This window comes from Marinobacter shengliensis (assembly GCF_030297115.1).
In the GTDB taxonomy this organism is placed as follows: Bacteria; Pseudomonadota; Gammaproteobacteria; order Pseudomonadales; family Oleiphilaceae; genus Marinobacter; species Marinobacter shengliensis.
The window spans coordinates 1,554,556-1,611,310 of the sequence record NZ_AP028062.1 but is presented as its reverse complement, the minus strand read 5'-3'; the positions used below and the strand labels follow the sequence as shown (position 1 = coordinate 1,611,310).

54 protein-coding genes and 4 tRNA genes (1 of these 58 cut by a window edge) are annotated in these 56,755 nt (G+C 58.0%); 12 read left to right on the top strand and 46 right to left on the bottom strand.

Annotation, left to right across the window (positions count from 1 at the left end):
• From QUE75_RS07345 to flhA, 9 genes are all read right to left on the bottom strand, one after another.
• Window positions 1–238, bottom strand: partial view of a flagellar motor protein gene (locus QUE75_RS07345; protein ID WP_061331820.1) — the 5' end (the start) only. 503 nt of this gene lie to the left of the window's left edge; 238 of the gene's 741 nt are visible here — the first part of the coding sequence; it begins with the start codon at window positions 236–238; the stop codon falls past the left edge of the window.
• Window positions 238–1,404: a protein-glutamate methylesterase/protein-glutamine glutaminase gene (locus QUE75_RS07340; protein WP_106695414.1), complete on the bottom strand. Its 1,167-nt coding sequence runs from the start codon at window positions 1,402–1,404 to the stop codon at window positions 238–240. The genes QUE75_RS07345 and QUE75_RS07340 overlap by 1 nt, the downstream gene beginning before the upstream one ends.
• Window positions 1,405–1,448: 44 nt before the next feature.
• Window positions 1,449–3,542: a chemotaxis protein CheA gene (locus tag QUE75_RS07335; protein WP_106695413.1), complete on the bottom strand. Its 2,094-nt coding sequence runs from the start codon at window positions 3,540–3,542 to the stop codon at window positions 1,449–1,451.
• Window positions 3,543–3,562: 20 nt separating this feature from the next.
• Window positions 3,563–4,348 (bottom strand): protein phosphatase CheZ, encoded by a 786-nt coding sequence (locus tag QUE75_RS07330; protein ID WP_138436592.1) that lies wholly within the window; start codon window positions 4,346–4,348, stop codon window positions 3,563–3,565.
• Between the two features lie 20 nt (window positions 4,349–4,368).
• Entirely contained in the window at window positions 4,369–4,752 is a 384-nt protein-coding gene (cheY, locus tag QUE75_RS07325) for a chemotaxis response regulator CheY (protein ID WP_011785448.1), read from the bottom strand.
• Between the two features lie 159 nt (window positions 4,753–4,911).
• A complete protein-coding gene (locus QUE75_RS07320; RefSeq protein ID WP_106695412.1) occupies window positions 4,912–5,655 on the bottom strand; it encodes an RNA polymerase sigma factor FliA in 744 nt (247 codons plus the stop codon).
• A gap of 32 nt (window positions 5,656–5,687) precedes the next feature.
• On the bottom strand, window positions 5,688–6,500 hold the full coding sequence (locus QUE75_RS07315; protein WP_058090155.1) for a MinD/ParA family protein: 813 nt from the start codon (window positions 6,498–6,500) through the stop codon (window positions 5,688–5,690).
• A gap of 70 nt (window positions 6,501–6,570) precedes the next feature.
• Complete coding sequence (gene flhF / locus QUE75_RS07310) at window positions 6,571–7,887, bottom strand: flagellar biosynthesis protein FlhF (protein ID WP_286254729.1); 1,317 nt, start codon at window positions 7,885–7,887, stop codon at window positions 6,571–6,573.
• A 57-nt stretch (window positions 7,888–7,944) separates the two neighbouring features.
• The gene (gene flhA, locus QUE75_RS07305; RefSeq protein WP_106695410.1) at window positions 7,945–10,119 is read right to left on the bottom strand and encodes a flagellar biosynthesis protein FlhA; all 2,175 of its coding nucleotides are present in this window, start codon (window positions 10,117–10,119) and stop codon (window positions 7,945–7,947) included.
• Window positions 10,120–10,344: 225 nt separating this feature from the next.
• Between flhA and upp the strand changes: the two genes are divergently transcribed.
• Together upp and QUE75_RS07295 are read left to right on the top strand one after the other, a co-directional pair.
• Window positions 10,345–10,983, top strand: coding sequence for a uracil phosphoribosyltransferase (upp, locus tag QUE75_RS07300; protein WP_058090158.1), 639 nt, complete (start codon window positions 10,345–10,347; stop codon window positions 10,981–10,983).
• 2 nt (window positions 10,984–10,985) lie between these two features.
• Window positions 10,986–12,239, top strand: a complete 1,254-nt coding sequence (locus QUE75_RS07295) for a uracil-xanthine permease family protein (protein ID WP_286254727.1) — start codon at window positions 10,986–10,988, stop codon at window positions 12,237–12,239.
• A gap of 86 nt (window positions 12,240–12,325) precedes the next feature.
• On the opposite strand, the gene flhB is transcribed toward QUE75_RS07295, so the two are convergent.
• The 23 genes from flhB to QUE75_RS07180 form a co-directional block, all read right to left on the bottom strand.
• Window positions 12,326–13,462: a flagellar biosynthesis protein FlhB gene (gene flhB / locus QUE75_RS07290; RefSeq protein ID WP_106695406.1), complete on the bottom strand. Its 1,137-nt coding sequence runs from the start codon at window positions 13,460–13,462 to the stop codon at window positions 12,326–12,328.
• Between the two features lie 2 nt (window positions 13,463–13,464).
• A complete protein-coding gene (gene fliR / locus QUE75_RS07285) occupies window positions 13,465–14,250 on the bottom strand; it encodes a flagellar biosynthetic protein FliR (RefSeq protein ID WP_286254723.1) in 786 nt (261 codons plus the stop codon).
• Window positions 14,251–14,254: 4 nt separating this feature from the next.
• Window positions 14,255–14,524 carry a flagellar biosynthesis protein FliQ gene (gene fliQ / locus QUE75_RS07280; protein ID WP_106695404.1) on the bottom strand — a complete coding sequence of 90 codons (270 nt, stop codon included), beginning with the start codon at window positions 14,522–14,524 and terminating at the stop codon, window positions 14,255–14,257.
• A 10-nt stretch (window positions 14,525–14,534) separates the two neighbouring features.
• On the bottom strand, window positions 14,535–15,296 hold the full coding sequence (gene fliP, locus QUE75_RS07275) for a flagellar type III secretion system pore protein FliP (protein ID WP_286254721.1): 762 nt from the start codon (window positions 15,294–15,296) through the stop codon (window positions 14,535–14,537).
• 4 nt (window positions 15,297–15,300) lie between these two features.
• Complete coding sequence (gene fliO / locus QUE75_RS07270) at window positions 15,301–15,747, bottom strand: flagellar biosynthetic protein FliO (RefSeq protein ID WP_286254718.1); 447 nt, start codon at window positions 15,745–15,747, stop codon at window positions 15,301–15,303.
• Window position 15,748: 1 nt separating this feature from the next.
• Window positions 15,749–16,252 (bottom strand): flagellar motor switch protein FliN, encoded by a 504-nt coding sequence (fliN, locus tag QUE75_RS07265; protein ID WP_106695401.1) that lies wholly within the window; start codon window positions 16,250–16,252, stop codon window positions 15,749–15,751.
• Window positions 16,245–17,243, bottom strand: a complete 999-nt coding sequence (gene fliM, locus QUE75_RS07260) for a flagellar motor switch protein FliM (RefSeq protein WP_106695400.1) — start codon at window positions 17,241–17,243, stop codon at window positions 16,245–16,247. The genes fliN and fliM overlap by 8 nt, the downstream gene beginning before the upstream one ends.
• Before the next feature lie 40 nt (window positions 17,244–17,283).
• The gene (locus QUE75_RS07255; protein WP_106695399.1) at window positions 17,284–17,784 is read right to left on the bottom strand and encodes a flagellar basal body-associated FliL family protein; all 501 of its coding nucleotides are present in this window, start codon (window positions 17,782–17,784) and stop codon (window positions 17,284–17,286) included.
• Window positions 17,785–17,964: 180 nt separating this feature from the next.
• Window positions 17,965–19,107, bottom strand: coding sequence for a flagellar hook-length control protein FliK (locus tag QUE75_RS07250; RefSeq protein WP_286254715.1), 1,143 nt, complete (start codon window positions 19,105–19,107; stop codon window positions 17,965–17,967).
• Window positions 19,108–19,192: 85 nt separating this feature from the next.
• Window positions 19,193–19,543, bottom strand: a complete 351-nt coding sequence (locus QUE75_RS07245) for an Hpt domain-containing protein (RefSeq protein WP_106695397.1) — start codon at window positions 19,541–19,543, stop codon at window positions 19,193–19,195.
• A complete protein-coding gene (locus tag QUE75_RS07240; protein WP_396631695.1) occupies window positions 19,536–21,329 on the bottom strand; it encodes a SpoIIE family protein phosphatase in 1,794 nt (597 codons plus the stop codon). Before QUE75_RS07240 ends, QUE75_RS07245 begins: the two co-directional genes overlap by 8 nt.
• Window positions 21,304–21,609, bottom strand: coding sequence for an STAS domain-containing protein (locus tag QUE75_RS07235; RefSeq protein ID WP_058090171.1), 306 nt, complete (start codon window positions 21,607–21,609; stop codon window positions 21,304–21,306). Before QUE75_RS07235 ends, QUE75_RS07240 begins: the two co-directional genes overlap by 26 nt.
• Before the next feature lie 133 nt (window positions 21,610–21,742).
• Window positions 21,743–22,186, bottom strand: coding sequence for a flagellar export protein FliJ (fliJ, locus tag QUE75_RS07230; protein ID WP_286254712.1), 444 nt, complete (start codon window positions 22,184–22,186; stop codon window positions 21,743–21,745).
• Window positions 22,186–23,577 (bottom strand): flagellar protein export ATPase FliI, encoded by a 1,392-nt coding sequence (fliI, locus tag QUE75_RS07225; protein ID WP_106695394.1) that lies wholly within the window; start codon window positions 23,575–23,577, stop codon window positions 22,186–22,188. Before fliI ends, fliJ begins: the two co-directional genes overlap by 1 nt.
• Window positions 23,558–24,448, bottom strand: coding sequence for a flagellar assembly protein FliH (locus tag QUE75_RS07220; protein WP_286254709.1), 891 nt, complete (start codon window positions 24,446–24,448; stop codon window positions 23,558–23,560). Before QUE75_RS07220 ends, fliI begins: the two co-directional genes overlap by 20 nt.
• Window positions 24,448–25,494, bottom strand: a complete 1,047-nt coding sequence (gene fliG, locus QUE75_RS07215) for a flagellar motor switch protein FliG (RefSeq protein WP_106695392.1) — start codon at window positions 25,492–25,494, stop codon at window positions 24,448–24,450. The genes QUE75_RS07220 and fliG overlap by 1 nt, the downstream gene beginning before the upstream one ends.
• On the bottom strand, window positions 25,487–27,190 hold the full coding sequence (gene fliF / locus QUE75_RS07210) for a flagellar basal-body MS-ring/collar protein FliF (RefSeq protein WP_106695391.1): 1,704 nt from the start codon (window positions 27,188–27,190) through the stop codon (window positions 25,487–25,489). The genes fliG and fliF overlap by 8 nt, the downstream gene beginning before the upstream one ends.
• Window positions 27,191–27,205: 15 nt before the next feature.
• Window positions 27,206–27,574 carry a flagellar hook-basal body complex protein FliE gene (gene fliE, locus QUE75_RS07205; protein ID WP_072677674.1) on the bottom strand — a complete coding sequence of 123 codons (369 nt, stop codon included), beginning with the start codon at window positions 27,572–27,574 and terminating at the stop codon, window positions 27,206–27,208.
• A gap of 251 nt (window positions 27,575–27,825) precedes the next feature.
• The gene (locus tag QUE75_RS07200) at window positions 27,826–29,283 is read right to left on the bottom strand and encodes a sigma-54-dependent transcriptional regulator (protein WP_106695390.1); all 1,458 of its coding nucleotides are present in this window, start codon (window positions 29,281–29,283) and stop codon (window positions 27,826–27,828) included.
• A 25-nt stretch (window positions 29,284–29,308) separates the two neighbouring features.
• Window positions 29,309–30,547: a sensor histidine kinase gene (locus QUE75_RS07195; RefSeq protein WP_286254699.1), complete on the bottom strand. Its 1,239-nt coding sequence runs from the start codon at window positions 30,545–30,547 to the stop codon at window positions 29,309–29,311.
• A gap of 202 nt (window positions 30,548–30,749) precedes the next feature.
• The gene (locus QUE75_RS07190) at window positions 30,750–32,198 is read right to left on the bottom strand and encodes a sigma-54 dependent transcriptional regulator (RefSeq protein WP_061331801.1); all 1,449 of its coding nucleotides are present in this window, start codon (window positions 32,196–32,198) and stop codon (window positions 30,750–30,752) included.
• 70 nt (window positions 32,199–32,268) lie between these two features.
• On the bottom strand, window positions 32,269–32,598 hold the full coding sequence (locus tag QUE75_RS07185) for a hypothetical protein (RefSeq protein ID WP_061331918.1): 330 nt from the start codon (window positions 32,596–32,598) through the stop codon (window positions 32,269–32,271).
• 90 nt (window positions 32,599–32,688) lie between these two features.
• Window positions 32,689–34,047: a DUF1329 domain-containing protein gene (locus tag QUE75_RS07180; RefSeq protein WP_286254695.1), complete on the bottom strand. Its 1,359-nt coding sequence runs from the start codon at window positions 34,045–34,047 to the stop codon at window positions 32,689–32,691.
• Window positions 34,048–34,269: 222 nt separating this feature from the next.
• On the opposite strand from QUE75_RS07180, the gene QUE75_RS07175 reads away from it, so the two are divergent.
• Both QUE75_RS07175 and QUE75_RS07170 read left to right on the top strand, forming a co-directional pair.
• Window positions 34,270–34,752 carry a DUF6586 family protein gene (locus tag QUE75_RS07175; RefSeq protein ID WP_286254693.1) on the top strand — a complete coding sequence of 161 codons (483 nt, stop codon included), beginning with the start codon at window positions 34,270–34,272 and terminating at the stop codon, window positions 34,750–34,752.
• A gap of 61 nt (window positions 34,753–34,813) precedes the next feature.
• Entirely contained in the window at window positions 34,814–35,074 is a 261-nt protein-coding gene (locus QUE75_RS07170) for a hypothetical protein (protein WP_072677681.1), read from the top strand.
• Window positions 35,075–35,080: 6 nt separating this feature from the next.
• On the opposite strand, the gene QUE75_RS07165 is transcribed toward QUE75_RS07170, so the two are convergent.
• Window positions 35,081–35,572: a cell division inhibitor SulA gene (locus QUE75_RS07165; protein WP_138436616.1), complete on the bottom strand. Its 492-nt coding sequence runs from the start codon at window positions 35,570–35,572 to the stop codon at window positions 35,081–35,083.
• Window positions 35,573–35,612: 40 nt separating this feature from the next.
• Window positions 35,613–36,221, bottom strand: coding sequence for a transcriptional repressor LexA (lexA, locus tag QUE75_RS07160; RefSeq protein WP_058090186.1), 609 nt, complete (start codon window positions 36,219–36,221; stop codon window positions 35,613–35,615).
• 166 nt (window positions 36,222–36,387) lie between these two features.
• Here lexA and QUE75_RS07155 point away from each other — a divergent pair, with 166 nt between their 5' ends.
• The 3 genes from QUE75_RS07155 to QUE75_RS07145 are packed head-to-tail and all read left to right on the top strand — an operon-like array spanning window position 36,388 to window position 38,814.
• A complete protein-coding gene (locus tag QUE75_RS07155) occupies window positions 36,388–37,389 on the top strand; it encodes an amidoligase family protein (RefSeq protein ID WP_286254687.1) in 1,002 nt (333 codons plus the stop codon).
• On the top strand, window positions 37,382–38,125 hold the full coding sequence (locus QUE75_RS07150) for a gamma-glutamyl-gamma-aminobutyrate hydrolase family protein (protein WP_286254685.1): 744 nt from the start codon (window positions 37,382–37,384) through the stop codon (window positions 38,123–38,125). Before QUE75_RS07155 ends, QUE75_RS07150 begins: the two co-directional genes overlap by 8 nt.
• Before the next feature lie 2 nt (window positions 38,126–38,127).
• Complete coding sequence (locus tag QUE75_RS07145) at window positions 38,128–38,814, top strand: SIMPL domain-containing protein (RefSeq protein WP_152437743.1); 687 nt, start codon at window positions 38,128–38,130, stop codon at window positions 38,812–38,814.
• A gap of 10 nt (window positions 38,815–38,824) precedes the next feature.
• Here QUE75_RS07145 and QUE75_RS07140 read toward each other — a convergent pair whose 3' ends face one another.
• Both QUE75_RS07140 and QUE75_RS07135 read right to left on the bottom strand, forming a co-directional pair.
• Window positions 38,825–42,604, bottom strand: a complete 3,780-nt coding sequence (locus QUE75_RS07140; protein ID WP_286254681.1) for a translocation/assembly module TamB domain-containing protein — start codon at window positions 42,602–42,604, stop codon at window positions 38,825–38,827.
• On the bottom strand, window positions 42,601–44,349 hold the full coding sequence (locus QUE75_RS07135; protein ID WP_106695382.1) for an autotransporter assembly complex protein TamA: 1,749 nt from the start codon (window positions 44,347–44,349) through the stop codon (window positions 42,601–42,603). The genes QUE75_RS07140 and QUE75_RS07135 overlap by 4 nt, the downstream gene beginning before the upstream one ends.
• Window positions 44,350–44,566: 217 nt before the next feature.
• Here QUE75_RS07135 and QUE75_RS07130 point away from each other — a divergent pair, with 217 nt between their 5' ends.
• From QUE75_RS07130 to QUE75_RS07120, 3 genes are read left to right on the top strand one after another with little or no spacing between them, the layout of a single operon-like run.
• Window positions 44,567–45,871, top strand: coding sequence for an acyl-CoA dehydrogenase family protein (locus QUE75_RS07130; RefSeq protein ID WP_061331795.1), 1,305 nt, complete (start codon window positions 44,567–44,569; stop codon window positions 45,869–45,871).
• Between the two features lie 17 nt (window positions 45,872–45,888).
• A complete protein-coding gene (locus tag QUE75_RS07125) occupies window positions 45,889–47,097 on the top strand; it encodes an acyl-CoA dehydrogenase family protein (protein ID WP_061331794.1) in 1,209 nt (402 codons plus the stop codon).
• 53 nt (window positions 47,098–47,150) lie between these two features.
• Window positions 47,151–48,158 (top strand): hypothetical protein, encoded by a 1,008-nt coding sequence (locus QUE75_RS07120; RefSeq protein WP_286254677.1) that lies wholly within the window; start codon window positions 47,151–47,153, stop codon window positions 48,156–48,158.
• Window positions 48,159–48,181: 23 nt separating this feature from the next.
• Here the strand turns inward: QUE75_RS07120 and QUE75_RS07115 are convergent, their stop codons facing one another.
• From QUE75_RS07115 to QUE75_RS07100, 4 genes are all read right to left on the bottom strand, one after another.
• The gene (locus QUE75_RS07115; RefSeq protein ID WP_286254675.1) at window positions 48,182–48,688 is read right to left on the bottom strand and encodes a shikimate kinase; all 507 of its coding nucleotides are present in this window, start codon (window positions 48,686–48,688) and stop codon (window positions 48,182–48,184) included.
• The gene (gene sstT / locus QUE75_RS07110; protein WP_286254673.1) at window positions 48,688–49,914 is read right to left on the bottom strand and encodes a serine/threonine transporter SstT; all 1,227 of its coding nucleotides are present in this window, start codon (window positions 49,912–49,914) and stop codon (window positions 48,688–48,690) included. Before sstT ends, QUE75_RS07115 begins: the two co-directional genes overlap by 1 nt.
• Window positions 49,915–50,053: 139 nt before the next feature.
• Window positions 50,054–50,130 (bottom strand) — tRNA-Met (locus tag QUE75_RS07105).
• Between the two features lie 97 nt (window positions 50,131–50,227).
• Window positions 50,228–51,502: an acetyl-CoA C-acetyltransferase gene (locus QUE75_RS07100; RefSeq protein WP_106696000.1), complete on the bottom strand. Its 1,275-nt coding sequence runs from the start codon at window positions 51,500–51,502 to the stop codon at window positions 50,228–50,230.
• A gap of 252 nt (window positions 51,503–51,754) precedes the next feature.
• Here QUE75_RS07100 and QUE75_RS07095 point away from each other — a divergent pair, with 252 nt between their 5' ends.
• Complete coding sequence (locus QUE75_RS07095) at window positions 51,755–53,161, top strand: 3-oxoacyl-ACP reductase (RefSeq protein WP_286254672.1); 1,407 nt, start codon at window positions 51,755–51,757, stop codon at window positions 53,159–53,161.
• A gap of 136 nt (window positions 53,162–53,297) precedes the next feature.
• Here QUE75_RS07095 and QUE75_RS07090 read toward each other — a convergent pair.
• The 6 genes from QUE75_RS07090 to QUE75_RS07065 form a co-directional block, all read right to left on the bottom strand.
• A tRNA-Val gene (locus QUE75_RS07090) sits at window positions 53,298–53,373 on the bottom strand.
• Between the two features lie 10 nt (window positions 53,374–53,383).
• Window positions 53,384–53,460, bottom strand: a tRNA-Asp gene (locus QUE75_RS07085).
• Window positions 53,461–53,510: 50 nt separating this feature from the next.
• Window positions 53,511–53,586 (bottom strand) — tRNA-Val (locus QUE75_RS07080).
• 190 nt (window positions 53,587–53,776) lie between these two features.
• A complete protein-coding gene (locus QUE75_RS07075) occupies window positions 53,777–54,034 on the bottom strand; it encodes a hypothetical protein (RefSeq protein WP_072677690.1) in 258 nt (85 codons plus the stop codon).
• A 49-nt stretch (window positions 54,035–54,083) separates the two neighbouring features.
• Window positions 54,084–54,944 (bottom strand): DUF2846 domain-containing protein, encoded by an 861-nt coding sequence (locus tag QUE75_RS07070; protein ID WP_286254669.1) that lies wholly within the window; start codon window positions 54,942–54,944, stop codon window positions 54,084–54,086.
• 146 nt (window positions 54,945–55,090) lie between these two features.
• A complete protein-coding gene (locus tag QUE75_RS07065; protein ID WP_061331732.1) occupies window positions 55,091–56,047 on the bottom strand; it encodes a hypothetical protein in 957 nt (318 codons plus the stop codon).
• A 173-nt stretch (window positions 56,048–56,220) separates the two neighbouring features.
• Between QUE75_RS07065 and purE the strand changes: the two genes are divergently transcribed.
• Window positions 56,221–56,712 carry a 5-(carboxyamino)imidazole ribonucleotide mutase gene (gene purE, locus QUE75_RS07060; RefSeq protein WP_061331731.1) on the top strand — a complete coding sequence of 164 codons (492 nt, stop codon included), beginning with the start codon at window positions 56,221–56,223 and terminating at the stop codon, window positions 56,710–56,712.
• Window positions 56,713–56,755 lie beyond the last annotated feature (43 nt).

Below are 56,755 nucleotides of genomic sequence, written 5' to 3'. Positions count from 1 at the left end.
TGCCAATACCATCTTCCAGGCTGATATAGGGCGGCACAAACACCCAGCGAATCTGCGCCATGGCCCGCTTGAGCATGGGCCAGGAGGTTTGCAGAATGGTGGCCGCCAGTGTGCCCCCAACCACAATCAGCCCGGCGGGCCCGTTGAACAGGGACCCGACCGCACCACCTTCCAGCAGGTTGCCACCCAGGATGGCTACAAACGCAAGGATGATACCCAGCAGGCTCAGAATATCCATCAGCTCACGCCTTCAACCAGCCGGGGGCCAACTTCATCAAGCGGCAGGATTTCGTCACTCAATCCGGCCTTGGCAACGGCCATGGGCATGCCGTAGATGACCGAGGATTTCTCATCCTGGGACCAGACCACTGAGCCAGACTGCTTCATCATCCGGCAGCCTTCCTTACCGTCTGCTCCCATTCCCGTCAGGATGACGCCCAGGGTTTTCCCCGGGAAGCTTCGGGCAAGAGAACCGAAAGTGACATCCACACAGGGTTTGTAATTCAGCCGTTCGTCACCCGGCAGGATCCTGACTCTCGCCTGACCGCCACGATTTTCGATCATCATCTGCTTGCCGCCAGGCGCCAACAAGGCATGGCCAGGCTTCAGGATATCGCCATCTTCGGCCTGCTTGACCTGAATACGGCAAAGTTTGTTCAGGCGCTCGGCAAAAGCCGGGGTAAAGCTGGCAGGCATGTGCTGAACCAGCACAATGGGAGCCGGGAAAGAGGCCGGCAGCGCGGTCAAGACCTTCTGTAACGCCACCGGCCCTCCCGTGGAAGTGCCAATTGCAACCACGCTGTAATGTCTTGGTGCGGCTTTCCGGGAGGGCCGTCTTGGAGTTTCCGGCTCGCGGGTCGGCTCTGGCTGGACTGGGGCCGGGGCTGAGCGGTCGCGGGTTACCGGTCTGGCGGGCCGCTCTGGAGGCTGCGGGGCAGCCGGGCGCGTAACCCCGGGACGCGGAGCTGCCGGGCGTGCAGCCGGGGCCGCAGAACGACCGCTGGGCTTGCTGCCTGCCACGTCAAGAATCCGATCGATGAGGATTTTCTGAAGTTGGCTGGTATCCCGGGCAATTTCCTCGAAGTTCTTGGGCAGGAAGTCCACTGCCCCGGCTTCCAGGGCATCCAGAGTAACCCGCGCACCCTCATACGTCAGAGATGAGAACATCAACACCGGGGTCGGGTGCTTTTTCATGATTTCACGAACCGCCGAAATACCATCCATCACGGGCATTTCGTAGTCCATGGTAATCACATCAGGGCGCAGCTTTTCAGCCAGCTCCACCCCTTCACGGCCATTGGTTGCCGCACCAACAACCTCGATTTGCCCCGAGGCCGTGAGGATTTCCGTCAGCCGTTTGCGAAAGAACCCTGAATCATCAACGACCAGGACAGAAACTGTCATCCATTTCTCCTAAACAATCCTGCATGTTATCTGCCCCGGTACCGCTAACCGTAATGTTGAAGAAGGCTGGGTACGTCAATAATCAGGGCAATGCGGCCGTCACCGGTGATGGTGGCCCCGGCCATACCGGGCGTACCCTGTAACGCCCGCCCCAGGGGCTTGATCACCACCTCTTCCTGGCCGATCAGCTGGTCCACCACGAACCCGACCTGCTTTGTACCCATGGCCACAATCACCACATGGGCGTTTTCCGGCTCTTTCTGGCCAGCCGCGCCATGTACCAGCCAGCGCTTGATGTGGAACAGCGGGAATACCTTGTCACGCACCACAATGCATTCCCGGCCATCGACAATGTTCGTTTTCGACAGATCCAGATGGAAAATTTCAACCACGTTCACCAGGGGCAAGGCGAAAGACTGATCGCCCAGCATGATCATCAGCGTAGGCATGATCGCCAGGGTGAGCGGCACCTTGATAATAATGCTGGTGCCCTTGCCCTGTTCAGACACGATGTTGATCTGGCCGTTAAGTTGGCCGATCTTGGTTTTCACCACATCCATGCCCACGCCTCGGCCAGAAACATCGGATATCTGTTCCTTGGTCGAGAAACCAGCGGCAAAAATCAGGTTAAAACACTCGTTATCGGTCAGTCGATCTGCGGCGTCCTGGTCGTACAGCCCTTTCTCCACCGCTTTTCGGCGCAGAACATCAGGGTTCATACCCGCGCCGTCGTCAGAGATGGAAAGCAGGATATGATCCCCCTCTTGTTCCGCTGACAGGGTCACAGTGCCTGCACGGGGCTTACCGGCCTTTTCCCGCACCTCTGGCATTTCAATGCCATGATCAACGGAGTTTCTTACCAGGTGAACCAGCGGGTCGGACAGCGCTTCGACCAGGTTCTTGTCCAGGTCGGTTTCTTCCCCGTGCATCACCAGGTTGATTTCTTTCTTCAGCCCTCGGGCCAGGTCTCGTACCACCCGTGGGAAGCGCCCGAATACCTTTTTGATCGGTTGCATGCGGGTCTGCATGACCGCCGCCTGCAAATCGGTGGTCACCACGTCGAGGTTGGCGACCGCCTTGTGCATATGTTCATCTTCGCTCTCGGAGCCCAGGCGCTGCAGGCGATTACGGACCAGTACCAGCTCACCCACCATATTCATGATGTCGTCAAGGCGCTTGGTATCCACCCGCACGGTGGTCTCGGCTGCGGGCGCCGCATCTCTTGCCGGGGCGGAGGGGGCTGCCGGCTTGGCTTCCTGCCTGGCGGGTTCCGGCTGTTTTGGTTCCGGCTTCTTTGGCTCAGGCTTGGCCGCAGGCTCAGGTTTGGTCTCCGCTGCGGGGGCCGCACCAGGGCTCTTGCCTTTGCCATGCAGCTCATCCAGCAGGTTTTCAAACTCGTCATCGGTGATCAGATCATCACCAGTGGATGATTTTGCCGGCTCTTCTGGTTCCGGCTCCGGCGGGGTGTCGTTATCAACAACCGGGGGGCCAGCAAACTGGCCTTTACCATGCAACTGGTCCAGCAGGGCTTCAAATTCGTCGTCGGTGATCTCGTCGCCGTCTGACCCGGCGTCGTTGGCGGAGGTGTTTTCCGGTGCGGCCGCCGGCTGTTGCTCTGCACCTTTTTCATCGGCCAGGGCATCCAGCAGTTGCTCAAACTCTTCGTCGGTAATATCTCCGGAATCATTGCCCGCACCGGCGGCAGGTTCGGGTTCTGGCGTTGCCGGTGCCGGCGCTGCCGTGTCGCCTTCCGGCTTGGCAAGTTCATCCAGCGCAGCGATCAATTCGTCCGGAGCCGGAGTCGGCTCTTCACGGTTACGAACCTGATCAAACATGGCGTTGACGTGGTCCAGAGCTTCCAGCACCACGTCCATCAATTCGGAGGTGACCTTGCGCTTGTGGTTGCGGAGGATATCGAACACATTTTCCGCAGAGTGACAGCAGTTGACCAGCGCTTCGAGCTGCAGGAACCCGGCACCGCCCTTGACCGTGTGGAAACCACGGAAGATGGCGTTGAGCAGGTTGCTGTCATCCGGATGCTGCTCAAGATCTACCAGCTGCTCGGACAGCTTTTCGAGAATCTCGCCGGCTTCAACCAGGAAGTCCTGCAGGATCTCTTCGTCGGCATCAAACGCCATGCGTCACCCTCTATAATCGTTCAGAAACCGAGACTGGATAACAGGTCATCAACGTCGTCCTGCCCCGAAACTACATCATCACGCTCCTCAGCCTTGATCTGAGGCCCTACCCCTTTTTCGGCCGATTCTTCTTTTTCTTCAATCTGGTGCACGGTGCCGGTGAGCTGGTCCACGTGGCTGGCCATCACCACCAGGCCAAGCAGGTTCTCTTCGACTTCTTTCACAAGAGCCGTTACTTTCTGGATAACCTGCCCGGTAAGATCCTGGAAGTCCTGGGCCAGAAGGATTTCTGACAGGTTGCTGTACAGGGTATCGGAATCTGTGGCCAGGCCCGCAAAGAAGCGATCAATGCGGCCGTACAGCTCCCGGAATTCTGCCGGCTCCATTTCCCGACGACGCAACCGCTGCCATTCGTCTCGCAGGGCGGTCGCTTCGTCGCGCATGGTATGCGCCACCGGCATGCTTTCTTCGACCAGGTCCATGGTGCGATTAGCCGCCTGGCTGGTCATCTGGACAACGTAGGCCAGCCGATCCGAGGCATCGGACATCTTGGACAAGGCTTCTTTCTGCTCGGCACTGCGGGCGTCTATCTGAAAATTCCGGATAGCCTCGTGCAGGCTCCGGGTCAACCGCCCCACTTCCCGATAGAGGCTCTGGTCGCGAACTTCACTAAGCTCGTTGATCACCGACATCGCACGGGCGTAGTTACCGGAACTGATGCATTCGGCCAATTCGGAGCTTTGCTGCTGGAGCTTTTCGGTTACCTCCGGGTCGAGGCCCTGATGGTTCTCGTTCTTGTCAGTCATGACAGCCATCCGACCTCTGGTTACTGGATTCGCTCGAAGATCTTCTCAATCTTTTCCTTGAGAACGGCAGCGGTAAACGGTTTGACGACGTACCCGTTAACGCCGGCCTGCGCCGCCGCCACAATCTGGTCACGCTTGGCCTCCGCGGTTACCATCAGCACCGGCAGGTTCTTCAGGTTCTCGTCTGCCCGCACCGCCTTGAGCAGATCAAAACCCGACATGCCAGGCATGTTCCAGTCGGTCACCAGGAAGTCGTACTTGCCGCTCCTGAGCATGGGCAATGCAGTGTTGCCATCGTCCGCTTCATCCGTATTGGTGAAGCCAAGATCGCGCAGCAGATTCTTGATGATTCGCCGCATTGTGGAAAAGTCATCCACAATGAGAATTTTCATGTTTTTGTCCAATGGGACCTCCAGTCAGTAACACCCGGATTTCATTAAGCCTTTTGAAAGTCTAGCAGGCCGCTGCTTTAACCGCTTATTGTGTGGTGTTTGGCCGCGTTGTAAAGCGCCGGTTACCAAAATCTACACAGTTACGCGCCGCGCGGTCAGCGCCGGCCCGGTTTATTCTGGCTCGTCTTCCCGCCAATCGGACAACCGCCCCCTGAGACGAAGGGCCGCCTGGCTATGAATCTGGCTGACCCGGCTCTCGCTGACGCCCAGCACCGCGCCGATTTCCTTCAGGTTGAGCTCTTCCTGGTAGTAGAGGCTCAACACCAGCTTTTCTCGCTCAGGAAGCTCTTCGATTGCCTCTGCCAGGCTTTTCTGGAATGCATTTGATGAAATGCCATCCAGGGGATTATCGCTGGCCTCTGTTTCTTCTATCGGCAGCTCCCCGGATTCATTGAGCTCATCAAGGCTAAAAAGTCGGCCACTGTTGGCGTCTGCCAGGGAAGCATGATATTCCGACAGGTCAATGCCCAGCTCTTCGGCAACATCGACATCCTGGGCCTCGCGCCCGGTGCGGTCTTCAACCGTTTTGATGGCTGCCGCGATACGGCGGGCATTGCGGTGAACGGAGCGGGGAACCCAGTCGCCCTTGCGGATTTCATCCACCATGGCACCGCGGATACGAATGCCTGCGTAGGTTTCAAAGGTGGCACCCTTGCCGGTGGAATAGCGTTGTGCAGCTTCCAGCAGGCCAATCATGCCGGCCTGCATGAGATCTTCAAGCTGAACCGAGGCCGGCAAACGGGCCATCAGATGAAGGGCGATTTTCTTGACCAGCGGCGCATGCTCCTCAATCAGCTGAGAGGGGCCTTTTGCGCCAGCCTGATGGTAGATTCCCAGGTTTTTCGCCAATGTCATGTATCCGGTTTTCTTATAGGACTGGATTCAGATCAGACTTCGACGAGCCGCTCCACGAAAAACTCCAGATGCCCTCTTGGCGATGATGGCAGCGGCCAGCTGTCCACTTTCTCTGCCAGGGCACGGATCGCCAGCGACGCCTTAGCCCGTGGATAGGCATCCAGAACGGCCCGCTGCCGCTGAACGGCTTTTTTGACGGCTTCGTCGTACGGCACGATACCTACATATTGTAGTGCTACATCAAGGAAACGCTCGGTGACACGGGTCAGTTTTTCATACAGATGCCGGCCTTCCTGCTCATTTCGCACCTGATTCGCCAGAATACGGAAACGGTTGGTGCCGTAGTCGCGATTCATCAGTTTGATCAGGGCATAAGCATCGGTAATGGAGGTAGGCTCATCGCACACCACCAGCAGCAATTCCTGGGAGGCCCGCAGGAAACTGACGACCGACTCGGAAATACCGGCTGCTGTGTCAACAATCAGCACATCAATCTGGTCACCCAGCTCGCTGAAGGCGTTGATCAGCCCTGCATGTTCCATCGGGCTCAACTGGGTCATACGCTGGGTGCCGGACGATGCGGGGACAATCTTGATACCACCCGGGCCGTTGACCAGAACGTCCTTGAGGTCGCACTCGCCACTGAGCACATCCTGCAGATTGCGATTGGCGGTAATGCCCAACAGCACGTCGATATTGGCAAGGCCAAGGTCTGCATCCAGCAACACCACCCGCCGGCCTTTCTGGGCCAGCGCGATACCGAGGTTGACGGACACATTACTCTTGCCGACACCGCCCTTGCCGCCGGTAACCGCAATCACCTGAACCGGATGTGGTCTGCTCATACTGTTATCAGTCTCTTACTGCGTTCTTGTGTGGGCGCAAACGGCAGCGCACCGGCTGTACCACCGGGCCTCAGGCCCCTTCTGCAACGGCCTGGCCGTGCTGCATTGTTTTCAGGCGTTCTACGCCCAACCGCACCAGAGGAATGGCCTCTGCCCGGTGCAGGTCTTCGGGAATCTTCTGGCCATCGGTATACCATGCCACTGGCAGGCCGGTTTCCATGACAAAGCCCAAAGACTCACCCAGTGTCAGCGCTTCGTCAATCTTGGTCATGACGCAGCCTGCAAGGTTTGCCATCTTATAGCAATGCCACACGGATTTCATGATGCGCGGCTGGCTGGTGGCAGACACGACCAGATGGGTACGGATATTGTGATCGCTCCGGGCCAACTCCGCCAGCTGTTCCTGATAACCGCGATCCGAGCTGGTCAGCCCGGCAGTATCAATCAGAACCAGGTGCCGGTCTGACAATTCGTCCAGAATGTCATCCAGGGAATGACTCTCGTCCACAACCCGGACCGGAACATTGAGAATACGGCCAAACACAAACAGCTGTTCATGGGCTGCCACCCGGTAGCGATCGGTGGTGACCAACGCCAGGGAATCCGGCCCGTGCTCCAGTACATATTGGGCTGCCAGCTTGCCAATGGTGGTGGTCTTCCCAGACCCGGTTGGCCCCACCAGCGCATAGACGCCGCCGGCCTCAAGCCAGTGTTCCCGAGCGGTACGTACGCCGGTGGCCAGCATCTTCAGGGATTGCTTCCAACCGTCTTCCAACCTGCCGGCGCGATGCTGACGGGACAGAGAGGTTGCCAGCTCCGCGCCCAGGCCAAATTCCTGCAGCCGCTCTGCAAGCCTCTGCTGAACCGCATTGGATGCCGCGACTGCAGGCTTCTCGGGTACCGAGGTACGGCCGCTGACCATCTCTCTCAGGGAGTTGATTTCCGCTCTCATGCTCGCCAACTCATCCGAGTAGCCCGCCTCTGATCGGCCACCTGCATTGCCCACCGAGGTCGATCCACCAGCCAACTCACCTGACCAGTCGGCACCCGGCCGATCATCAGCCAGTGCACGATCATATTCCGCGCCGACACCCGCCCGCTTCTCCCGCACTTCGCGAATGCGACTGCGCGATCGGTTCAACTCTTCTTCCAACCGACGATGCTGGTCTGCCTGCAGCTCCGCCAGGCGCGAGCCGTTGGTGGCCTGTGCCGCTTTCTCGCCAAGGCGCTGGCGTGCCATATTTTCGTCATAGTCCAGGGCCGTCACAATTTCGACGCCTCCGTCCACCCGGCGATTGGACAAAATAACGGCATCCGGCCCCATCTCATGACTAACCTGTTTCAGGGCTTCGGCCATGGTCTTTGCAAAAAACCGTTGTACTTTCATAACGCTTCATCCTCCACCGGCGTGCCCGAATCGGGTGTTCGCCTTGCCCTGCCGGCCTTACTGGCCAACAGAGGCGACTATCGTGATCTGTTTGTTATCCGGAATTTCCTGGTACGAGAGCACATGCAAACGCTCTACCCCATAACTGGCAAACTTTGCCAGCACTGGCCGCAAGGGCCCGGAAACCAGAAGAATCGCCGGCTTGCCCAGCATTTCCTGGCGCTGAACACTGTCCTGAAGAGACCGCTGCAGCTTTTCCACCATGTTGGGCTCAAGCACCAGGCCAATATCTTCCTGTCCGCCGGATTGTTGACTCTGCTGAACAGACTTAAGCAATAACTGTTCCAGATCGGGATCCAGAGTGATCACCGGAATCTCGGCATCGTTGCCACAGATGCTCTGAACGATCATTCGGCGAAGCGCCTGGCGAGCCAGGGTGGTCAACAGTTTCGGGTCCTGGCTTCTGGGGTGCACGTTAACAATGGCCTCGGCAATGGAGCGCATATCCCTGACCGGCACTTCTTCCCGGAGCAGGTTCTGCAGTACCCGCAGCAGGACGCTCACGGAAATCGTCGTAGGCACCAGCTCCTCCGCCAGTTTCGGAGCCATTTTCTCCAACTGGTCCAGCCACTTCTGGGCCTCTTCATGGCCGATAAGTTCATGGGCGTGCTTTTGCAGAATCTGGTTAAGGTGGGTAGCCACCACCGTGCTGGCATCCACCACGGTATAGCCCAGGGTCTGGGCCTGGTCTTTCTTGTCTGGCTCAATCCAGATGGCATCCAGGCCAAAGGCCGGATCTTTGCCTGCAATGCCTTCCACCTTGCCAAACACCTGGCCCGGATCAATGGCCAGCTCACGTTCCGGGTGAATCTCCGCCTCGGCAATGGTCACACCCATCAGGGTGATGCGGTAGACGTTTGGCATCAGGTCCAGATTGTCCCGAATGTGCACTGACGGCATCAGGAAACCCAGATCCTGAGACAGTTTTTTCCGAACCCCCTTGATGCGACTGAGCAGCTGCCCGCCCTGGGATTTATCGACCAGAGGAATCAGCCGGTAGCCCACTTCCAGACCAACGATGTCAACGGTCGCCACATCATCCCAGCCCAGCTCCCGGGTTTCACCGGGCGCCGGCAGCGCCTGTCCTTCTGCGCCGGACCGATCCTGAACCACCTCGCCACCGGCACGGGGCGCTCCACCAGCCATGCCGCCACGACCGGCGTAAACGCCCTCTTCTTCCACAGTCTGGCTTTGCTTTTTCCAGATCAGCCAGGCCGCACCGGCGGCAAGGCTGCCCAATCCCAGGAAGGCAACATGGGGCATGCCCGGAATCAGACCCAGGATAATCAGGATGACTGCGGCAATACCGATGGCCTTGGGCGCGTTGAACATCTGATGAATGATCTGCCCGCCCATGTCCTGGCTGGCCGTTACCCGCGTTACCATGATGGCAGCGGAAGTAGACAGCAACAGTGATGGAATCTGGGCAACCAGGCCGTCACCAATGGTCAGCAGCGCGTACCGCTGCATCGCCAGGCCAAAGTCCAGGCCATGCTGGAGCATGCCGATCGAGATACCACCAATGATATTGATCGCAAGAATCAGCAACCCCGCAATGGCATCGCCCTTTACAAACTTGGACGCACCATCCATGGATCCATAGAAATCCGCTTCCTGGGCAATCTCCGAACGGCGGCTTTTGGCCTCGTCCTGGTTTATCAGGCCCGCGTTCAAATCCGCATCAATGGCCATCTGTTTGCCGGGCATGGCGTCCAGGGTAAAACGGGCACTGACTTCCGACACCCGGCCGGCACCCTTGGTGACTACCAGGAAGTTGATGATCATCAGGATGGCAAACACCACCAGACCAACCGCATAGTTCCCGCCAATCAGAACCTCACCGAACGATTCGATCACCTTACCGGCAGCATCACCACCTTCGTGACCGTTGAGCAGGACAATCCGGGTAGAGGCAACGTTCAACCCCAGGCGCAGGAGCGTGGCAACCAGCAGTACCGTCGGGAACGACGCGAACTCCATCGGCCGAAGCGCGTACACACACACCAGCAGAATGACGATGGACAAGGTGATGTTGAAGGTAAAGAACACGTCCAGCAGGAAGGCCGGCATGGGCAGGATCATCATGCCCAACAAGCCCATAAGCATCAGTGGAATACCGATACTGCCCCGCGTCAGGGTTTTGACGTTACTCAGAACTAACGCTCTGTCCATGCTGGATACTTCTCCGCTCTGCCGTGCTTTTCAGAACTGTCAGGGTCGAAAATCTGACGCGGCGCGCCAATCTGGGAGAGTTATCGCAAGAACCGTACCAGGCCTTACAGTTTTTGATATTTACCGCACGACCAGCGCCTGACGCGGGCGCCCAGATACGGTATCCTTGCGCCATTTATTGCATCCGAAATCAAGCCCGAACATTCGAACACACAGGTGACCCCAATGCCGATCCACGAAGTGAAGCACCCCCTGATCCGCCATAAACTCGGCCTGATGCGCCGCGCCGACATCAGCACCAAGAATTTTCGTGAACTGGCACAGGAAGTTGGCGCACTTCTGACCTACGAGGCGACCAAAGACTTCAACCTGCAGGAAAAAACCATTGATGGCTGGGCCGGGCCGGTGACCGTGGAACAGATTCACGGCAAGAAAGTCACCATCGTGCCGATTCTGCGCGCTGGCCTGGGCATGCTCGACGGCGTGCTGAGCCTGATCCCGGTGGCACGAGTGAGCGTAGTGGGCCAGATCCGCAACGAAGACACGCTGGAAGCTGAAACCTACCTGGAAAAATTGGTGGGCGAGCTGGACCAGCGCATGGCTCTGATTATCGACCCGATGCTGGCCACCGGTGGCTCCATGATCTCCACCATCGACCTGCTCAAGAAAGCCGGCAGCACCGAAATTCGGGCCCTGGTGCTGGTGGCCGCGCCAGAAGGCATCGAGAAAGTGCTGGAAAAACACCCGGACGTTTCCATCTACACCGCTTCTGTTGATGAGCGCCTGAACGAGAAAGGCTACATCCTGCCTGGCCTGGGTGATGCCGGTGACAAAATCTTCGGCACCAAGCAGAAGGACGTCTGAGCATGCAGGAACACACCCATGAACCCGTATGGAAGCAGGCACTAGCCGGCTCCCAGATGCTCCTGGTCGCCTTCGGCGCCTTGGTATTGATGCCCCTGATCACCGGGCTGGACCCCAACGTGGCGCTGTTTACCGCCGGCGTCGGCACCCTGATTTTCCACATAGTCACCGGCGGCCAGATCCCCATTTTCCTGGCCTCATCCTTTGCCTTCATCGCGCCGATCATCGCCGCCAAGGGCCGCTTCGGGCTGGAAGAAACTCTTGGGGGCCTGATGGCGGCCGGCATCCTGTACATCATCCTGGCCGGCGCCGTGCGGGCACGGGGCACGGGCTTTGTCACCCGCCTGCTGCCGCCGGTGGTCATCGCCCCGGTGATTATGACCATCGGCCTGGGACTGGCATCGGTGGCGGTGCATATGGCCTCTGGCCGCACCGGAGACGGCGCCGCCGAACTGGTGCCCTACAACACCGCCATCGTCATCGCCATGATCTCCCTGGCCGTCACCATCGTCATGTCGGTCTGGGCCAAGGGCATCTTCCGGCTGATCCCAATCATGTTTGGCGTTATCGTTGGCTACACCCTGTCCTGGTTCGCCGGCATTGTAGACATTACCCCGGTCCAGGAAGCCCCCTGGTTTGCCGTCCCCAACTTCGTCGCCCCCGCCTTCAGCTGGGGCGCCATCCTGTTCATGATCCCGGTCGCCATTGCCCCGGCCATCGAACACATCGGTGACGTACTGGCCATCGGCAACGTCACCCGCAAAAACTACCTGCAAAAACCCGGTTTGCACCGCACTCTGCTGGGCGACGGCCTGGCCACCAGCGCCGCCTCCATGCTCGGTGGACCACCCAACACCACTTATTCTGAAGTCACCGGCGCGGTGATGCTGACCCGAAACTTCAACCCGAAAGTGATGTGGTGGGCCGCGGGTACTGCCATCGTCCTGGCCTTCGTTGGCAAATTCGGTGCTGCCCTGCAGACCATTCCGGTTCCGGTTATGGGCGGCATCCTGTGCCTGCTGTTCGGCTCCATCGCCGTGGTCGGCCTGAACACACTGATCCGCCACCAGGTAGACCTGTCCCAGTCCCGTAACCTGGTGATCGTTGGCGTCACCCTGGTTTTCGGTATCGGCAACATGGTGATTGGTACGCTGGAAGGTATTGCTCTGTGCGCGGTTGTCGCGATCGCCTTGAACCTGATCCTGCCAGGCGAGAAAGAAGCCTGGGGTAAGCGGATTCAGGAGCCCAAGGCTTAAGCAATGAAACCGGTCAGGTCGACATAAAGCTCGGCCTGGCTCGCCGCACCAAACCGGCAGGCTACAAAAGAGCCAAACTCCAAAATCTAAATATCGCGCCGCATCTCCGGCGGAATCGGAAAATCAGGCATACCCGGTTTGGCCCCGCGCCCCTTGCGGAACTGCCGGAGCTGGAACACATAAGCCAGCACCTGAGCAATAGCCATATACAAACCGTCGGGAATCTCCTGCCCCACATCGGTATTGTGATACACCGCCCGGGTCAGCGGCGGCGTCCGCAGGATCTCCACCTTGTGCTCACGGGCAATCTCCATAATCTTGAAGGCAATCTCATCCGCCCCCTTGGCCACCACCACCGGCGCTCCCATCGAATCCTGGTTGTACTTTAACGCCACCGCATAGTGGGTCGGGTTGGTAATCACCACATCAGCTGTCGGCACATCCTGCATCATCCGGCGCTGGGCCATCTCACGCTGCAGCTGGCGAATCTTGCCCTTTACCTCTGGTTTACCCTCGGTGTCCTTGTACTCGTCCTTCACCTCCTGCTTGGTCATGCGCAGTTTCTTCTGGTGGTCGTAGATCTGAAACGGCACGTCAATCATGGCAATGATGATGGTGGCACAGGACAGGAAAAAGAAGCTCCAGCCCAAAGTCCAGACCACATGGGCCATGGCCGGGACAACGGGCTCCTCAGCGATCGCAAGCAGGTCCTCAGTGCGCAGATTGAGAATCAGGATGGCCACCGCAAGCACCAACCCCACCTTGGCAATCGCCTTGACCAACTCAATGAGGGAGCGCATCGAGAACATCCGCCCCAGACCCTTGATGGGATTCATCCGGCTGCCTTTCGGGGCAATCGCCTTGGCGCTGAACAACAAACCACCAATGCCAATAGAGCCTGCGATGGCCGCCACCAAGAGCATGATCAGAATGGGAGACAAGGCAAATGCAGCTGCCTTGGCAGAAAGTATGAGTTGAACACTCATATGGCGGGTGTCGTAGATCGCGGCGCGCTCAATCACAAAGGCATCCCGCATGATGCTCTCAAGGGTTGCCCCAAGACTGCCTCCAAACATCAGAAGGCCGCCAGCACCAGCCAGTAACACCGACATGGTGGCCAGCTCTTTTGAACGGGCAGTCTGGCCGTCCTCCTTGGCTTTCTCAAGTCGTCGGGGGGTCGGCTCTTCGGTTTTCTCCTGGCTGTTATCGTTCTCTTCAGCCATGGCTATGGTTGCCCCTGCAGCTGTCGCATGAAATCGAAGGTTTCCCGGGTGTATTGCTCAAAGTGCGGCAGAAAATTGGCATGCAGCACCCAGATAGCAAACAATCCAAAAATCAGGCCAATGGGGAAACCCAGGGCAAAAATGTTCATCTGCGGGGCGGCGCGGGTCATCACGCCAAAGGAGATGTTGACGATGAACACGGCAGTGACGGCCGGCAGCGCCAGCAGAATGGCCGACACAAACATCCAGCTGATCCGGTGGGCAAGGTCCCACACACCCGCCTGGCCAAGCCCCTCCATGCCAATGGGCATGATGTAGAAACTCTCGATGAACACTTCGAACGCCACCAGGTGGCCGTTCATGGCGAGAAACAGCAGAGTGATGGTGATGGTGTAGATTTGCGCCAGCACTGGCACGTTGACGCCATTGGCCGGGTCCATCATAGAGGCAAAGCCAAGACCCATCTGCATAGCGATCATCTGGCCGGCAATCACGAAAAGCTGCCACAGGGCGGTCAGCGCAAACCCAAGCCCAACGCCGATCAGGATTTGCTGCAGGGTGATCACAACGGCATCCGCACTGAACGCCTCAACCTGGGGAACTTCGGGAATCAACGGGGCAATGAGGACCGTCATCAGCAGGGCCAGCCCCAGACGCACCCGTGCGGGCACCAGCTGGGTGCCAAAAACAGGGATAACCATCAGGAAACTGGCCAGCCGGAACAGCGGCCACAGGTGCTGGCCCACCCATTGGCCAATCAGGTCTGCACTGAACTCCGCCGGTACCATCCCGTCAGCCGATCAGGAAAGGGATGCTGGATATCAGGCGATTGGCATGATCGAGCAGCAGGGTCAGCATCCACGGGCCGAGCGCAATGATCACTATCAGTGTGACCAACAGGCGAGGTAGAAAGCTCAGGGTCTGCTCGTTGATCTGGGTAGCTGCCTGGAAGGTACTCACCACCAGACCGATCACCAGACCCGGCCCGATAATGACAGCGGCAAGCAACACGATCATCCAGAGCGCTTCGCGCAGAATGTCGATCACGGTCTCAGGGGTCATGGTTGGCCTCCTATATCCCGTAACTGGCGGCAAGGGTGCCCATAATCAGGGCCCAGCCATCCACCAGAACAAAGAGCATGATTTTAAAAGGCAAGGAGATGATGATGGGCGACAGCATCATCATACCCATGGCCATCAGAACACTCGCCACCACCATATCGATGATAAGAAAGGGTATGAACAGAATAAACCCGATCTGAAACGCCGTCTTGAGTTCACTGGTCACAAATGCCGGCATCAGCACCCAGAAGGAAACGTCTTCGGGGGTTTCATACTGCACATCGGCGATGCGCATAAACAACGCAAGATCCGACTCCCGCGTCTGCTCCAGCATGAACCGGCGAAACGGCTGGCTGGCCAGCTCCACGGCTTCCAGGGAGGTGACCTCCTCCTGCATGTAGGGCTGCAACCCCACCCGGTTGGCCTCTTCCAGCACCGGCTTCATGATAAAAATACTCAGGAACAGTGCCAAACCCAGCAGAATCTGGTTGGATGGCGTTGCCTGCAAACCCAGGGCCTGCCGAAGAATGGCGAAGACCACGATGATACGGGTGAACGATGTCATCATCATCAACATGGCGGGCAGGAAGGTCAGCGCTGTCATCAGCGCCAGGATTTGCAGGGTTACCGAGTATTCCTCGGTTCCGTTTTCTCCAGGCTGCACCGTAAAGGCCGGAATGCCTGGCAGGTCGGCAAAAGCCGCGGGCGCCAAAAACAACCCGGGGAACAGCACAAGCAATGGCAGACAGCGTTTGAGCAGAGCCACGGTCATAGCGTCAGTCTTTCCTTTCCGGTGCCGACCAGGACTTGCCGATCATGCCCTGTAACCGGCGGGCAAACTCACCAGTGGGAGGGTTGGCGGAATCCACAACCGGGTGGTCGAACACCTGCAGAGTTCGAATGGTGGAAGGGGTAATACCCAGCAATATCTGTTGGCCACCCACCTCTACCAGGGCAATCCGCTCCCGGGCCCCGATGGCCAGCACAGAGACCACCTTGATCGCGTTGTTATTCATGCCGGTCATGCCGTTCATACGCCGGATCAGCCAGGCACAGCCGTAGATCACCGCGACAACCGCCAGCAACCCGAGGCCCAGGCTGACAATGGTCCCCAGGGTATCCGGCGCGTTTCGGCCAGCGTCCCGCGCCGGCGCACTGGCCTCCTCGGCGAATGCTGGAACAGAAAAAACAAGAGGCAACAGGCCGTTCAGAAGCCGCACCATGTTACTTTTGCAACCGTTTGATGCGCTCACCCGGGCTGATCACATCGGTCAGGCGGATACCGAACTTTTCGTTCACCATCACAACCTCGCCGTGGGCAATCAAGGTGCCGTTCACCAGCACATCCAGCGGCTCACCCGCCAGTCTGTCCAGCTCGATCACGGAGCCCTGGTTAAGCTGCAGCAGGTTGCGGATTGGAATCTGGGTGTTGCCCACTTCCATGGAAATGGTCACCGGAATATCAAGGATTACGTCGATATCCGGAGCATCCCCACTGCCACCCATACCTGCGTCATCAGGGAACTCTTCCATCGGGGCGGTACGTACACTCTGCCCTGGCTCTTCAGTCTCCTCAGCTTCGGCCATGGCGGCCGCCCATTCATCCTCGCGGCCATCGGTATCGCTTTCTTCAGAACCGCCGGTTTCCTCCATGGCAGCTTCCCATTCAGCAGCCAGCTTTTCGTCTTCGCTGAGCTCCTTGTCGTCTTTCTTGTCGTCCTCAGCCATTGCGTCCCACCTTCAGTTGTTTCTTAACCTTGGGCAATGTCGCCCGCTCATGAATTCTCAGCGCCAGCTTTCCGTCACGGGTTCCCAGTGTGGCCTTGTAGATCGGAATTCCGTTAGCGGTGACCGTCAAATGCTCGGGTACCTCCACAGGAATCACATCCCCGGCCTTCATCTTGGCAATATCCCTGAGGGAGATCCTTCGCCGGCAAACCGTTGTATTGATCGGAACGTTCACTTCCTTGATATCTTCCTGCAGGGCGTTGACCCAACGTTCATCAACATCGTCGATATCGCTCTGCACCCCGGCATCCAGAACATCCCGAATGGGCTCGATCATGGAATAGGGCAAAGCAAAGTGCAGCTCGCCACCACCGCCATCCAGTTCGATATGGAAGGTACTGACCACCACCACTTCACTCGGGCTGACAATATTGGCCATCGCCGGATTCACTTCCGAACTCAGGTACTCGAACTCCACCTGCAGGACGGCATGCCAGGCTTCCTTCATGTCGTGGAAAACCTGGTTCAGCACCATCTGGACAATGCGGGTTTCAGTGGGCGTGAATTCACGGCCCTCGATCTTGGCGTGCCTGCCCTCCCCGCCAAAGAAGTTATCCACCAGCTTGAACACCAGCTTGGCGTCCAGAACGAACAGAGAGGTGCCACGCAGCGGGCGCACCTTGCACAGGTTGAGACTGGTGGGCACATACAGGGTGTGAATATATTCACCGAACTTCATGATCTGCACGCCACCGGTGGAGACGTCAGCATTCCGGCGTAAAAGGTTGAACAGGCTGATGCGGGTGTAGCGGGCAAAGCGCTCGTTGATCATTTCAAGGGTGGGCATACGGCCACGGACGATACGGTCCTGACTGGCCAGGTCGTAGTTCTTTACGCCGGTTTCATCAGTCTCTTCATAGGTATCAATGTCGCCGTCATCCACACCGTGGAGAAGCGCATCAATTTCGTCCTGTGACAATAAATCCTGCATACCTGACCCTGCCCTGAGATTCGTTTACCCGATCGGGTACCTATTGCACTACAAAGTTTCTGAATAGCACACGCTTGATCGACGGCTCACCTTCTTCCTCAAGCACCTGATTGACGGTCGCCAGCAGCTGCTCTGCGAGAGCTGACCGCCCTTCCGGCGTTTGCAGCTCACTGAATTCACTGTTCCCCAAAACCATCACCAGCTGGCTGCGAATCAACGGCATGTGCGTTTCCGCCGCGGCCAGGGCGGCTGGGTCCGACGCTTCAAGTGACAGGTGAACCTGGGCGTAGCGCTGGCGACCCTGGGCCTGAACTGTCGTCACCAGAGGGCGCTCCAGGTCAATATAGCTGCTGGCGACAAAGGCCGGCTCTGACGTTGATGCCCGCTCGCCTTCACCGCCACCCGGAAGGCCACCCCCGAGGAACCAGAGCGTTCCAACGACCGAAAGCGCAACCGCCAGAACAATGATCACCACCAGCATGATGATGAGCTTCAGTTTACCTTTCTTGGCGGGTGCCGGTGCAGCAGTGTTCTCAGCCATAATGTCCGCTTTGTCAGTTTTTTGTCAGTCAGGCAATCTGCACCTGACTTTCCATGATTAATGCAAGGGGCGGGCCAGAACTCCCATCCCCCCGGTTCAGAACCGCAGTTTAGCGTTGCTGGAGGGGATGGGCAAAGAGGATTGGAGAGTTAACGGAAAGCGGTCAGAAAACGAACAAAATCAGGCAAACACATCCACCTCACCCTTCCAGCCCAGGTCGAGGCCAGCCATCTCTTGCAGGGACTCATCAGTATCTCCGGCCAACGGCCCGCCACTCTCACCAGCCGACGCATGCTCTCCGGAACCATCTCCCTGCTCACCACCCTGCCTGCCGGGCTGGTCGGAAACATCAAACTGACTCAGAGACAAACCCTGCTCCCCCAGCATATCCCGCAGCCTGTGGGAGTTGAGTTCCAGCTGCTCCCGTACAACCGGGTTGGCGGCATGCACGGTGATGTTGGCCTGGTCATTCTGTACCCGAACCTTTACCTCCATCGGTCCCATATCCGGTGGCGTCAGGTGAATTTCTGCCACGGACATGTTTCGGGCGGTCAGCCAACTGAGCTTGCCCATCACCTTGTCGCCCCATTCCGCCTGTCCCACGGGCACTTCCACCGATGTGGCATACCCCTTCAGGGGCAAAGCGGCCTCTGCCGCCAGCCGTGCGGGTTGCGCTGCCTGTTGTGAAGCAACCTCCAGGGTTGCCTGGAATCTGGGGGCCGACAACAGGTTGGCGGGATCAACCGGTCTTGCACTCTCACCGGCCACGCCGGCAGACAACAGGTCGGTTAATTGCGTACTCAGATTCATGGCGGTGGTCGCCGGGCCTTGTTGTCCGTTCTGGCCATTGATGGCGCCTTGCATGCCAGCCATCGGCATCAGGGCGGGATTCATCAGGGGATCGGCATCGGTAGCCGGCAAGGGATTGCCTGCGGGCACCAGCAAGGACTGCAGGCTTGCGAAGGTCATGGGCACAGAGTCGATCTGAGAAGGCTCTTCCTGTTTGGCCGCAGTGCGCTGTGAACCGGGCTCTTTAGCACCTGTAACCGGGGAGCCCGGCTTGTCGGCACTTTCCGAGGCCGTGGACTCTTTGGGCGCATTGGCGTCTTTCTTGTCGGCACGCCGGGCTTCGCGCTTGTCCTGAACCGCGCGGTTCTGATCCTGTCGATCTGCCTGCTTCTGGTCCAGACGCTTTCTTTCCGCGCGGGATACCTCGTCAAACCGCGACTCAGAGCCGGAATCCCGATTGCCCGCCGGTTTGTTGGTCGCTGTGTCCTTCTGTGCCCCCGGAGCTGGCGCCTGGGGAAGAATCATCTGCTGCATGGCAACCTCTTGCCGCTTTATCAACCTGTATTGCCCGCAATCGGGCTCTGAGTGGAAGATTGCAAAAGAGATGCCAGAACAAGCCTCAGGTTGATTCACCGAAGGATTTCAGCCGTGTGGTTACCTCTGAGAATTCCACCTCTATGGCTTCTACAATGGGTTCTGCTTCATCCAGGTTGCCAGCTTTACCCGCCTGCTCCGCCTCCATACACAATGCCCCGAGACACGGAGCACCGATATTGATACAGCTGCCCTTGAAACTGTGGGCCGTTTTGGCGAAGGCATCGGCGTCGCCTGCTTCCAGGTTCTGCCTGAGGCTGTCCAGGCGCGTTCGCGAGTCTGCCAGATAGGTCTGAATCAATACTTCAAACTCATCTTCCATGACATCCTGCAATTCAGCCAACGCCTCTTCGTCAAGATGTGGTTTGTCAGTCATCTGCAATCCTCTGCGTATCGTTGTGGCCGGAAGGCGCATTGTCGGCGAGTGCGGTTGACTCCCAATCATAAACGATTTCTACATGATTGCCGCGCCCATGCACCCTCAACTGCCGGGTCATCCGGCGCAATAGTTCAAGGCCGCGGCCCGCGTAACGTGTACCGGGCGGTAACCTCTGTTCCAACACCTTCTCAGAATAACTCTCAAAATCAAAGCCCTGCCCGCTATCCTCACAAACCACATGCAACCGACCGCCGGTATCCGTGGGCTGATGGCTCAGGGCAAACCGGATATAGTGGCCGTTGGTATGGGCCAGTCGACGTCTTCTTTCTTTGTAGTAGTGGCCAAATCCGTCGGGGGATGTTTTCCAATCCGACGGCAGTTCGAGCACGCCGTGTTCCAGGGCGTTGTTGTAGAGCTCGGACAACAGGGTGTAAACCTCACCGCTCTTGCGACGAAGACCAGGGACTTCCATACAAATGTGGAGCAGTAGGGGTAGCGGATTGAAATCCGCTAGCGTTCGCTCTCGCACTTCATAGACACAGTGCCAGTCGACCGGCCCGGACAGCGCCGATTCCGGCGCCCGGTCATTCCGTGCCTGGAGCTGTTCGTGATGAATGATTTCCAGCGCACACAGCGTCAGATCATCCGCGGCATCCGGTTTTCCGGTGAACATCCGGATGTGCTCCATCAACGCATCAAAGGGCTCCTTTGGTGGATCAAGATCCGCCAGAACCCGGTGTACGCCTGCTTCCCCGAATTGCTCACCCCGGACATTCCGTGACTCCGAGAAGCCATCAGTCATGATGACGACCTGGTCACCAGGTTGCACAGGCAGTACCGTCATGGAGGCCTGGAACTGATCGGGGGCCTGGACACCCAACGGCAAATGCCGGGAGGGGATGGTCAGGTGCTTGCCATTGGCACGCACCAACCAGCCATCCGGCAATCCGCCATTCCAGGCGCGCAGCTGGCCCAGCTTGAAATCAGCATCCAGCATGGCCCCACAACAGAACATCCCCACCGGCAGGATCTTTTTCAGCTTTCGATTGATCTCAGAGAGAATGTCCGCCGCGCCAAACCCCTTGGTTGCCATGCCGTAGAAAATCTCGGCAACGGGCATGGCACCGATGGCCGCGGGCAAGCCATGGCCAGTGAAATCTCCCAGAAAAATCAATGTACCGCCCCCGGGACGTTCCGCCGCAAACAGTACGTCACCATTGAAGACAGACAGCGGGGAAGCGTGATAGCGAATATGGGGGGCATTCAGGCATCCGGTATGGGCAACGTTGTCGAATACCCGCCGAGCGACCATCTGTTCCTCTACCAGTTGTTCGTGCTGCCGGCGGATCTGGTCCCGCTGGCCTGATAACACCTGGTGCATCTTGCGCATGCGATTGAAGGCATTGATCTTGGCTTCCAGGATCACCCGGTTATAGGGTTTCACCAGAAAATCGTCACCCCCAGCCTCCAGGCAACGGGCCAACTCACTGGCATCGGACAGAGAACTCAGGAAGATCAGGGGGACTAGACGTTCACCGGCCAGGGCCTTGATCTGCCGGGCCGCCTCCATGCCATCCATTCTGGGCATCAGCGCATCCAGCAGGACAATATCCGGCTGCTGATCACAGAACAGGGCAACTGCCTCTACGCCGTCCCTGGCCTCAACAACCTGATGACCAAGTCGCCGAACCAGGGCAGAGAGGATCAGCCGGTCACTGTCGCTGTCTTCAGCGATCAGTACCTTCAGGGCGTCGGCCTCAGCCGATGCTGAAGAGTTGCTCAAAATTGGAGATAGAGAGGATGCGCCGGACATCGCTATTGCAGTTCTCAATTGAGATACTGGCACTGTCTCCACCGGCATGGTCCCGCAACAGGAGCAACATACCCAGGGCGGAGCTGTCGAGGTAAGTGGTGTCGGAGAGATCGATCACATAACGGTTGACGCTGGCATCACTGTGCTCATAAGCGTCACGGAAGGCCTGATGAGTGCTGAAATCAAAACGGCCCTCTACCCGGATTGTCAGAGTCTGACCGTCGTCACTCCGGCGAGTTTCTATTGGCATTCCGTCACCCCCCGGCCCCTGTGTTCAACGATCATGGCAGTTCTCCCCGTTCAGCTTGTACCGTATCTGGGTAAGCATAGCCAAGTTAGCGAAAAATGCATCTGACATTACTGATTGAGATCAACCCGGCATGTCATCGGTTTCGGCGGGTGAAGGCGCGGCCAGCGGCTTCATCCGCCAACTTCTGATCCTTCATGTCCTGGTCCCGCTGTTCCTGTTGGCGGCAGGATTCAATGTACTTTTCCATACCCCGACGTCTCTCCCAGGCCTGCTGCCACTCTTTGCGGCGAACCTCGAACACCTGCTCGGCCTGCTGCAACTGGCGGTTTTGTTGGGCAATCACCTGATCGAGCTGGGCAATAAAGGCTTGCCAGGCCTGCAGGCGAGCCACGGGCACTATCCCCTGCTGGTTGGCACGGATCTGTTCACGGTATTCCTGCTGATAGCGTTCGAGGTTCTCCACCTGCTCCCGATGCGCTTCAGCCTGCTTGCGAGCCTCACCCATGCGCTCCAGGGCTTCCTGCTCCTTTCGTTCTTCCAGGGCGAGTACCGGTTCCAGCCGCCTGGAGCGCAACATCAACCTTCACCACGCTCAGCGGCGGGGTTATGGACGGCGGTCTTGCGCCGTTCTGGCGAGCGGCGCTCCGGAACCACGTCCAGCAACTGCTCTATGCTCTCGCTCAAGGGGGCGGACTCGTTCAGCCCCTGTTGCAGGAATTGCCGCATATTACCGATGTGCTGAATAGCAAAGTCGGTTTCAGGGTCAGAGCCCTTGACGTAAGCACCCACGCTAATCAGGTCCCGAGCCTGCTGGTAACGGGAATACACCTGTTTGAACCGCTGGGCGCGGGAGAAATGTTCGGCCTCGGTAACCTGAGGCATTACTCGACTGATAGACGCTTCCACATCGATGGCCGGGTAATGGCCCTCTTCGGCCAACCGGCGGGACAACACAATATGTCCATCCAGAATCGCCCGGGCAGCATCGGCAATCGGATCCTGCTGGTCATCGCCTTCGGTCAGAACGGTGTAAAAAGCGGTGATGGAGCCACCACCTGGGCGTCCGTTACCGGTGCGTTCAACCAACTGTGGCAATTTGGCGAAGACCGAGGGCGGATAGCCTTTGGTAGCCGGCGGTTCCCCCACGGCCAAGGCGATTTCTCGCTGGGCCTGGGCATAACGGGTAAGAGAATCCATCAACAGCAGCACCCGTTTACCCTGATCACGATAGTACTCGGCAATACGGGTGGTCAGCATGGCGGCCCGCAGCCTCATCAGCGGTGAATCATCCGCCGGTGCAGCCACCACAACCGAGCGGGCCAGACCTTCCTCGCCCAGAATGTCCTCAATGAACTCCTTGACCTCCCGGCCCCGCTCACCAATCAAGCCAACCACGGTGATATCGGCGTCGGTAAACCGGGTCATCATGCCAAGCAGCATACTTTTACCCACACCGCTGCCGGCGAACAGCCCCAGCCGCTGGCCCTGGCCCACGGTCAGCAAGGCGTTGATCGCCCGGATACCCACATCCATAGACTGGCGCACGGGAGCCCGGTTCAGTGGGTTAATGATGTCTCCAGTCAGCTGGACCCTGGCCTCAGCCTGCAAAGGCCCTTTGCCATCCAACGGATCGCCGGCACCGTTCACTACCCGCCCCAGCATTTGCGGGCCGACCGGCACCAGGCTGGCCGATGACAGTGGAATCACCCTGGCGCCGGGCTTCAAGCCTTCGATGGCCGTTAGCGGCATCAGGTAAACCTTGTCTTCCTCGAAGCCAACCACTTCTGCTTCCACACTGCCGCTGCCTTCACCCTGAATGATGCAACGATCACCCACCACCATCGGGCAGCCAACACACTCGAGCGTCAGGCCCACCATGCGGGTCAGTCGACCAGACAATTCCGGTTCGGGTTCAGCAACAATGGCGCCCTGAAGCTGGCGCAGGCGTTCAGCCAGGCGGTAGGTCATCGTCCTCGCCCTGCTCTGGTGCGGCATTCTGCAAATCGGTCTCGGGACTGGTCATGTCGGATTCGCTCAGGACGTCCCGATGAAAATCGCTCCGGTCCCCCATGATTGAACCCAGCTCTTCATCTTCGGCGCCGGCGTGATTACTCAACTGCTCCTCAAGCATGCCCTGTACCGCCCGCTGAAAGCGTTTTTCAACGGTGTAGTCCACCAGACTGTGGCGGGACTCTACTTTACATCCGCCAGGCATCAGGGTGTCGTCTTCGATGATCGAGGGGCTGACCTCCAACCGTTCGGCCACTTCGCGAACCGGCTCAAGGTCATCCGGGTGAATATGTATTCGAAGGTTGTCCGCGGTGGAAGGCAAGGCCGCGAGGGCCTTACGGACCACGTGGCGAATCTGGGAAGAGTCCAGGCTCAGCTCCCGGTATACCACCGCCCTGGCCAGCACCGTGGTCAGGTTGACCAAGACAGATTCCAACTCTTCCTCATGACGCTGGATCGGCAACAATAGCTCACCCAGCAAATGCTCCAGGCGATCAACCCGGGATTCCACTTCCTTTCGAGTCGCTTCTTCGGCCTGCTGCTGGCCCTGTTCCCGACCTTCTGCTTCACCGGCCTGAAGCCCCTGCTGATGACCGTCCGCTCGACCTTTCTCGAAGCCGTCCTGGTAACCCGCCTCCCGGCCTTCCTGAAAGCCGTCTTCCCTGGCCGCCTGGCGAATCTCTTCAAGATCCCCCGCCGTCAGCGGTTTAACTTCCTGCTCTTTAACCACCTGATTGCCCCGCTCATCAAGCAGGGGAAGTTCCCACCGTTCCCAGGCGGTCAGCTGTTCTTTTGGAATACGCTTGGTGTCCTGGTCTGAATCTTTCATCACATCATTTCTTCACCGGCACCGCCGAGGGATATCTCACCGGCTTCTGCCATACGGCGGGCCACGGTAATGATGTCCTTCTGGGCAGCTTCCACTTCGCTGACTTTCACCGGACCTTTCGCTTCCAGATCGTCCTGCAGAAGCTCAGCAGCGCGCTTGGACATGTTTTTGAAGATCTTATCCTGAACTGCGTCATCAGCGCCCTTGAGCGCAACCACCAGCACTTCCGAAGATACTTCCCGGAGCAGCGCCTGAATGCCGCGGTCGTCCACTTCCTTGAGGTTGTCGAAGACAAACATCAGGTCTTCAATGGTGGAGGCAAGGTCCGGGTCCATGTCCTTGATGGAGTCCATCAGGTTGCCTTCAATGCCACGGTCCATGAAGTTCATGATATCCGCCGCCCGCTTGACACCGCCTATTCGGCTGGTCTGGGCTGCGGAACCGCCAGAGAACTGTTTTTCGAGGATGTCGTTGAGTTCCTGCAGGGCCTGGGGCTGGATGCTTTCCAGAGAGGCTACCCGCATCATGACATCAAGCCGGACTTTTTCATCCAGGGTTGCCAGAATTTCGGCGGCCTGGTCCGGATCAAGGTAGGAAATGACGATGGCCTGAATCTGTGGGTGTTCGTAACGGATAATATCGCCAACGGCCCTTGGCTCCATCCATTTCAGGGTATCCAGGCCCGTGGTATTGCCACCCACAAGGATCCGGTCAATCAGGCTGGCGGCTTTGTCATCGCCCAGGGCCTGGGTCAGCATGGCCCGGATGTAATCGTCGTTACCAACCCCGAGCCCGGTCTGGCCGCCCACGGCCTCGACGAATTGGTTCAACACAAAGGTAACGTCGTCTTTACTGATGTCCCTCATCTGGGCCATGGCAACGCCTACGCGCTGGACTTCTTTCGGGCCCATGTGTTTGAGCACCTCGGCGGCGTCTGCTTCACCCAGGGACATTAACAGTATGGCCGCCTGCTCCACACGCGGAATCTTGCGCTGCTGTTTTCTGGGGGCATTATCCCCCTGGAACTGAGCATTCTCTTCAGTCATCGACATTCACCCACTGGCGCATGACCTGAGCAACCCTGGCCGGGTCTTCCGCAATCAGGCCTTTGAGAGCATTCAATTGCCTATCATAACTGTCTGTGGCACCCGGCAAAAGCAGATCATCCTGGGCTGACATGGCGTCTCTGAGAGCGTCGCCGCCCTCGATACTGTCAAGGCCACCATAGCCGCCACTATCGGAATCATCACCGCGTTCTCTGGTTCCCGCGCCAGAAAGGCTCTTGAGCGTGGGCCGTAACAAGCCCAACACCAGAATCAGAATCACCAGACCGGCCAGAATCTGTTTCATAAGATCCCAGAACCAGGGCTGTTCCCAGAATCCCGGCGTGTCAAACTCCACCGCATCTTCCGGTGAAAACGCCGTGTTCATCACCGTCACACTGTCGCCTCGGGCTGCCGAGTAACCGACCGCATCCCGCACCAGCATACTCAGGCGCTGAAGTTCGGATTCCGGCCAGGGCTCGTAGCTAACCTGCCCGGTTTCCGGGTTCACCACCTTCATGTCATCCACTGCCAGAGCAACGGTTACCCGCTTGATACCGCCCAACTGCTGACGGGTATAGCTGACGGTGCGGTCCAGTTCGTAGTTTCGGGTGGATTCACGACGCACATTCACCGGAGGTGCCGCCGGAGCACCATCGCCTTCCTGGCCCGCTACCTGTTCGGGCACGGTTGCATTGCCCGGGGGCTGGTTGCTGAGCGCACCGGGAATACCGCCATTCGCGCCGGCACCGCGTTGTTCGCTCAGCTCACGTTCGCTGCGCACCGCCTGCTGTTCCGGGTTGTACAGTTCTTCCGCCCGTTCCACGGCGGAGAAATCGAGATCTGCGGTGACTTCCGTGCGGAAGCGGCCATTGCCGACAATCGGCGCAATCATTGACGCTACCCGGCGCGTCAGGCGGTCTTCAACCCGCGCCGTATACTCGTACTGGTCTTTCATCTGGTCGGCATTGGCCCGGGTTTCGTCCCCGGTCAGCAGATTGCCGTTCTGGTCCACCACCGTGACCTGTTCCCGGCTCATCATCGGCACGCTGCCGGCGACCAGGTTAACAATGGCACGGATCTGTTCCTGTTCGGGCCGGCGACCGGCAAACACTTCCAGGAACACCGACGCCGTCGGCTCCCGGGCATCGCGGATAAACACCGAACGCTCGGGAATGGCCAGGTGTACCCGGGCATTGCGCACACCACGCATGGTGGCGATGGTGCGGGCCAGCTCACCCTCGAGACCACGGCGATAACTGATGGTTTCCATGAACTGGGAGGTACCCAGCCCCCGGTCCTGATCCAGCAACTCGTAACCGATGGTGCGCCGATCGGTCACCCCTTCGGCGGCCAGTTTCAGGCGGGCGTTATGAACTTCATTGGAGGGAACCAGAAGCGCGCCGGTGCGCGGGTCCATACGGTACTTGATGCCATTGCTGTCCAGAATCGTCGTGACATCCTGAGGGTTGTAGGCAGAGAGATCCCCCACAACCGGCTGGTAGTTGGGCTCCTGGGCCCAAAGCACCACGGCAACCCCCAGCGCAACACTGGCCGCCAGGCCGACCATCAGGCCAACCTGTCGCAACAGGTTCAGGCGGTTGAAACCCAGCAGAAGGTTGCTGCGGCTTTCAGGTGCATCCGCGTCCTGGGTTGCCGGCACGTCAGAGGCAGTGGTTTGTGCTGGTACGCTTGCCATGCGGGTGCTCCGTTATCAGATCGGCATATTCATGATGTCTTCGTACGCTCGTACCACCCGGTTACGCACCTGGGTGAGGGCCTCGAAAGACACACTGGATTTCTGGGCAGCAATCATCACTCGGGTAATATCGACATTGGGGTCTCCCATGTCGTAAGCCGTGCGCAGGTCGTTAGCCTGCTTCTGGGCATCATTCACACTGTTGACCGCATTGCCCAGCATATCGCTGAAACTGGGAATTTCCCGGGGTTCCTGAACGTTGCGCGGGCCGTCAACACGGCCACGAACCGATTGATCCTGCTCAATACGCTGGTTCTGCATCATCTGGGAACGCAGGGAACGGATATCTGACAGAACGCTGTTGATGTCGGCACGCTGAACCATATTTCTCTCCACACTAACCAGGCTAAGCCCTCGGGCTTCACTTGTTCGTTACATGGAGAGGACTAAGCAAATGGCAGGCCAGGAACACTTTACCTTTCTAATTCAATAGATTGAGGATCATTAATGTCAGAGGGCGTTAATCAGTGACGGACATTTGACGGAGACAGGTAGCAAGGACAGGCGCATAAAAAAACGGCACCCCGTAGGGTGCCCGAAGGAGTATAGGTCTCGACAACAAACAAAAACGGCTTTTAGGCCAACGCAAGTTCGGACTCAAGGTCGATTCCGGCATCGCGCATCTGGGCCAGCTTGTAGCGGAGCGTTCTGGGACTGATCCCCAGTTGCTCTGCGGCCCGGTTACGACGGCCCCGTTCTTTCCTGAGCGTCTGGATAATAATACGGAACTCCTGCTGTCGCAGATCATCCCCCAGTGAACCGGCCTCGTGAAGCTCTTCACTGAGCGGTTCCGGTGCCGACTCCATCGGAACGGACTGGCTGGGTTCGGGCTCTGACGGCTGGTGATGAATCTGTGGTGCGACACTGTGCAAACCCGGTGAACTGAAATCGGCCCGGCCAGTGATCCCCAGCTCCAGGCACAAATCGCCCTCGTGAATCACATTGCCCTGCTGCAACACCAGCGCTCGCTGAATGGCATTATCAAGTTCACGAACATTACCAGGCCAGCCATGGCTGATCAGGGCCTTGCGGGCATCCTCCGCCAGGGCGATACCGGTAAGCTTCATTTTCCGGCAGTGCTTCTTGAGCAGGAATTTGGCCAGCGGCAGTATATCCAGCGGCCGTTCCCTCAGAGGCTGCCAGTGCATGGGGAACACCGTTAGCCGGTAATACAGGTCTTCACGGAACTTGCCCTCACGGACGTAATCCGCCAGGTCGCGGTTGGTGGTTGCCACGACACGAACATCCAGCGGGATGGTTTTTCGCCCGCCTACCCTCTCCACTTCACGCTCCTGCAACACCCGTAGGAGTTTAGACTGCAAGCCAAGCTCCATTTCGGAAATTTCGTCCAGCAGGATGGTGCCGCCATTGGCCTGCTCAAACTTGCCCGGGGACGACGCCACCGCACCGGTGAAGGCCCCTTTTTCATGACCAAACAGTATGGCCTCAAGCATGTTCTCGGGAATGGCGGCACAGTTAATCGCCACAAAGGGCTGATCTGCCCGGGGCGACTGCTGGTGAATATAGCGGGCCAGCACTTCTTTACCGGTGCCACTCTCACCGGAGATCATGACCGTGGAATCACTGCCGGCAACTTTCGCCGCCAACTGGAACATTCTTTTGCTGATAGGATCTTCCGCCACCGGTTCGTCACCGGATTTGGGTTTTGCTCCGCCAACCACCCTGGTGACCGCCTCCACCAGAACCTGAGGCTCGAAGGGTTTGACCAGATAATCAATGGCTCCGGACTGCATGGCAGACACCGCGTGGCTGATCTGGCCATAGGCAGTGATCAGCATCATCGGCAGCCCGGGATAATGACGCTGTACTTCCGCCAGCAGCTCGTGACCAGACATTCCCGGCATGTTGACGTCGCTGACCACCATATCGACGGGGTCGCGAGCCAGGGCGGCAAGCGCCTCCTGGCCGCTGGCAGCTTCCCGCACCCGGAACTTTGCCAGCTCCAGGGTCGTGACCAGCGCCTCCCGCAGGTCCCTGTCATCCTCAACAATCAGAATCTGGGCCTTCGCCATGGTATCTGCCTCCAACGTCTATTCGTTATGCTCTGTCGGCCAGGGTCGGCAGCTGCAGTGTCGCCACTGCGCCGCCCTGCTCCGGCGAGAAAATAGAAAACCGGCCATTATGGGCCTTGACCACCGCCTGCACCACGGCCAGGCCTAGACCGGTGCCGTGAGACTTGGTGGTGTAAAATGCTTCGGTGATCCTTCCAGACTGCTCTTTCGAAAAGCCCGGGCCATTGTCCAGCACCCGTATCTCCATACCTTGAGCGGAGGACGCCAGCTGAACTTGCACGTCGGTGGCACCGGCTTCCAGGCTGTTGTTCACCAGGTTCATGCAGGCGCCGACCAGGGCATCGCGGTTGCACATCAATCGGCACTGGTCATCTATCCGGCTGTCCAGTGTCACATCAATACCACTGGCGGGTTTCAGGCCCTCAACGGCCGCTGACAGGGAGACCACCAGCTTGCCGGCCGACAACTCCTCCGCCAGGCGGGTTTCGCCACGGGCGAAAATCAGCATGTCCCGCACCTGCTGCTCCAGGTGAGTCAACCTCGACATCAGTCGTGAAGCGCACCGTTGACGCAGCTCTTCGTCCAGATCCGGCTGGCTCAGGTGACCGCCGTATAAAATGGCGGCAGACAACGGAGTGCGGATCTGATGGGCCAGGGACGCCACCATCCGGCCCATGGCAGACAGGCGCTGGGCATGTGCCAATTGCGACTGCAGCTGCCGGGTCTCGGTCAGGTCGGTTAACAGAATCAACTGGCCGGGCTGGTTTTCCATGGTCCGGATTTCAATGCTGACGCGCCGGCCATCTTTGAGGGACACTTCGTGACCGTCATCGCTGCGGGGAGAAAAGCAGCGTCGGATAACATCCACCCAACGCTCGCCATCCAGGGGCTCCCCCAACAGCGCAATGGCCGCCGGATTGCACTGGCTGACCACGCCTTGCTGATCCAGCACCACCACGCCAGCCGGCAGGGCCTTGAGCAGAGTCGACAACCGGTCTGCCAACTGTTCCTTTTCCTCCAACTCCTGTTGACGCTGAAGCGTCTCGTGGGAGAGTTCACCGGAAAGCTGGTTTACGCGGGATTCCAGGGTTCGGTAGGAGTCGGTAATCTGCCGGGACATGCGATTAAACAACTCAAGCGCAGAGTCCACGGCCTCATCACCCTGTTGTGGAAACAGAGCGGTGACCTTGTCATTAACATCAGCAGCGGCATTGGCACCTGACTTCTGGTGACCGGATTCCATGGCAACGCGTGCGTGACTCATAACCTTCCCCCTGACGAGCCCTGACCGGGCCAACGGATCTTTCGTTCAGGTTTGGTAAAGCCAACACTGTGCCAACTTGAATTTTATTATATTTTTTAGAGTGTTAAGAAAAATACAAACTGGAGACCGACAAGTTTCCGTCGGTCAGAAATGCGAACGGCGCCGAAGGTTACAAACCTTTGACGCCGCTCAGGGGGAGCGATCAACCTTCGTCTGACTCTTCCCGAAGGCCGTATTTTCGGACTTTTTCCACCAGGGTGGTACGGCGGATTCTGAGTTTCTCGGCCGCCCGCGCCACTACGCCGGCAGCTTCATCAAGCGCCTGCTGAATGAGCTGCTTCTCCAGATTGGAGAGGTAATCCTTGAGATCGATACCGTTCACCGGCAACAGGGCCGGCGCATCCAGCCCCACCAGGCCGGGAATGGCCGATGGCATGCCGGTGTCCTCTACCGGACGATTCTCGTCATAGTCGTCCACGTAGCGGAACTTTTTGGGCAGCTCCTGCACACCAATCACGCCGTAGGGATGCATGATCGCCAAACGCTCCACCAGGTTCGCCAGCTCCCGCACGTTACCCGGCCAGTCATGGCGACACAAGCTCATGATGGCAGCGGAGTTCATCCGCAGTGAGCCGCGCTTCTCTTTCTCCATCCGGGAGATCAGCTCATTGATCAGCAACGGTATGTCTTCAACCCGCTCTCGCAGCGCCGGCATTTCAATGGGAAATACATTGAGACGGTAATAGAGGTCTTCCCGGAAATCGCCGGATTCAATCATGTCTTCGAGATGCTTGTGAGTGGCGGCAATCACCCGCACATCAGCAGACTGGGTACGGTTACTGCCCACACGCTCAAAGGTACGCTCCTGCAACACCCGCAGAATCTTAACCTGCATGTTCAGCGGCATATCCCCGATTTCGTCCAGGAACAGGGTGCCTCCTTCGGCCAACTCAAAACGCCCTACCCGGGCGGTAATGGCGCCGGTAAAGGCTCCTTTCTCATGCCCGAACAGTTCGCTCTCCAGCAACTCTGCGGGAATGGCGCCGCAGTTGACCGGCACAAAAGGCTTATCCCGGCGGGAGGAATGATAATGCAGGTTACGGGCGACCACTTCCTTGCCAGTGCCGGATTCACCGGTGATCAGAACGCTGACGTCTTTATCAGCCACCTGTTCCATCAACTGGCGCACCTGCTGAACCTTGCGACTGGTGCCCACCAGACTGCGGAACAACTGAACACCCCGCTGCTGCCCCCGCTCCTTGCTGCGACTGAACTGGTCGTGGTAGATCTGGGCCCGGTAGAGTGAATCCACAAACTTGGTGTAGTTCAGGGGCCATTCCATCCTGGCGATAATGCGGTTCGCATCGTCTTCTGACACGCCCTTGAGATCCGGGTCACCCACCAGAAGAATCGGTAGCCCCTGGGCCAGTTTGCACACCCTCTGAACATGCGCGGTGCTGGCGGCTTCTTCGCCGTTGATCACGGCTACGCCGATACTTTCTTTGGTCTGCTCGTCGTCACTCTCCAAAAGCGCCAATGCTTCGTCACCGGCCAGCACCTGCTCTTCGCCGACAAATTCGAGAATGGTGATCAGGTCCCTGCGCCTGGAGTCATCCTCACTCAGCACCAGCACTTTGTTATTTTTGGACATTCACGAGAATCTCTTTGGGAATTTGTGCGGTATTTAAGACTGTATAAGCTCAGGAGTCAATTTTATGACGCTATCTTTGGCGGTTTGTTGAAACGTTCTGATAAGCACGGGCCGCCGTACGGTTTTCATTGACGCCCTTGAGCGATTCCCGGGCTTCATCCCGGGCCTTGACCGCAGCCTGGTTTGCCGCTTCCACGAACTGATTCAAAGCGTCCAGGCGGTCCCTGATCAGGGCCGGATCGATGCGCCCCTGTTCCAGCTCCACCATTAACGGTTCAATTGCGGGTTTAACGCGGGCATTCAGTTCCGCAAGTTGCTCCCAGTCCTGGGCAGCGAGGGCCTGGTCCAGCTCGGACCGGAGTTGATCAAGACTTTCAAGAAGAGCCTGGGGGTCTGCCATAGGATGTACTCCACATTTCAACAGGATGTCGGAGCCTGGCAGTCGGTTGAGGCGGGTGCTGCCCATAAGCAGGCAGCACCCGGGGAAGGTTTACCGGCGCGCGGCCCTGCGGGCGGCGGCAGCGGTAAATTCGTTGCCCCGATACCCAGGCTCAAAATTATAGGCCGGGTAGCCGTTATCCAGGCCATCGATGTAGTAACGCTGTGCTTTCAGATCATACGTCATTTCCATGGTGGTCCAGAAGACCGGCACACTGTAATAGACAATGTTGTGGGCTTCGGATACACGCCAGAGTTCGCCAGCCTCGTTATATTCTTCCGTGGCCAGAATCTGCCAGCTGTCCTCATCAATGTAGTAAACGCGGCGATCATAGATATGGCTGATGCCGGTGCGTCGCTTCGCCTCGACTACCCACACCCGGTGAAGCTCGTATCGGGTCAGGTCCTGATTGATGTGGTTCGGCCGGATCACGTCATTTGGACGAACACTTTCATCGTGCAGTTTGTAGGCGTTGTAGGGAACGATCAGTTCACGCTTGCCCTTGAGTTCCCAGTCGTACTGGTTAGGGGCACCGTTGTACATGTCCTTCTGGTCGACTGAACGCAGTGACGATGAGTTCGGCAGATCCGTCTCATAGGCCAGATTCGGGGACCGGCGCAAACGGCGGGAACCGGAATCGTAACGCCATGCCAGTCGCGGTGAGCGAACCTGGTCAAGGGTTTCATGAACCAGGGTAATAGTGCCAGCCAGGCTGGACGGCGCGACGGTTTCGGTTTTCAGGTAGAAAATCTTGTTATCAATGTCTTCCAGCTCAGCACCGGGGCGACTGTAGGCGAAGAAATAGTCGTACTGGTTAACGACCGGGTTGAACGAGCCGTCCCGCTGCGGCGTAGCCGATGCACTGCGGAACGACAGTTCCTCACCCCGGTACCGGAGAATATGGTTCCAGATCGCTTCCAGGCCGTTCTGTGGAATGGGGAACGGACTGGTCATGATGGTGTCTCGAACACCGTTACCGTTATCCAGAAGTTCAGCTGTCAGTGCGTTGTGGTAAAACTTCTCGTAGACATGCTCGGGGAACGCTGCTGTTCGGCGGGCCTGGTACACCGGCATGAAAAATTCCGGGCCGTATTGCTCCAGCATCTGAATGTGGCCGTCCGACAGTATGTCCCGGTACTGGTCCAGATTGTCACGGGTAATAACGTACAGCGCTTCGTCTTCCGGGAACGGGTTAATCTCTACGGTGCCTTCGCGCCAATTGGCCGGGGGTGAAGCCAACCCGCCAGTCCAAGCCGGAATGGTGCCAGACTCGTTACCCGCCCGCTCTGCACCCACCGGCGTGAGATCATTCTTCAAACGCTCGGCCTCTGCCGGCGACACCTTTGCCAAGGCCGGACCTGAACACCCCAATACCGCCGCTGCAATAGCAGCAATTATCCGGTTCCGCATCCTTATTACCTCCAATAATGGACCACAAGACGATCAAAGCTTGTTCAATCTGTGCGCCTTTTTGCCAGTTTCAAACGACCGTTTCAAGTGATTGTTTGTAGTTTCTTGTGAAATGCAGCTATTACGGGGAGCCCAGGGGAGGAGAAATTTGCGCGCAAAAATGATAGACTCTGGCGGTTGTTCTAATTGGACTCTTGAACGCTCACGTAGTGCGGGTGGTAGATGGCATCACAATGGTACTCACTGGTAGCCCAAAAGCTTTTTCTGGCCAACACCTTACTCGCCAGGCTTGAGTCGGACACCAAGCGCTCCGCTGCGGAAACGGAAGCGCTGTCTCAGGGCTCCGCCGAGCTCCTGCTACGGGCAAGGCGAACGCTGCTGGTGATGATTGCGCGATACCATCAGCACAAAGCCGAAAAACCGCAGACACTGGCAGAACTGGAAACACTGTTTCCTTACGAGGTACACGAGACCCGGCTTTTGAGAGAACTGGCGGACACATCGGGAAGCTGGTGGAACCATCTTGATCAGGTTGAATCGGCTTTGAGCCAGCCTCCGACCACACGCAAGAATGTTACCGAAGAGAATATCATCGCGGTTTCAGTCGAACAGGGCCCGGACCGGTCCGCCGCCACACTCAGAAAGACCCTGACGGCCATGACTGAACTGGCCAAACGGCTTGAGGAACAACACAGCGAGTGGTAGCCCCACCCTGTTGGTTAAATTCCCACACCGAATCGAATACACCAAGACAAAGGTTGAACGAATGTCACCATCGTTTTTTGAAATCGTACAACTTGCCAATGGCGACTACGCCTTGCGCCGCATTGATGACGACGCAGCGCCGTTGGTGCGCATTTCCTTCTCGCAGGAGGCCAGGGAAATGATGGAAGACCGTGACATGAGCGTAGCCAAGGCGATGATTGCGGCAGGGATTGAGGCCGCCGGCAATATCGCACACGATATTGACTGGGACGATGACGACAATGATCTGGCCGAACCCCAGCCCCAATACACCCTCCACTGAACTCCTTTACCGATGACGCAGCACCACGCCGTGGCTGCTACCTTGCGCCGAAGCCTTTTGAAGGGACTCAAAGGCTGAACGCCCGAGCTTGTTAGTCCAGAGCACCACCGCATGACAGGTACCGGCACTCAAAGCACGCTCAGCCAGCTGCTGTGCTGAGTAATCGTTGGTTGAGCGCAATACCAGCAACTCACTGGCCACAATACCGTGCATTTTCTGCCACTTGCCAACCAGGGACTGTGGCGGGTCAATCAGTGCCAGCCAGCGCTTCTCCTGGTTCAGCTGGGTGAGCATAGGGAGCAGCAACTGGACGTTCTCTACCTGGCCTTCAGGAAGAATAATTTCCGTCACGTTACCGCCAAAATCCCTGGTTCCCCGACCGACGTCTGACGATGAGTGAAGGGCTGTGGACCGTGCTTTTCCTGTAGACACCGTGCGGGCGGGCATGATGGCCGCCGGCTGGAACGCCATGTTCTGAGTGAAGCTTAACTGTTCCATTGCTCACCTACCTGCGCTAATCGTTTCTTATTGCTGGTTATCAATGCAAATCTGATCGGCGGATCACGCCCACACCCAGACCTTCGATAAACAACTCCTGTTCGGCCAGATCAATTTCAATCGGGGCAAACTCTTCGTTTTCCGCAATCAACCAGACCTTTGAGCCGTCCCTGCGAAACCGCTTTACCGTCACTTCTTCACCAACCCTGGCCACAACCACCTGCCCGTTATGGACATCCTGAGTGCGATGTACTGCGAGCAAATCACCGTCGAGAATGCCAATGTCTTTCATGCTCATGCCGCGCACCCGGAGCAGGTAATCGGCGGATGGCGAGAAAAATTCCGGCTGCAAAGTGCAGTGCTCTTCAATGTGTTCCTGGGCGAGAATCGGGCTGCCCGCCGCAACCTGGCCGACAACCGGTAACCCCGGGTCCTGCTCCACTTCCGGCAGTCGAATCCCCCTGCTGGCACCGGGCACCATTTCGATGGCGCCTTTCCTGGCCAGGGCCCGCAAGTGCTCCTCTGCCGCATTGGCGGAGCGGAACCCCAGTTCGGCAGCGATTTCTGCCCGCGTTGGCGGGTAACCGGTTTCGTCTACGTACCGCCGGATGATATCCAGCACCTGGGACTGTCGCGCGGTCAGCTTCATGCATGTACTCCGGGTTTTTCATCCTGGTTTTATATACAGTGATTTGACTATATACAGTGTTTTATCCAGTGTAAAGCCCGATTGAAATTTTCTGTCATGTAATCGGGCCGCTGCATATCGGTGTGTTATGGTTTAAGTCCGCGAATTATATGGATGCAAGGTGCCAATGAATTCGACAGAGCGTTGTGCGATGCCGGAGCGGCTTCGTAATCATCAAGGAGAAGAGCGTAGAGTTGGCGTGGAGATTGAACTCTCCGGCCTGGGCTACGATGAGCTGGTCGAGCATGTCGCCCGCCTGCTCAAAGGCACCCCAGAGCTGGAGTCGCGTTATGTCAGCCGCCTGGAGACTGACGCCGGAACCTTCACCATTGAGCTGGACTCTGACCCCGTGAAGGATCTTGACCTGGCGGACGAACGCCTGCCCGAGTCAATCCGCGAACTGGGCACCCACGCCATGGATGTCATCGATTTTGCCGCCGAGCGCATTGTGCCTCTTGAGATTGTCGGCCCACCTCTGCCCTTTTTCAGACTGGGTCTGATCGAAGAACTGGTAGACGAGCTGCGCGACCTTGGCGCGGAAGGCAGCCGGGAAGCGATTTACTTTGCTTTCGGCCTGCAACTCAATCCCGAACTGCCGGACCTGGAACCCGCAACCATTGTCACCTACCTGCAGGCCTTCGCGGCACTTTATGACTGGCTCAAATCCCGGCATCAGATTGACATAAGCCGAAAATTTACCACTTACATCGAGCCCTGGAGCAGCCGTTACACGGATATGCTGATGGCGGAAGATTATGCTCCCGACCAGGCCTCGCTGATGAAAGACTACCTGAACTTCAACCCAACGCGGAACAAGGCCCTGGACCTTCTGCCACTGTTTGCACACCTGGATTCAGAGCTGTTGCAAGACTATGTGGACGACCCGAGAATCAAGAGCCGGCCGACTCTGCACTACCGGTTACCCGATTGCGATATCGACAACCCCCGATGGCATTTTTCCACGGTCTGGAACGACTGGGTGGTACTGGAGCGAATCGCAAACCATCCAGAGCACCTGAAAGAACTCAGGGAACTGTTCCGCGAAGCCCGGAAATTCAGTTTTCGCAATCTCACCCGCTCATGGCGCGACACCACGGAACAATGGCTTAAACAGCGCGGTTATGTCTGAGACCTCAGAAGCACCAGAATCGCCGGGGATCACCATTGGCATCAGCGGCCCCGCCAGGCGCAGCACCGCCCACAGACTGATCAATCTGGGCCTGCGGCTGCATGGCGCCCACACGCACTACATTCGCCCCGGATCCAGCACGGACGTCTCCCTGCTCGATGGCCTGGTGCTGTCTGGCGGCACCCACGTACACCCCAACCGCTATGACCAACAGCCACAAGTGACCGCAAGATACGACCTGAAACGGGACGAAACCGACTTCAGGCTGCTCAAGCAAGCCGAGGAAATAGACATTCCGGTACTGGGTATATGCCGCGGCGCCCAGTTCATCAATGTCTTTCATGGTGGGTCGTTGTGTCAGAACGTGACCCCGCTGCGAATGAAAACCCGTCACCGCCCTTTGCTGCTCCCCCTTCAAACGGTCCAGCTGGTCCAGGACAGCCGGATAGGCCGGCTGATGCACAGCACCCTGATTGGTGCGAACCGTATTCACAGCCAGGCGATTAAACACCTGGGGCGGAATCTCAGGGTAACGGCACTGGACAACGACCTGTTTGTGCAGGCCATCGAAAACACCGGGCAACAATGGTTGATGGGGGTTCAGTGGCATCCGGAATACCTGCTGTATCACACCGGCCACCGGCGGATTTTCAGCCACTTTGTGCATGCCGCCCGGGCTCGGAAACTGGAGCGGCTGCAAAGCCAAGATATGGCCTTTGGCCAACAAGGAGACTGATCATGAAAAAATACACCAAAGCACTGGCCGCAACGGTGTTCGTGGCCTCATTGGCACCACTGGCCGTTTCCGCTGGCGAAGTGAGCCTGAGTGGCGAGGGCAGCGTTCGCTACACTCCGGACAGCGCCCGTTTGCAATTTACCGCCAGTGCCGAGCACAACCTGCCAGAGCGGGCATCTGATCGCCTTTCCGAGACCATGGAGCAATGGCGCAAGGCCATACAGGGCATGCGCGACCAATTGGTGGACTACTCAGACGCCAACGTTAACCTGTACACCCGGTCGCTACCGGTTCAGGAGCGTGGGCAACAACCGGAGAGAATGGCGGTGGCAAGCCAGACGGTCAGCTTTTCCATCGACAATCTTGAACTTCTGAACCCCCTGTTGGAACAGGCCCACAAGGCTGGTCTGCAATACCATCTGAGCGAACACCAATTCTTCCATTCCGACGAGGAGCGCCTGCAACGCCAGGCACTGGCGAGGGCAATCGAGGATGCCCGCAGCCGGTGTGCCTTTGTGGCGGAACAGTTGGGCAAAACCTGTGGTGAGGTCAAAACCATCAACATCAATGGCGGGCACCGCCCGATGCCCATGATGATGGCGGAAGCAAGAGCCGCCAGCGACACCGTTTCCAGTATCGCCCCCCGGGAAATCCAGGCCAGCGTCAACGCCACCTTCAACCTGGATTAACAACCGTCGATCAGAAATCCCGGGTGTAGAAGATATCCAGCGAGGCGGCCAGGCCACTGGCCGCCTCCAGATAGAAATACCGGCCCAGATCATAACGCAGTGCGACCGTGGTGATCGGTTCGAATATCCCGACGCCGTACCTCAGGCTCAATTCATCGGTTATGTATCCGCTGGCCACCACCGAAGCCTCATCCCCGGAACCTTCGGTTTCCAGGGTGAGATTGCGAATGCCCAACTCGTCTCCAATGCCCTGGGTCAGGCGGCTTGCCTGGGTCAGCCCCAGCGACAGAGCAGCTTGCGCCATCTGACCGTCGTCACCGCGGCTTTGAGGCGGGCGGCCCAGAATGATGTAGGACAGCGCATCGCTTTGGGGCATGGAGGGTTCTGAGAATACCTCGGTTTCAGGGGCGTTCACGGGGCCGCTAAGCCTGATACCGGCAACAACAGTGTCTACCCTGCGCACTGCCTCGATGTCCAGGTAGGGTTCTGTCAGGGCACCAACAAACAGGATTCGCGCTCGCCGCAGTTCCAGATCCTGCCCAAATGCCTGGTATTGGCCATTCACCAGTTGTAGCGCACCCCGGGTATCCATGTCGTTGCCAATCCGCAGGGTCCCCTCGAGATTCCCGGTCACACCGAAAGCATCAAACGCTACCCGGTCTTCGCCGACCACCACAGTCACGTCCATCACCATACGCCGGATGGTCGGTTCCTCGGTTTCAACTCCGACAATCACCTCATCTTCGGAGATAGAAACCGCTGACTCCGGAAGCCCCTTGATCTCGATCTCACCACGGGGTACTTCCACACGCCCCGACACCGAGAGTTCACCACTGCGGAAAGCGATGGTGAGGTCTGGCCCAACTTCAACCCGGGCATAGGGTTCGAAATTCACCGGCAGCCTGTCGCCAACAATCGACAGCTCAATCTCTGGCTCCTGCTGCCAATTGATCATCCCCGAAAGTTGCCCGCTACTGCGGTCGTTACTGTTCCAGCGCCCGCTGATATCAGCGGAATCCCCGAGAAACTCGAGCACCAGAACCACATCATTCAGTGGGAGTGGCAGGCCCGGATCGTAAAAACGACCATTCGTAAGAGCCAGCTCGCCATGAATCATGGGGCGTAACAATGGGCCGGTAATCTCGCCTTGGCCGTTAACCTGACCTCCAATCTCTTCCACCCCAGCGAAGGCGGATGCAAAAGCCAGATCCAGTGAGTTCAGGCTGAAACGGCCCTGTACCGGTCGCTCTTCAGCCATCGGGTCAACCGCCAGCTCGGCATTAAAATCGCCCAGTTCCGGCCCTCGCAGGGCAACTGACAACTCAGCTATGCTGGGCTGAAGACGGGCATCAACGGTCAGGCGCTCATGACTCAGGGTTTCCCAGTCATCCAGCACCAGGAATTCGAAGGTTCCCTCACCGGCATCCAGTGTGATTCTGCCATCCGGCCCTGCGTCGGTCAGCGACAGATCCACGTCGGCATCCAGGTGCGCACTCCATCGGAAGGTATCAGGCAACAGTGGCTCAAGGGCCGTTGTCGGAAACTGGCGAATCTGGAAGGCGATGTGGGCATCCGGCAATAGCTGCTGATCGTCAGCGCACACCGAACTTTCCTGCCAGCGCCAGCAGTGAGCGCCGAGGCTCAGGTTGCCTTCTTCGGTGTAGGCAAGGTCAGCGGGAGACTCCAGTTGCCACGTCTGGCCCGGTCCGGGTATGTCGATTTCACCACGGTTCAGTGCACCCTGCCAGGCATCCAGGCTCTCACCCAGGGCGCCGGCGAATACGGCAAGCAGGGTCGCCTCACTGTGGCTGGCATTGACTGTTAGCTGATGCTCATCCCGGGTACCTTCAAGGCGCAGGGACACGTTCTCCAGCTGTTGGTCGGCAGCACGAATCTCATTAATCTCCAGTGCTGCATCCAGCACACCGCCTGTGGCCAGACTGGCATCAAGATCCACGGCCTCAATCTGCAACAGATCCTGCCAGCTCAATCCGCGGCCAGCCATGACAAGCTCGGCGGTGGGATCATCCACGGTGCCAGCAAACTGCAGGCTGGCTTTCAGTTCACCAGCCAGACCTTCGGCAAACATCGCCGGCTCAGGCAACAGGATGGACAAGTTACCTGCCAGTTGGCTGCCGTAACGACCCTGCCCTTCTACACGGTTCTCACCCACGACAAGCACAAGATCATCCACTTGCCATTCGCGACCGTCACTGACCAACTGGCCCCGGGCGCGAGCATTGTTCCCCTGCCATCGTCCCTGCAGATTCCAGCCCGCCGTCATTCGGGGCAATGCATCGTCCTGAAGCCGGCCTTCACTGGTTACGTTGCCGTCCAACCGGGACTCCAGCATAGGCACCCAATAGCCCGGATTGAACTGATCCAGAACCAGGGCAGCCTGCCAAGCCAGCTGGGAAGAAAAATCGAGCTCGGCTTCACCAGACAGGGAACCCGCTCCGGTCGTCATGTCGAGCTGGGTGATACGGACAGCCTGCGTATCGCCATCAAGGCGGGCCTTCAGCTCGGCGTCCCCAAGGGGACCGGCAACCCGGGCGTCAAGATCCGCCTGGTAGCGGTCTTCCTGGTAACTTGCCCGACCTTCCAGACGGTTCAGCGAAACCGGAGGCCCGTCCAGCTCCGGCACCAGGCTGTACCAGGGGAAGCGGTCCAGGGCCAGCCCCACATCAGCGGCCAGACCATCGGCCCAGGAGGCTTCGCCCTGCACCTCCAGGGTTCCGGGTGGCTCACCGCCCTCCCGTTCCGGGCCGGCCATGGACAGTACCAGATCTGTCGCCTTCTCTGTGGTGACCAATCCCTGGATAGAAGTCTGGATATCACCCTCGGTACCCGGCAGTAGCGCCTGGGTGCGGGTCCTGAAACCGTTGGCCAGGGAACCGTCAAGGGTTAATCGCCAGTTCTTCAGCGTCAGTGTTTCCGGAAGATCATGATGGGCAAGAAAACGCTCGGATTCGAGTCTGATGGACGCTGGCAAACGGCTTTCCAGCGGCTGAACCTGCCCCTGTATATTCGCATTAAGATAACCACTACTGGCACCTCGCAACCGCAAGTCCCTGACGCTGCCACCCAGGTTAACGGTGATCTGCCAGTCATCTCCCGATGGCGGCGGCAAGGATACGTCAACATCAATATCCAGGGGCCAATCCCGCCGCATGTCAGCGCGACCACTCGCCGATACCCGTATCTCGTCCAGCTGATACAGCACGTGTTCAAGCTCCAGGCTGGCACCGGAGGCCCGGGATTGCAGCTCAAACCGGTCCCAGATGGCTCCGTCATTGACAGTCAGCGGCCCCAGGGCAACATCCCCGATCACCACTGCCAGCGGCAGGTTAATCCTGGGAAGGCTGATATCACCGGAACTTTCATCATCAGATTCAGAGGGCTGCAGGGTCACTGCAATCCGATCGGCCTTGAGCGTGTCCAGGCAGATGGTTTTTTCGAACAGGCAAGTCGGAGACCAGTCTACTTCCGGAGCCTCCACCACCACGCCCACACCATAGCCGTGCCATTCAAGGCGGTCGGCCTGCCACTGGCCAAGCAGGGAGCCTCGGTCGGCCTCGGTTTGCAACCCGGGAATCTGATCAATGGTCCAGGCCGTTCCCTTTTCGGTATGCAGGGCCAGCAAAATCAGCCCAACGAGCACCAGGGGCAAAAACAGCAACAATGTGACGACCAGCAACAGCCAGAACCACCAGCGCCGGCGCAGCGGCTTTTTGTGTTTCTTCGGCTGACCTTCAGCCTGCTCTGGTGGCACCGGTGGATGATCGGTCACAGCTCTGGCCCCATGGAAAAGTGAATACGCCAGCCGCCGCCAAACTCTTCGTCCAGACCTTTCGCCAAATCCAGACGCAGCGGCCCTACCGGGCTCACCCAGCGAATCCCCAGGCCGGCACCTGTCGCCAGCCGGTCAAACACATCATTCACCGCGTTGCCCTTGTCGACGAACGCCGCCACCCGCCAGTTCCGGACAAACTCGTACTGATATTCGACACCACCGACCAGCTGAAAACGGCCACCGACGGCTACACCGTTGTCATCACGGGGCGACAGGGTTTCATAACCATAGCCCCGGACGCTCTGATCACCACCGGCAAAGAAGCGCAATGAGGGCGGCACATCGGAAAAACTGTTGGTCGCCACCCCACCGAAGTTGAAACGGGTCAGGAACCGGTGATTATCAGCCAGGGTATACAGCCCCCTGGCCAGCACATTCACGTGCAGGATGTCCGCGTCGGAAATGATTGCACGGTGGGCACCGGTCACATCAAACTGCAATCGGTAGCCCCGGGACGGGTCCAGGGGCGAGTTGGCCTGGAGTTTGGAGTAACTGAGCCCCGGCAGCAACAGGCTGGAGTTGCCCCGCTCATCTTCGCCAATTTTGAAGCGCTCGCCTTCCCATCGAATGGACAACACCTGCATCCAGCCGGTATCCAGCCGATGCCGCCACTGTTGCCCCAGCGTCAGCCGTTCCGATTCCACGTCTTCGATATGCTCCCGCTGGTAACCCGCGCCCAACCGTAGGGAGTCCGACATTGGGGGATCCAGCGGAAGTTCGTACCAGCCGCTGACATTCTGACGCAGCTCCGAAAGCTCCGTGTCTGCGCCACGGCGATGCCCCATTGGATTAATGTAGTGCTCACGCCAGTTGCCCCGAAAGCGTGGCCCAACGTCTGTTGAGAAGCCAACACCGGCGCCTACCGACCGGGGCGGCCTGGGGGTAAGGCCAATATCCACCGGTATCACTCCATCCTCTGCCCGGTTCGGTGAAGCATCAATATCCACACCGGAAAAGTAACCACTGTTGGACAGATCGCCGTTGAGCTTCGCCACTTCATCGGCGTGGAAAGGAATGCCGGGTTCAAAGGTCACAAACTGGTTCAGTAAACCTTCGTCAAAACCGTGGCCTTCCAGGAAGGTAACCGCGCCCAGGCGATACCGCTCTCCGGTACGGTAGTGCAAGGTAATATCTGCGTGATTCTCGGACGGGTCTACTTCCAGTCGGCGGGTCACAAACTCACCGTCAAAGTAACCCAGACGTCGCGCCCGATTCTGTATGGCCTGCCGCAGCGTGTTGTAGCGGCCATGATGAAGCACATCTCCTTCCGCCGGCTCTTTCGGAATCTGATCAACCAGTGCCGGATCTTCACTGCCTGGCCCCTCGATCAGCACTGACCTGGAACGAATGCGGACGGGCTCCCCCGGCACAACCGTCAACACCAGCTCGGCCAGCCCATCCGCATTTTCAGTGACTTCGAATGTGATCACCGGATTGTAGTACCCCAGGGCCCGAATGGCCTGTTCAACCTGGGCTATCGCCGTGGAGGCGTAACGGCGCAGGCCATCGGCTGAGCGGCCTTCTACCTCACCCACAAAAATCCGGGCATTGTCTCTCAAGTCACTGTGATCGCCCTCAACCTCAACCCTGACCTGACTGGCATGGCTGGCAGACGCGCTCAACAGCACCGCAAGCCCGGTCAGCTTCAGGATTCTCTGTATGTGATGTCGGGGTAACAGCATGCGGTGTTTGGGTTTCCCACCTGGATGATTGACGAATCCCTGAGTCAGGGGGTGAGTTTACCGATAGCGGATGCGCGCTTCTACGCCTGGCGCGCCAAAATCACAATTGACCACAATGCCATCAGGGAATGCTACACCTGCCAATGGCCATTGTGACCTCCGGAGCCATGCTCGGTTCCACGTGGTGCGATCAATCAGACAACCTCAGGAGTTCAGCGTGACCAGGGATCCAATCGGACTTGCACTCTCGATCATGAACCGGATATCCGGCAACCCTTTGCTCGATCGGCTGGGCTTGAGATCTCCCCTTGAACGTACGGCATACCAAGGCACTCGGACCGGTTTCCGGACCATTGCCCTGGCGGGCCGTGAGTTCAAACGGGTTCGCAACTGGCTACCCCGGAAGCGACTGCCACCCGGGGCCCCAGGCGACCTGTTTGACCTTAGCCTCGACGACGACCAGCAAATGATTGTCGACAGCCTGAAACGCCTGGCCCGGGATGTCCTCAGGCCCGCTGCCCAGGAGGCCGATGAACAGGGCCGATTGCCTGAAGCCGTTAAACACGAGGCCGCTGCCCTTGGCTTGCCCATGTACGCGGTACCCAGCGAATTCGGTGGGGTGGCCGAACAGCAGTCACCGGTGACCAGCGTGCTGATTGCTGAGCAACTGGCCTGGGGGGATATGGCTCTGGCAATTCGGCTACTGGCACCCTTCAGTGTCGCCCAGGCGATCAGTTGCTGGGGCAATGGAGAGCAACAGTCCCGCTATCTGCCGGCCTTCTGCGAGGATACGCCTCCGGTGGCCAGTCTCGCCATTGACGAACCAACGCCGCTGTTTGACCCAATGCAACCATCCACCACGGCTACCGAGACCGACCAGGGCTACCGGATTAACGGCGAAAAATCGTTTGTGATTGCAGGCGCCGAGTGCGAGTTGTTGCTGGTCTCGGCTGCCCTCAATGGCACACCCCGGGTCTTTATTATTGAAACCACTGGCCTAAACCTGGCAATAGCGGATACCCCGGGGATGGGGTTGCGCGCGGCGGAGGCCACCTCAGTCCGGTTCGACAACCTGGACGTACCGGCCGACGCACTGCTCGGCGATGACGATTTCTGTTTTCAGGCTTTCATCGACAGAGCCGCCCTGATGCGCTGCGGCCTGGCCATCGGTACAGCGCAGGCCGTGCTGGATTATGTCATTCCCTACTGTAACGACCGTCAGGCCTTTGGCGAGCCTATCAGCCACCGGCAATCGGTGGCGTTCATGATCAGCAATATGGCCATTGAGACCGACAGTATGCGCATGCTCACCTGGCGCGCCGCCAGTAGGGCCGAAACCGGCCGAAGCTTCCACCGGGAAAGCTGCCTGGCCCGTTTGCTATGCAATGAGAAAAGCATGGAGATTGGAACCAACGGTGTCCAACTGCTCGGTGGCCACGGCTTTGTTAAAGAACACCCGGTGGAGCGCTGGTATCGGGATCTTCGCTCCACCGCCACTCACCATGGCGGCGTTCACGCCTGACACCAAGGACATTCGCTATGAATCTCGACATTCCTGGAAAGTTTGCACCGATTGTTCATCAGGCCCAACAGGTGGCCCGGGAAGTTTTCCGACCGATTTCCCGACATTATGACCGCGCCGAGCACGCCTATCCCAAGGAACTGGATATGTTCGCCTCCATCATGGACGGCATGAACGATGGCGCGGCCGATGGTGGTGCTGGGGCTGGCCGCCTGGCCCGGTCCGCCGGAGACACCGGCACCGGCAACCAGAATGGCACCAACATGAAAACCGTTCTGGGTCTCACGGAACTCTGCTGGGGCGACGTTGGCCTGGCTCTGTCCATCCCTCGCCAGGGTTTGGGTAACTCCGCCATTGCCGCCGTTGCCAACGAGCAACAGCTTCAACGGTTTGGCAAGACCTGGGCAGCCATGGCGATCACCGAACCCGGTGTCGGTTCGGATTCCGCCGCCATTCGGACGACGGCCACCAAAGACGGCGACCACTATATTATCAACGGTGAGAAGATCTATGTGACCGCCGGTGAAAGGGCCAATGCCGTTGTGGTCTGGGCCACACTCGACAAATCCCAGGGCCGGGCCGCGATCAAGTCGTTCGTGGTGGAGAAAGGGACACCAGGAATGACCGTGGAGCGACTGGAGAAGAAACTGGGAATCCGCGCCTCAGACACGGCCGCTATCCGTTTTCACAATTGCCGGGTTCCCAAAGAAAACCTGCTGGGTGATCCCGAGATCAGCGTGGACAAAGGCTTTGCCGGCGCCATGCAAACCTTTGACAACACCCGACCGGTGGTCGCTGGAATGGCCATCGGAGTGGCTCGGGCCGCCCTGGAGCGCACTCAGGAAATTCTGAAGACAGCAGGATTGGACCTGGCCTACCAGCAACAAAGCTGGACAACCACCGCCGCTGTCCGGGAACTGCATTTGCTGGAAGCGGAACTGGAGGCCGCCAGGCTACTGACGCTCAGAGCCGCCTGGATGGCCGACAACGGCCAACCCAACTCCAAAGAAGCGTCCATGGCCAAAGCCAAGGCCGGCCGGGTGGGTAACCAGATCACGCTCCGCTGCGTAGAGCTGTGTGCATCACTGGGGTACCAGGAAACGGAACTGCTCGAAAAATGGGCCCGGGACTCCAAAATACTCGATATTTTCGAAGGCACCCAGCAGATCCAGCTTCTGATCATCGCCCGACGATTACTCGGAAAGTCGTCCTCCGAGCTGAAATAAGCTAACCTGTCAGGGACTTATATTATGCCCCTGACCAATGACAGGTAGCCCGGATGCTCAGGATTAACCGCGAAAACCTTCGGTCCAGCCATCAGTTGATCTGGTTCCTTATCGATTTCCTGATGCTGGGCCTACTGATCATCAACCTGGCCTTTATCATCTGGGACTCGATATACAGTTTCGTTGCGGTTCAGAACCTGCTGGAAGAAAACCTCCCCGCCGTCAATGCGATCTACCAGCCGATCCATGAACGCTTTATTTTCTATGATCTGATCTTCGTCTCCATCTTCCTGACCGAGTTTTTTGTCCGCTGGGGCTACTCCGTCAAAGCCAAGGTCTACGACCGCTGGTATTTCTACCCGTTCATACACTGGTACGATCTGGTGGGCTGCATCCCCGTTGGCGGCTTCCGCTTCCTGCGGGCGCTGCGGATCATTTCGATCATCTACCGCCTGCACCAATACAAGATCATCGACTTCACCAGCACTCGCTTGTACCAGTTTGTGTCGTTCTACTACGAAGCCTTCATGGAAGAGTTATCAGACCGGATTGTTCTGAAGGTTCTGAGCGGCGTTCAGGATGAGGTAAAGCGTGGTTCGCCCCTGTTCGAACGTATCCAGACTGACATTCTGTTCCCGAGACGGTCCATGTTGTCGGATTGGTTATCGGAACGCGTCGCCCTGGCTGCGCAGCACGGCTATATTCCCAATAGAGGTGCCCTGCGAGTCTATCTGGAAGACCGTGTAGACAACGCCCTGAAGCAGAATCTTGAACTGTCGAGACTGAAATACCTGCCGGTGGTTGGCCCAACCATACAGGACACGCTGGAAAATGCCGTTGGCGATATTGTTGCAAACGTGATCCACCAGATCCTGGAAGATCTGGCGTCTTCCAGCAATCACGCTTTTATCGAAGATATTGTGAACGTGATGCTGCCGGAGCCGGGAGAAGAGAAAGGAGCAGACCAGGAACAAGAGGCGTTGATCAACCTGATTCTGGAAGTCATTGACGCCATCAAGGACCAGGTACGAGTGAAACACTGGCGGGCAAACCTGCCGTAATCTGTCCCCCCGGACAAATACCTTCAGAGCTTGCGGATAATAGCCTCACACAACTGGTCCTGATTGAAGCCCTGCCCTTTTATGGTCAGGTCTGCATAGCGGGTATAAAGCGCGAAACGCTCCTCGAACAACTCGGCCAGAGACTGGTCCGGCCGCCGTGAAATCCCCCGAAGGCTGTAATCGCCAATGCGGTGAATCACCGTCTCCAGTGAAATGTCCAGGAACACCACAGTACCGTTGCGCTTCAAATGCTGCATTGCAGCATCACTGTACACTGCACTGCCGCCGGTACTGATAACCTGATTGTGAACGTCCAGGGCCAGCAGCACCTGCTCCTCGATCTGACGCAAGGCCACATAGCCGTCCTGATCAACAATCTCCTGCAGGGTACGGCCGGCCTGCTCCTGAATCAGCAGGTCGGTGTCGATGAACCCCATGCCAAGGCGCTTGGCCACCAGCACACCAATGGTACTTTTGCCACTGCCGGGCATGCCGATGAAAATCAGATTGCGGCCAGTAGGATCCACCATCACACCCGATCCTCCGCCGCATGGCAGGCGGCTGCGGTAAACAGGACATCGGTGGAGGAATTCAGGGCCGTTTCAGTGGAATCCTGCACCACGCTGATTACAAACCCGATGGCCACCGCCTGCATGGCAACCTCGGCGGAGATGCCGAACAGACTGGTAGCCAGAGGAATCAGCAACAAGGAACCACCTGCCACTCCGGACACGCCGCAGGCTGCAACCGCGGATACCACGCAAAGCAGCAGCGCCGTTGGCAAGTCAACCGGAATGCCGAGCGTATGGGCTGTGGCCAGGGTAATCACCGAGATGGTAATGGCTGCTCCGGCCATATTGATGGTTGCCCCCAGCGGGATAGAAATCGCGTAGGTGTCCGGGTCGAGTTTCAGGCGCTCACACAGGTTGAGATTGACCGGAATATTGGCGGCCGAACTGCGGGTAAAAAAGGCGGTAATCGCGCTCCCCCGCAGGCAGGTAAACACCAGGGGGTACGGGTTCCTGCGTGTGTAAGCAAAGACGATCAATGGATTGGTCACCAGCGCCACAAACAGCATGCAGCCCACAATCACGGCCAGCAAATGACCATACTCGAGCAGGGCTGCCACACCAGACTCCGCCAGGGTATTGGCGACAAGGCCAAAAATGCCCAAAGGTGCCAGCCGGATGACCAGCTTCACGATACCGGAAACAGCGTCAGACAAATCGTTCAGAACCGACCGGGTAGCATCGCCGGACTGTCGCAACATCAACCCAAGGCCGATAGCCCAGGCCAGAATGGCAATGAAGTTCGCATCCATCAGTGCCGTGACCGGATTGGTAACCACACTCAAAACCAGGTTCTGCAGAATCTCAACAATGCTGCCCGGCGGATTGCCGGCCACTTCCGGCATATCCAGAGTAAGCTCAGAGGGGAACACAAAGCTGGCAACAACGGCCACCACAGCGGCCAGCAGGGTGCCAACCACATACAGCAACAACACCCCGCGAATGTGGGTAGGTTGCCCCTTCTGATGGGCAGCAATAGCCGACGCCACCAGTACAAATACCAGAATCGGCGCCACGGCTGTCAGAGCCGAAATGAATAATTGCCCAAGCAGCGATACTGACCGCGCCGCCTCTGGCGCAACAATGGCCAACAGTATGCCGGCAACAATGCCGATGGTAATTTGCGGGATCAGCCCCAGTTGCAATAAAGGGCGCAGACGCAGAAAAGCGGGCAGCCGGCTGGACATGTAAAAGCTCCTGTTTGTTGACTAAGGGGCCGTCCACCAGGCGGGCACACCCATCGGCGACCTTCAGATCGGTAAATCGTATTTTTTGGATACGAAAAGCAAAAAGGCAGATCAGTTAGTACTGATCTGCCTTTTTTATTGGTAGCGGGGGCTGGATTCGAACCAACGACCTTCGGGTTATGAGCCCGACGAGCTACCAGACTGCTCCACCCCGCATCAAACTGGCTGTTTACCGGGTCACCCCGATCAACGTGGCGCGAATAATACGGCGTGAAGTTGCCCCTGTCAAAGGAAATTACGGTTTTCCCGTAACTTAGCGCTCCAGAATCGCCGTCACGCCCTGACCACCCGCCGCGCAGATGGAAATCAGGCCTCGACCACTGCCCTTTTCTTCCAGCAATTTGGCCAGGGTTGCGACGATACGACCACCAGTGGCGGCAAACGGGTGCCCGGTTGCCAGACTGGAGCCTTTCACGTTCATCTTTGCCCGGTCAATACTGCCCAGCGGCGTGTCCAGGCCCAGGCGCTCCTTGCAGAAGACCGGATCTTCCCACGCCTTCAGGGTAGACAATACCTGGGCGGCGAAGGCTTCGTGAATTTCGTAGAAGTCGAAATCCTGCAGGGTCAGGCCTGCCTTCTCCAGCATGCGCGGCACGGCATAGGCCGGCGCCATCAGCAGGCCCTCTTTCTTGTCCACGAAGTCCACCGCTGCCACTTCAGAGAACGTCAGCCAGGCCTTCACTTCCATATTATTGGCTTTTGCCCACTCTTCACTTGCCAGCAACACGCAGGAGGCGCCATCCGTCAGGGCGGTGCTGTTGGCAGCAGTCATGGTGCCGTTTTCACGATCAAAACAGGGCTTCAATGTAGCCAATTTTTCAAGGGTGGTATCCGGGCGCAGGATGTTGTCTTTATCCAGACCCGCCATCGGTGTCAGAAGATCCTCAAAGAAGCCCTCGTCATAGGCCTTGGCCAGCTTCTGGTGGCTTTCCCAGGCCAGGCGATCCTGGTCCTCACGGGCAATATTCCACTCCTTCGCCGTGACCTGACAGTGATCCCCCATGGACAGTCCGGTACGCGGCTCGCCATTCTCCGGAATCTCCGGCATCAGGTGGCCAGGGCGGAAACGGCCAAGAATCTTCAGGCGCTCCTTGGCGGTTTTGGCTCGGTTCAGGTCCAGAAGAATCTCCCGCAAGCCCTCACCCACACCGATGGGCGCATCCGACGTGGTATCGGTACCGCCGGCGATGCCGCATTCAATTTGCCCAAGAGCAATTTTGTTCGCCACCAGAATGGCTGCCTCAAGCCCGGTACCACAGGCCTGCTGGATATCGTAGGCCGGCGTTTCCGGTGCCAGGCCCGAGCTCAACACCGACTCACGGGTAAGGTTGAAGTCCCGGGAGTGTTTAATCACCGCACCAGCGACCACCTCGCCCAGCCTCATGCCCTGGAGGTTGTAGCGATCCACCAGGCCCCGAAGCGTGGATGTCAGCAGCTCCTGATTACTGATTTTGCTGTAGGCGGTGTTGGAGCGGGCAAACGGCGTACGATTACCGCCAATAACAGCGACGCGGCGAATGCCGGGCACCTTTTTGGTAGCCCGAGAACCGGATTTCGTGCCAGTACGAGTGGTTTTTGGTGCCTGTGCCATAGCAAACTGTCCCTTCAGTGGTGATCATAAGTGGTTTGATTCAGGTTAGCCCAGAGTCTAGCGCCTGGCGCCCGTTGCTCATTGGCAACTCTGACAACGCCATGACTGAGTTGAGTCAATCCAATAACTGGCAGAAGCTTTACCCTTTGGGCTATTTCATACTCAACCAAACTCACAAGGAAGAACATCATGTCTGACCTCTACCTGAAACTGGTTAACACTCCGGTTGGCAAAACCGCCGCACAGTCACTGGGCTTGCCCTCCCCGGCGCCCCTCAGCCGCCTGAAGCGGGTCGACCAACCATTTATTGAAGGCGACGTATTGATTGGCGCAGGCGCCGGTGCCCGCGCTATCGCCACCCTTGGCTCAATCATTGGCGCCAGCCCGGCGAGCCTGCACCATGCCACGGGCATCGAAACCCTGGCGGACTCCGCTCAGGCGGGCAACAAAGCCAAGGCGCTGGATGTGTCCGGCGAAGTGAACGGAAAGTTCTCAGCCCTGGTATTCGACGCGACCGGTCTCAAAAACCCTCAGGAACTACGTGCTCTGTACGACTTTTTCCATCCGACCATCCGCAAACTGGCCTCCAATGGCCGGGTGCTGGTGATAGGCCTGGACCCTCACACCTGCCGGAAGGCACCCCAGGCCGCCGCCCAGCAAGCCCTTGAAGGCTTTGTACGCGCCGTTGGCAAGGAAATTGGCAAGAAGGGCTGCACGGCCAACCTGGCATGGATGGCTCCGAACGCCGAGAACCAGCTGGATTCCACGGTTCGCTTCTTCCTGTCTGCACGCTCGGCTTATGTTTCCGGCCAGGTGGTGCGTATTGGCAAAGCAGAGGAAGCCAAAGCCACCAACCCGGTGGCTCCGCTGGCCGGCAAGGTAGCCCTGGTCACTGGCGCCTCCCGGGGCATTGGCGCAGCCATTGCAGAAACCCTGGCCCGCGACGGCGCAACCGTTATCGGCCTGGATATCCCCCCGGCATTGGAGGAACTGCAGAAAGTAACCGACGCCATCAAAGGCAAGGCGCTGGCCTGCGACATTACCGAAGAAAAGGCACCCAAGCTGATTGCAGATTTCATTGAAAAAGAAACCGGCGGGGTGGATTTTGTGGTTCACAACGCCGGCATTACCCGCGACAAAACCCTCGGAAACATGCCAGAGCACTTCTGGGATATGACGATCGCTGTCAACCTGACTGCTGAGGAGTTGATCGATGAAGAACTGGCCGAGCGCAAGCTGATGCGCGACAACGGCCGCATTGTGTGCATTTCCTCCATCAGCGGCATTGCAGGCAACTTCGGCCAGACCAACTATTCCTGCGCCAAGAGCGGTGTGATCGGTTATGTGGAATCTATGGCAAAGCACCTGAAAAACGGCATAACCATCAACGCCATTGCCCCCGGTTTCATCGAAACCCAGATGACCGCCGCCATGCCATTCACCATCCGCGAGGCGGGCCGGCGAATGAACAGTCTGTCTCAGGGCGGGCAACCGGTAGACGTGGCAGAAGCCATTGCCTGGTACTGCAACCCGGCTTCTGCCGGCGTTAACGGAAACGTTGTGCGGGTGTGCGGGCAGTCGCTGATCGGCAAATGATGCCGGACCTTGCACCAACCTGAACGACGAAAAACCGGGGGCATCGAGCTCCCGGTTTTTTGTATCGGGGAAGCGGTCAGACTTTCCTTCAGGCGAAAAAAAAGCAGATCCGTTTGGATCTGCTTTTCTTCACATCTGGTGGGTGGTGCAGGGATCGAACCTGCGACCCTCGCCTTGTAAGGGCGATGCTCTCCCAGCTGAGCTAACCACCCGGGAAAAAGTTGGCGGAGCGGACGGGACTCGAACCCGCGACCCCCGGCGTGACAGGCCGGTATTCTAACCAACTGAACTACCGCTCCGCATCGGTTCAACGCTGCAAATAAACGCCGAACCTGAAACCGCTTGAAAATGGTGGGTGGTGCAGGGATCGAACCTGCGACCCTCGCCTTGTAAGGGCGATGCTCTCCCAGCTGAGCTAACCACCCACTTCGTGGCCTTACTGTTCTTCAGGCTCAAAGCGGTCACTTGTTGCGCCTGGCGCTTGTTGATTCAGCATTGCTGCATCAACCAAGTGAGACGCGCATTTTAAGCATTTCACTCACCGTGTCAAATGTTTTCCGGAAAATTCATGAATTTTTTCTGACCCGGCATTACCTGAGCATTTATTAATCAAAATCAGGAGCTTGTGTGCCGTTTGCGCCCGCCAGGAAAGTCGCGCACCTCCCCGGTTTTCTGGCCCGCCTGCTCGCCCTTCTGACGCAACGCCAACTCACTGACTTTGTCTCTCCGTTCATTCGGTATCGCCTGACTGGCCAGCGAACGGTTGAGATCATCCAGCTTGACCCTGACATCCCGCCAGGACTCTTCCAGATAGGGCACCAGGCGCCCCGCCACTTTCTCGAATCGAACTACCAGATTATCTTTGAGCGACATTGTTTTTATCTCACCGCAGTCAACCAACTCCAGTGTAGACAACCCTCGCTCAGAAAATCCACCAGCCGCCGCCGGATTCCTCTTCACGCCTCTGCTTACGTTCCAATTCCAGCTTTGCGTAATCCCGCTCCAGCGCCTCCAGTTTCTGATCCGCCTCCAGGGGCTCTGTGGGGCCACCACCGAACGGCCAGTACCAGGAGGCAGACTCATACTTACCCTGCTGTTTCAGTTGCTCAACCTCAAGCTCCCGCTCTTCCTCCAACGCCGCCTTTCGCTTCTTGTAATCCATGTCTTCATTGACCTCAACAATGGAAGCACCAGCATGATTCGGCGCCAGCAGGTCGCTGTTGAGGAACAGGGTGGAAACAATCTGACCAGACTGCATGGCGTAGTCACGGGTCACCAGCTGCAGATCGCCACTGGCCAGGGGATGATCCGGGTCCAGATCCGGATGGCGCCGCTCCGGCTCGGTCAGCTCGTTGTAACGCAGGTAATAGATCTTGCCGGGCTCAACCCGCAGCGTGGCATCGGCAATCAGGCTCAAGCTGAACGAATTCAGCCCCTCCAGTCCCAACAGCGGCCTGCGCATAGCGATGTGGCGCTCACCGGGTTTCACCTCAAGCCAGGTGTAGCTGTTGTTGCGGATGTTGAAGTAGTGCTTGTCGTCGATGTAGACGCTGGGCGACTCGATCTCATCCGCAGCCCATTGGGAGTGAGTGCGGTAGAAGTAAAGAACAGCATTGCGCTGATCCCAGGCATCGGTGTCGATATGGACAAAGTCATGCCCCGACACAGGATGCAGGAAAGCCCCCACACTCTTGCCAATAGATTGATAGATGGTACAGCCGGAGAGCGCCACCACACACAACAGGGCGATAGCGTTCCGAAGGTAAGGCACTCGTTTTTTCATTGTTATGCACTCTTCATCCCTATCGAGTTAGCCGATGATAACAACTGCCACTCAATAGAAATGAGAGCTACCGCAAGGGATGAATACAAATCGTTACATTCACCCCCTACACCTTGGAAGCCGAGTCTTCTGGAGAAGGCAAGAGCCTAGTTTCCGGAAACCTGCGAGCGAAGCTGGTTAACCTCTTCGGACAACCGGACCAGCCGGGAAGTAAGCTGAGACCGCGACGCATCCACCGCATCAACGGTTTTCTTGAGCTCAGACAGCTGATTCCTCAAAGCCCGGACCTCGCCGTCGCCCGCCATGGAGTCCACCTTCTGTTCCAGCGCGGCAATCTGGCCTTCCATGCCACTGATCCCCAGCTTTTGCTCCTGCTCAAAGCGCCTTATCCGGCTCTCAACCACCTGGTCCACATCACCGATCTGCTGACTCAACCGTGTCAACTGCTGCGTTGCCTCCTGGTTCGCTCGCTCCAGCGAAGCGACGGAATCGTCAAGCCGCTGCCGCACCTGCGCCACATCCGCCGACAACCCCGTGCGTGCCTGCTCCAACGATGCGGTCAAATCAGACGCAGCCTTGTTTGCCTGGGCAAGCTGATCATCAACATCCGCCAACCTTTGCTGGTGCTCATCAAGCCGTTTTTTGTTGCGCTCGTTGGCAATCACCCAGAGTTTACGGATTTCACTGTCTGCGGAATCCAGGCGCTCGTCATTAGCCGCAATCTTCTCCTCCAGGGAAGCTCCCCGCTCCTGCAGCGACTCCCCGGTTTCTGATAACTCACCCTCAAAGCGCGCCAGCGCCAACTTACTCTGCCGAGCCCAGTAATCCGCCTCTTCCAGCTGCCCCTCAAGGGCTTCAATACGCTCATTCTGAAAATACCAGCCGGCACCCGCGCCTGCGGCCACGACCACCAACAAAAGCCACATCAACAACCCACCTCCCGGGCCGCCACCGCCAGACGTCTTCTCCGGTTTTGGGGGCTTAGGAGGCTTCTGCCGGTTACTGGCGGATTTACCTTTTTGCCCATCAGGCTTTCTGGGCTCGGCGCCACCAATAGGGGGCTCAGCTCTCAGCTCGTCATCGTCCGGGCGAATGGGTTCCATTACTACTCCTGAATCGGGATGGTCAAAATGTCAGCCACGATAATACCCGCACTTAACAATCCGTTAAAATGAAGCCTTTTAAAGATTACCGGAACCACGCCCGCCCTGTGTTGCATGGTAGGTAGGCAAAACATACAATGGCCGGCTTTCCAATTATCACAGGACAGTTGCATATGCAGCCGCTTGTAGGACTCATCATGGGCTCGAAATCCGACTGGCCCACCATGGAACACGCCGCCGACATGCTCGAAAAACTCGGCGTCGCCTACGAAACCCGGGTGGTCTCCGCCCACCGCACACCCGACCTGCTCTTTGACTACGCCAAAACCGCAGCCGACCGCGGCCTGAAAGTCATCATTGCAGGCGCCGGCGGTGCAGCTCACCTACCCGGCATGGTTGCCTCCCAGACCTCTCTGCCAGTCCTGGGCGTTCCTGTACAATCAAAGGCCCTGAACGGCCTGGATTCGCTGCTGTCTATCGTACAGATGCCTGGCGGCATCGCCGTTGGCACCCTGGCCATCGGCAAAGCGGGCGCCACCAACGCCGGCCTGCTGGCAGCACAGATTATTGGCACGTCTGACGATGGCGTCCGAAAGGCTGTTGACGAGTTCAGAGCAACACAGACACAAACAATTCTGGATAACCCTGATCCAAGAGATCAGTGAAGCCAACTCCCAAGGCTGGATGAGCAGTTCGGGGAAGGCTTTC

What these genes read in the sequence shown, in the direction of transcription:
- QUE75_RS07340 (WP_106695414.1), bottom strand. Translation starts at nt 1,404, where the DNA reads ATGACAGTTTCTGTCCTGGTCGTTGATGATTCAGGGTTCTTTCGCAAA.
- QUE75_RS07335 (WP_106695413.1), bottom strand. Translation starts at nt 3,542, where the DNA reads ATGGCGTTTGATGCCGACGAAGAGATCCTGCAGGACTTCCTGGTTGAA.
- QUE75_RS07330 (WP_138436592.1), bottom strand. Translation starts at nt 4,348, where the DNA reads ATGACTGACAAGAACGAGAACCATCAGGGCCTCGACCCGGAGGTAACC.
- QUE75_RS07320 (WP_106695412.1), bottom strand. Translation starts at nt 5,655, where the DNA reads ATGACATTGGCGAAAAACCTGGGAATCTACCATCAGGCTGGCGCAAAA.
- QUE75_RS07315 (WP_058090155.1), bottom strand. Translation starts at nt 6,500, where the DNA reads ATGAGCAGACCACATCCGGTTCAGGTGATTGCGGTTACCGGCGGCAAG.
- flhF (WP_286254729.1), bottom strand. Translation starts at nt 7,887, where the DNA reads ATGAAAGTACAACGGTTTTTTGCAAAGACCATGGCCGAAGCCCTGAAA.
- flhA (WP_106695410.1), bottom strand. Translation starts at nt 10,119, where the DNA reads ATGGACAGAGCGTTAGTTCTGAGTAACGTCAAAACCCTGACGCGGGGC.
- upp (WP_058090158.1), top strand. Translation starts at nt 10,345, where the DNA reads ATGCCGATCCACGAAGTGAAGCACCCCCTGATCCGCCATAAACTCGGC.
- QUE75_RS07295 (WP_286254727.1), top strand. Translation starts at nt 10,986, where the DNA reads ATGCAGGAACACACCCATGAACCCGTATGGAAGCAGGCACTAGCCGGC.
- flhB (WP_106695406.1), bottom strand. Translation starts at nt 13,462, where the DNA reads ATGGCTGAAGAGAACGATAACAGCCAGGAGAAAACCGAAGAGCCGACC.
- fliR (WP_286254723.1), bottom strand. Translation starts at nt 14,250, where the DNA reads ATGGTACCGGCGGAGTTCAGTGCAGACCTGATTGGCCAATGGGTGGGC.
- fliQ (WP_106695404.1), bottom strand. Translation starts at nt 14,524, where the DNA reads ATGACCCCTGAGACCGTGATCGACATTCTGCGCGAAGCGCTCTGGATG.
- fliP (WP_286254721.1), bottom strand. Translation starts at nt 15,296, where the DNA reads ATGACCGTGGCTCTGCTCAAACGCTGTCTGCCATTGCTTGTGCTGTTC.
- fliO (WP_286254718.1), bottom strand. Translation starts at nt 15,747, where the DNA reads ATGGTGCGGCTTCTGAACGGCCTGTTGCCTCTTGTTTTTTCTGTTCCA.
- fliN (WP_106695401.1), bottom strand. Translation starts at nt 16,252, where the DNA reads ATGGCTGAGGACGACAAGAAAGACGACAAGGAGCTCAGCGAAGACGAA.
- fliM (WP_106695400.1), bottom strand. Translation starts at nt 17,243, where the DNA reads ATGCAGGATTTATTGTCACAGGACGAAATTGATGCGCTTCTCCACGGT.
- QUE75_RS07255 (WP_106695399.1), bottom strand. Translation starts at nt 17,784, where the DNA reads ATGGCTGAGAACACTGCTGCACCGGCACCCGCCAAGAAAGGTAAACTG.
- QUE75_RS07250 (WP_286254715.1), bottom strand. Translation starts at nt 19,107, where the DNA reads ATGCAGCAGATGATTCTTCCCCAGGCGCCAGCTCCGGGGGCACAGAAG.
- QUE75_RS07245 (WP_106695397.1), bottom strand. Translation starts at nt 19,543, where the DNA reads ATGACTGACAAACCACATCTTGACGAAGAGGCGTTGGCTGAATTGCAG.
- QUE75_RS07235 (WP_058090171.1), bottom strand. Translation starts at nt 21,609, where the DNA reads ATGCCAATAGAAACTCGCCGGAGTGACGACGGTCAGACTCTGACAATC.
- fliJ (WP_286254712.1), bottom strand. Translation starts at nt 22,186, where the DNA reads ATGTTGCGCTCCAGGCGGCTGGAACCGGTACTCGCCCTGGAAGAACGA.
- fliI (WP_106695394.1), bottom strand. Translation starts at nt 23,577, where the DNA reads ATGACCTACCGCCTGGCTGAACGCCTGCGCCAGCTTCAGGGCGCCATT.
- QUE75_RS07220 (WP_286254709.1), bottom strand. Translation starts at nt 24,448, where the DNA reads ATGAAAGATTCAGACCAGGACACCAAGCGTATTCCAAAAGAACAGCTG.
- fliG (WP_106695392.1), bottom strand. Translation starts at nt 25,494, where the DNA reads ATGACTGAAGAGAATGCTCAGTTCCAGGGGGATAATGCCCCCAGAAAA.
- fliF (WP_106695391.1), bottom strand. Translation starts at nt 27,190, where the DNA reads ATGGCAAGCGTACCAGCACAAACCACTGCCTCTGACGTGCCGGCAACC.
- fliE (WP_072677674.1), bottom strand. Translation starts at nt 27,574, where the DNA reads ATGGTTCAGCGTGCCGACATCAACAGCGTTCTGTCAGATATCCGTTCC.
- QUE75_RS07200 (WP_106695390.1), bottom strand. Translation starts at nt 29,283, where the DNA reads ATGGCGAAGGCCCAGATTCTGATTGTTGAGGATGACAGGGACCTGCGG.
- QUE75_RS07195 (WP_286254699.1), bottom strand. Translation starts at nt 30,547, where the DNA reads ATGAGTCACGCACGCGTTGCCATGGAATCCGGTCACCAGAAGTCAGGT.
- QUE75_RS07190 (WP_061331801.1), bottom strand. Translation starts at nt 32,198, where the DNA reads ATGTCCAAAAATAACAAAGTGCTGGTGCTGAGTGAGGATGACTCCAGG.
- QUE75_RS07185 (WP_061331918.1), bottom strand. Translation starts at nt 32,598, where the DNA reads ATGGCAGACCCCCAGGCTCTTCTTGAAAGTCTTGATCAACTCCGGTCC.
- QUE75_RS07180 (WP_286254695.1), bottom strand. Translation starts at nt 34,047, where the DNA reads ATGCGGAACCGGATAATTGCTGCTATTGCAGCGGCGGTATTGGGGTGT.
- QUE75_RS07175 (WP_286254693.1), top strand. Translation starts at nt 34,270, where the DNA reads ATGGCATCACAATGGTACTCACTGGTAGCCCAAAAGCTTTTTCTGGCC.
- QUE75_RS07170 (WP_072677681.1), top strand. Translation starts at nt 34,814, where the DNA reads ATGTCACCATCGTTTTTTGAAATCGTACAACTTGCCAATGGCGACTAC.
- QUE75_RS07165 (WP_138436616.1), bottom strand. Translation starts at nt 35,572, where the DNA reads ATGGAACAGTTAAGCTTCACTCAGAACATGGCGTTCCAGCCGGCGGCC.
- lexA (WP_058090186.1), bottom strand. Translation starts at nt 36,221, where the DNA reads ATGAAGCTGACCGCGCGACAGTCCCAGGTGCTGGATATCATCCGGCGG.
- QUE75_RS07155 (WP_286254687.1), top strand. Translation starts at nt 36,388, where the DNA reads ATGAATTCGACAGAGCGTTGTGCGATGCCGGAGCGGCTTCGTAATCAT.
- QUE75_RS07150 (WP_286254685.1), top strand. Translation starts at nt 37,382, where the DNA reads ATGTCTGAGACCTCAGAAGCACCAGAATCGCCGGGGATCACCATTGGC.
- QUE75_RS07145 (WP_152437743.1), top strand. Translation starts at nt 38,128, where the DNA reads ATGAAAAAATACACCAAAGCACTGGCCGCAACGGTGTTCGTGGCCTCA.
- QUE75_RS07135 (WP_106695382.1), bottom strand. Translation starts at nt 44,349, where the DNA reads ATGCTGTTACCCCGACATCACATACAGAGAATCCTGAAGCTGACCGGG.
- QUE75_RS07125 (WP_061331794.1), top strand. Translation starts at nt 45,889, where the DNA reads ATGAATCTCGACATTCCTGGAAAGTTTGCACCGATTGTTCATCAGGCC.
- QUE75_RS07120 (WP_286254677.1), top strand. Translation starts at nt 47,151, where the DNA reads ATGCTCAGGATTAACCGCGAAAACCTTCGGTCCAGCCATCAGTTGATC.
- QUE75_RS07115 (WP_286254675.1), bottom strand. Translation starts at nt 48,688, where the DNA reads ATGGTGGATCCTACTGGCCGCAATCTGATTTTCATCGGCATGCCCGGC.
- sstT (WP_286254673.1), bottom strand. Translation starts at nt 49,914, where the DNA reads ATGTCCAGCCGGCTGCCCGCTTTTCTGCGTCTGCGCCCTTTATTGCAA.
- QUE75_RS07095 (WP_286254672.1), top strand. Translation starts at nt 51,755, where the DNA reads ATGTCTGACCTCTACCTGAAACTGGTTAACACTCCGGTTGGCAAAACC.
- QUE75_RS07075 (WP_072677690.1), bottom strand. Translation starts at nt 54,034, where the DNA reads ATGTCGCTCAAAGATAATCTGGTAGTTCGATTCGAGAAAGTGGCGGGG.
- QUE75_RS07070 (WP_286254669.1), bottom strand. Translation starts at nt 54,944, where the DNA reads ATGAAAAAACGAGTGCCTTACCTTCGGAACGCTATCGCCCTGTTGTGT.
- QUE75_RS07065 (WP_061331732.1), bottom strand. Translation starts at nt 56,047, where the DNA reads ATGGAACCCATTCGCCCGGACGATGACGAGCTGAGAGCTGAGCCCCCT.
- purE (WP_061331731.1), top strand. Translation starts at nt 56,221, where the DNA reads ATGCAGCCGCTTGTAGGACTCATCATGGGCTCGAAATCCGACTGGCCC.